The sequence below is a fragment of the Kushneria avicenniae genome (genome assembly GCF_900112585.1).
In the GTDB taxonomy this organism is placed as follows: domain Bacteria; phylum Pseudomonadota; class Gammaproteobacteria; order Pseudomonadales; family Halomonadaceae; genus Kushneria; species Kushneria avicenniae.
In genome coordinates this window covers 571,398-628,367 of sequence record NZ_FOLY01000001.1, presented here as the reverse complement: position 1 = coordinate 628,367, position 56,970 = coordinate 571,398, and the positions used below count along the sequence as shown (strand labels likewise).

51 protein-coding genes and 2 tRNA genes (2 of these 53 running past the window's edge) are annotated in these 56,970 nt (G+C 60.7%); 27 read left to right on the top strand and 26 right to left on the bottom strand.

Translation table 11 applies throughout. The annotated features are described in order from the left end of the window. From BM079_RS02960 to BM079_RS02950, 3 genes are all read left to right on the top strand, one after another. A protein-coding gene (locus tag BM079_RS02960) for a DUF3034 family protein (protein ID WP_090130619.1) crosses the window boundary here: on the top strand, nt 1-77 show its 3' end. The gene continues 775 nt to the left of window position 1, outside the view; only the last 77 of its 852 coding nucleotides appear in the window; its start codon lies off the left edge, out of view; it ends in the stop codon at nt 75-77. A 20-nt stretch (nt 78-97) separates the two neighbouring features. Further along, nucleotides 98-529: a group I truncated hemoglobin gene (locus tag BM079_RS02955; protein WP_245742799.1), complete on the top strand. Its 432-nt coding sequence runs from the start codon at nt 98-100 to the stop codon at nt 527-529. Nucleotides 530-603: 74 nt separating this feature from the next. After that, on the top strand, nt 604-1,335 hold the full coding sequence (locus BM079_RS02950; RefSeq protein WP_090130617.1) for an alpha/beta fold hydrolase: 732 nt from the start codon (nt 604-606) through the stop codon (nt 1,333-1,335). Nucleotides 1,336-1,418: 83 nt separating this feature from the next. On the opposite strand, the gene BM079_RS16700 is transcribed toward BM079_RS02950, so the two are convergent. Continuing rightward, the gene (locus BM079_RS16700) at nt 1,419-1,580 is read right to left on the bottom strand and encodes a hypothetical protein (protein WP_175489572.1); all 162 of its coding nucleotides are present in this window, start codon (nt 1,578-1,580) and stop codon (nt 1,419-1,421) included. Nucleotides 1,581-1,788: 208 nt separating this feature from the next. Beyond that, nucleotides 1,789-2,844, bottom strand: a complete 1,056-nt coding sequence (locus tag BM079_RS02945; RefSeq protein WP_245742798.1) for a C45 family autoproteolytic acyltransferase/hydolase — start codon at nt 2,842-2,844, stop codon at nt 1,789-1,791. A gap of 189 nt (nt 2,845-3,033) precedes the next feature. On the opposite strand from BM079_RS02945, the gene recB reads away from it, so the two are divergent. Together recB and recD are read left to right on the top strand one after the other, a co-directional pair. Next, nucleotides 3,034-6,867: an exodeoxyribonuclease V subunit beta gene (gene recB, locus BM079_RS02940; protein ID WP_175489571.1), complete on the top strand. Its 3,834-nt coding sequence runs from the start codon at nt 3,034-3,036 to the stop codon at nt 6,865-6,867. After that, entirely contained in the window at nt 6,864-8,954 is a 2,091-nt protein-coding gene (gene recD / locus BM079_RS02935) for an exodeoxyribonuclease V subunit alpha (protein WP_175489570.1), read from the top strand. The genes recB and recD overlap by 4 nt, the downstream gene beginning before the upstream one ends. 55 nt (nt 8,955-9,009) lie before the next feature. Here recD and BM079_RS16695 read toward each other — a convergent pair whose 3' ends face one another. After that, nucleotides 9,010-9,153 (bottom strand): hypothetical protein, encoded by a 144-nt coding sequence (locus tag BM079_RS16695; RefSeq protein ID WP_175489569.1) that lies wholly within the window; start codon nt 9,151-9,153, stop codon nt 9,010-9,012. A 373-nt stretch (nt 9,154-9,526) separates the two neighbouring features. Here BM079_RS16695 and BM079_RS02930 point away from each other — a divergent pair, with 373 nt between their 5' ends. Both BM079_RS02930 and BM079_RS02925 read left to right on the top strand, forming a co-directional pair. Then, nucleotides 9,527-10,396, top strand: coding sequence for a RibD family protein (locus tag BM079_RS02930; RefSeq protein WP_090130609.1), 870 nt, complete (start codon nt 9,527-9,529; stop codon nt 10,394-10,396). A gap of 78 nt (nt 10,397-10,474) precedes the next feature. Then, nucleotides 10,475-10,702: a hypothetical protein gene (locus tag BM079_RS02925; RefSeq protein ID WP_090130607.1), complete on the top strand. Its 228-nt coding sequence runs from the start codon at nt 10,475-10,477 to the stop codon at nt 10,700-10,702. A gap of 29 nt (nt 10,703-10,731) precedes the next feature. Here the strand turns inward: BM079_RS02925 and BM079_RS02920 are convergent, their stop codons facing one another. The 5 genes from BM079_RS02920 to BM079_RS02900 are packed head-to-tail and all read right to left on the bottom strand — an operon-like array spanning nt 10,732 to nt 15,168. Then, nucleotides 10,732-11,724 carry a lysylphosphatidylglycerol synthase transmembrane domain-containing protein gene (locus BM079_RS02920; RefSeq protein WP_090130605.1) on the bottom strand — a complete coding sequence of 331 codons (993 nt, stop codon included), beginning with the start codon at nt 11,722-11,724 and terminating at the stop codon, nt 10,732-10,734. Next, nucleotides 11,721-12,659, bottom strand: a complete 939-nt coding sequence (locus tag BM079_RS02915; RefSeq protein ID WP_090130604.1) for a class I SAM-dependent methyltransferase — start codon at nt 12,657-12,659, stop codon at nt 11,721-11,723. The genes BM079_RS02920 and BM079_RS02915 overlap by 4 nt, the downstream gene beginning before the upstream one ends. 15 nt (nt 12,660-12,674) lie before the next feature. After that, the gene (locus BM079_RS02910) at nt 12,675-13,766 is read right to left on the bottom strand and encodes a glycosyltransferase family 4 protein (protein ID WP_090130602.1); all 1,092 of its coding nucleotides are present in this window, start codon (nt 13,764-13,766) and stop codon (nt 12,675-12,677) included. Then, nucleotides 13,763-14,161, bottom strand: a complete 399-nt coding sequence (locus BM079_RS02905) for a 6-pyruvoyl trahydropterin synthase family protein (protein WP_090130599.1) — start codon at nt 14,159-14,161, stop codon at nt 13,763-13,765. The genes BM079_RS02910 and BM079_RS02905 overlap by 4 nt, the downstream gene beginning before the upstream one ends. Nucleotides 14,162-14,187: 26 nt before the next feature. After that, nucleotides 14,188-15,168, bottom strand: a complete 981-nt coding sequence (locus BM079_RS02900) for a zinc-dependent alcohol dehydrogenase (RefSeq protein ID WP_090130597.1) — start codon at nt 15,166-15,168, stop codon at nt 14,188-14,190. Nucleotides 15,169-15,457: 289 nt separating this feature from the next. Here BM079_RS02900 and BM079_RS02895 point away from each other — a divergent pair, with 289 nt between their 5' ends. Together BM079_RS02895 and BM079_RS02890 are read left to right on the top strand one after the other, a co-directional pair. Beyond that, a complete protein-coding gene (locus BM079_RS02895; protein ID WP_090130596.1) occupies nt 15,458-16,213 on the top strand; it encodes a CDP-alcohol phosphatidyltransferase family protein in 756 nt (251 codons plus the stop codon). 62 nt (nt 16,214-16,275) lie between these two features. Continuing rightward, nucleotides 16,276-17,286 carry a succinylglutamate desuccinylase/aspartoacylase family protein gene (locus BM079_RS02890; RefSeq protein WP_090130829.1) on the top strand — a complete coding sequence of 337 codons (1,011 nt, stop codon included), beginning with the start codon at nt 16,276-16,278 and terminating at the stop codon, nt 17,284-17,286. 33 nt (nt 17,287-17,319) lie between these two features. On the opposite strand, the gene BM079_RS02885 is transcribed toward BM079_RS02890, so the two are convergent. The 4 genes from BM079_RS02885 to BM079_RS02870 all read right to left on the bottom strand — a co-directional run bounded on the left by BM079_RS02885 (nt 17,320) and on the right by BM079_RS02870 (nt 20,523). Further along, the gene (locus BM079_RS02885) at nt 17,320-18,297 is read right to left on the bottom strand and encodes an aldo/keto reductase (protein ID WP_090130595.1); all 978 of its coding nucleotides are present in this window, start codon (nt 18,295-18,297) and stop codon (nt 17,320-17,322) included. A gap of 113 nt (nt 18,298-18,410) precedes the next feature. After that, nucleotides 18,411-19,448 (bottom strand): tRNA dihydrouridine(20/20a) synthase DusA, encoded by a 1,038-nt coding sequence (gene dusA / locus BM079_RS02880; RefSeq protein ID WP_090130593.1) that lies wholly within the window; start codon nt 19,446-19,448, stop codon nt 18,411-18,413. Nucleotides 19,449-19,518: 70 nt separating this feature from the next. Continuing rightward, nucleotides 19,519-20,082, bottom strand: a complete 564-nt coding sequence (locus BM079_RS02875) for a DUF1415 domain-containing protein (protein WP_090130591.1) — start codon at nt 20,080-20,082, stop codon at nt 19,519-19,521. Between the two features lie 126 nt (nt 20,083-20,208). Then, on the bottom strand, nt 20,209-20,523 hold the full coding sequence (locus tag BM079_RS02870; protein ID WP_090130588.1) for a DUF6482 family protein: 315 nt from the start codon (nt 20,521-20,523) through the stop codon (nt 20,209-20,211). 172 nt (nt 20,524-20,695) lie between these two features. Between BM079_RS02870 and BM079_RS02865 the strand changes: the two genes are divergently transcribed. Further along, complete coding sequence (locus BM079_RS02865; protein ID WP_090130586.1) at nt 20,696-20,890, top strand: CsbD family protein; 195 nt, start codon at nt 20,696-20,698, stop codon at nt 20,888-20,890. 24 nt (nt 20,891-20,914) lie between these two features. Here the strand turns inward: BM079_RS02865 and BM079_RS02860 are convergent, their stop codons facing one another. Then, nucleotides 20,915-21,379, bottom strand: a complete 465-nt coding sequence (locus tag BM079_RS02860) for a copper resistance protein NlpE N-terminal domain-containing protein (RefSeq protein ID WP_090130584.1) — start codon at nt 21,377-21,379, stop codon at nt 20,915-20,917. Nucleotides 21,380-21,616: 237 nt separating this feature from the next. Here BM079_RS02860 and BM079_RS02855 point away from each other — a divergent pair, with 237 nt between their 5' ends. Then, nucleotides 21,617-22,927 carry a carbohydrate porin gene (locus BM079_RS02855; RefSeq protein WP_090130581.1) on the top strand — a complete coding sequence of 437 codons (1,311 nt, stop codon included), beginning with the start codon at nt 21,617-21,619 and terminating at the stop codon, nt 22,925-22,927. A gap of 28 nt (nt 22,928-22,955) precedes the next feature. Here the strand turns inward: BM079_RS02855 and BM079_RS02850 are convergent, their stop codons facing one another. The 4 genes from BM079_RS02850 to BM079_RS02835 form a co-directional block, all read right to left on the bottom strand. Then, a complete protein-coding gene (locus tag BM079_RS02850; protein WP_245742797.1) occupies nt 22,956-23,432 on the bottom strand; it encodes a very short patch repair endonuclease in 477 nt (158 codons plus the stop codon). Nucleotides 23,433-23,493: 61 nt separating this feature from the next. Then, entirely contained in the window at nt 23,494-24,123 is a 630-nt protein-coding gene (locus BM079_RS02845) for a helix-turn-helix domain-containing protein (RefSeq protein WP_090130579.1), read from the bottom strand. A 185-nt stretch (nt 24,124-24,308) separates the two neighbouring features. Further along, the gene (locus BM079_RS02840; protein WP_175489568.1) at nt 24,309-24,998 is read right to left on the bottom strand and encodes an LrgB family protein; all 690 of its coding nucleotides are present in this window, start codon (nt 24,996-24,998) and stop codon (nt 24,309-24,311) included. 23 nt (nt 24,999-25,021) lie between these two features. Next, on the bottom strand, nt 25,022-25,390 hold the full coding sequence (locus BM079_RS02835; protein ID WP_090130574.1) for a CidA/LrgA family protein: 369 nt from the start codon (nt 25,388-25,390) through the stop codon (nt 25,022-25,024). A gap of 197 nt (nt 25,391-25,587) precedes the next feature. Here BM079_RS02835 and BM079_RS02830 point away from each other — a divergent pair, with 197 nt between their 5' ends. Beyond that, nucleotides 25,588-26,565 (top strand): NADPH:quinone reductase, encoded by a 978-nt coding sequence (locus BM079_RS02830; protein WP_090130572.1) that lies wholly within the window; start codon nt 25,588-25,590, stop codon nt 26,563-26,565. A gap of 60 nt (nt 26,566-26,625) precedes the next feature. Here BM079_RS02830 and BM079_RS02825 read toward each other — a convergent pair whose 3' ends face one another. The 3 genes from BM079_RS02825 to cydD all read right to left on the bottom strand — a co-directional run bounded on the left by BM079_RS02825 (nt 26,626) and on the right by cydD (nt 31,041). Next, complete coding sequence (locus tag BM079_RS02825; RefSeq protein WP_090130570.1) at nt 26,626-27,390, bottom strand: SDR family NAD(P)-dependent oxidoreductase; 765 nt, start codon at nt 27,388-27,390, stop codon at nt 26,626-26,628. Between the two features lie 98 nt (nt 27,391-27,488). Further along, nucleotides 27,489-29,258: a thiol reductant ABC exporter subunit CydC gene (gene cydC / locus BM079_RS02820; RefSeq protein ID WP_175489567.1), complete on the bottom strand. Its 1,770-nt coding sequence runs from the start codon at nt 29,256-29,258 to the stop codon at nt 27,489-27,491. Further along, nucleotides 29,251-31,041, bottom strand: coding sequence for a thiol reductant ABC exporter subunit CydD (gene cydD, locus BM079_RS02815; protein ID WP_090130564.1), 1,791 nt, complete (start codon nt 31,039-31,041; stop codon nt 29,251-29,253). The genes cydC and cydD overlap by 8 nt, the downstream gene beginning before the upstream one ends. Before the next feature lie 171 nt (nt 31,042-31,212). Here cydD and gltX point away from each other — a divergent pair, with 171 nt between their 5' ends. The 3 genes from gltX to BM079_RS02800 all read left to right on the top strand — a co-directional run bounded on the left by gltX (nt 31,213) and on the right by BM079_RS02800 (nt 32,945). After that, on the top strand, nt 31,213-32,706 hold the full coding sequence (gene gltX, locus BM079_RS02810) for a glutamate--tRNA ligase (RefSeq protein WP_090130824.1): 1,494 nt from the start codon (nt 31,213-31,215) through the stop codon (nt 32,704-32,706). A 79-nt stretch (nt 32,707-32,785) separates the two neighbouring features. Continuing rightward, nucleotides 32,786-32,861, top strand: a tRNA-Ala gene (locus tag BM079_RS02805). Nucleotides 32,862-32,869: 8 nt separating this feature from the next. After that, nucleotides 32,870-32,945: transfer RNA gene (locus tag BM079_RS02800), tRNA-Glu, on the top strand. A gap of 465 nt (nt 32,946-33,410) precedes the next feature. On the opposite strand, the gene BM079_RS02795 is transcribed toward BM079_RS02800, so the two are convergent. Further along, complete coding sequence (locus BM079_RS02795) at nt 33,411-34,697, bottom strand: citrate synthase (protein WP_090130562.1); 1,287 nt, start codon at nt 34,695-34,697, stop codon at nt 33,411-33,413. A 269-nt stretch (nt 34,698-34,966) separates the two neighbouring features. Between BM079_RS02795 and sdhC the strand changes: the two genes are divergently transcribed. The 9 genes from sdhC to sucD all read left to right on the top strand — a co-directional run bounded on the left by sdhC (nt 34,967) and on the right by sucD (nt 46,776). After that, complete coding sequence (gene sdhC, locus BM079_RS02790) at nt 34,967-35,479, top strand: succinate dehydrogenase, cytochrome b556 subunit (protein ID WP_322787930.1); 513 nt, start codon at nt 34,967-34,969, stop codon at nt 35,477-35,479. Beyond that, nucleotides 35,473-35,820, top strand: a complete 348-nt coding sequence (sdhD, locus tag BM079_RS02785) for a succinate dehydrogenase, hydrophobic membrane anchor protein (RefSeq protein WP_090130558.1) — start codon at nt 35,473-35,475, stop codon at nt 35,818-35,820. Before sdhC ends, sdhD begins: the two co-directional genes overlap by 7 nt. 1 nt (nt 35,821) lies before the next feature. Next, nucleotides 35,822-37,594 carry a succinate dehydrogenase flavoprotein subunit gene (gene sdhA, locus BM079_RS02780; protein WP_090130556.1) on the top strand — a complete coding sequence of 591 codons (1,773 nt, stop codon included), beginning with the start codon at nt 35,822-35,824 and terminating at the stop codon, nt 37,592-37,594. Between the two features lie 16 nt (nt 37,595-37,610). After that, on the top strand, nt 37,611-38,321 hold the full coding sequence (locus BM079_RS02775) for a succinate dehydrogenase iron-sulfur subunit (protein ID WP_090130822.1): 711 nt from the start codon (nt 37,611-37,613) through the stop codon (nt 38,319-38,321). 213 nt (nt 38,322-38,534) lie between these two features. Beyond that, complete coding sequence (locus BM079_RS02770; RefSeq protein ID WP_090130554.1) at nt 38,535-41,375, top strand: 2-oxoglutarate dehydrogenase E1 component; 2,841 nt, start codon at nt 38,535-38,537, stop codon at nt 41,373-41,375. A gap of 62 nt (nt 41,376-41,437) precedes the next feature. Further along, nucleotides 41,438-43,084 (top strand): 2-oxoglutarate dehydrogenase complex dihydrolipoyllysine-residue succinyltransferase, encoded by a 1,647-nt coding sequence (gene odhB / locus BM079_RS02765; protein ID WP_090130552.1) that lies wholly within the window; start codon nt 41,438-41,440, stop codon nt 43,082-43,084. A gap of 96 nt (nt 43,085-43,180) precedes the next feature. Continuing rightward, nucleotides 43,181-44,617, top strand: a complete 1,437-nt coding sequence (gene lpdA / locus BM079_RS02760; RefSeq protein WP_090130550.1) for a dihydrolipoyl dehydrogenase — start codon at nt 43,181-43,183, stop codon at nt 44,615-44,617. A gap of 120 nt (nt 44,618-44,737) precedes the next feature. Then, complete coding sequence (sucC, locus tag BM079_RS02755; RefSeq protein ID WP_090130548.1) at nt 44,738-45,904, top strand: ADP-forming succinate--CoA ligase subunit beta; 1,167 nt, start codon at nt 44,738-44,740, stop codon at nt 45,902-45,904. Next, nucleotides 45,904-46,776 (top strand): succinate--CoA ligase subunit alpha, encoded by an 873-nt coding sequence (gene sucD / locus BM079_RS02750; RefSeq protein WP_090130546.1) that lies wholly within the window; start codon nt 45,904-45,906, stop codon nt 46,774-46,776. Before sucC ends, sucD begins: the two co-directional genes overlap by 1 nt. Nucleotides 46,777-46,848: 72 nt before the next feature. Here sucD and BM079_RS02745 read toward each other — a convergent pair whose 3' ends face one another. From BM079_RS02745 to BM079_RS02725, 5 genes are all read right to left on the bottom strand, one after another. Next, entirely contained in the window at nt 46,849-47,865 is a 1,017-nt protein-coding gene (locus BM079_RS02745; protein WP_090130544.1) for a lysylphosphatidylglycerol synthase transmembrane domain-containing protein, read from the bottom strand. Between the two features lie 69 nt (nt 47,866-47,934). Further along, entirely contained in the window at nt 47,935-48,708 is a 774-nt protein-coding gene (locus BM079_RS02740; protein ID WP_090130542.1) for a DUF2334 domain-containing protein, read from the bottom strand. Continuing rightward, complete coding sequence (locus tag BM079_RS02735; protein ID WP_090130541.1) at nt 48,701-49,840, bottom strand: glycosyltransferase family 4 protein; 1,140 nt, start codon at nt 49,838-49,840, stop codon at nt 48,701-48,703. Before BM079_RS02735 ends, BM079_RS02740 begins: the two co-directional genes overlap by 8 nt. A gap of 184 nt (nt 49,841-50,024) precedes the next feature. After that, nucleotides 50,025-51,983 carry an exoribonuclease II gene (locus BM079_RS02730; RefSeq protein ID WP_090130540.1) on the bottom strand — a complete coding sequence of 653 codons (1,959 nt, stop codon included), beginning with the start codon at nt 51,981-51,983 and terminating at the stop codon, nt 50,025-50,027. 99 nt (nt 51,984-52,082) lie between these two features. Then, nucleotides 52,083-52,709 carry an SDR family oxidoreductase gene (locus BM079_RS02725; RefSeq protein ID WP_090130538.1) on the bottom strand — a complete coding sequence of 209 codons (627 nt, stop codon included), beginning with the start codon at nt 52,707-52,709 and terminating at the stop codon, nt 52,083-52,085. A gap of 152 nt (nt 52,710-52,861) precedes the next feature. Between BM079_RS02725 and nagA the strand changes: the two genes are divergently transcribed. The 3 genes from nagA to ptsP form a co-directional block, all read left to right on the top strand. After that, complete coding sequence (gene nagA, locus BM079_RS02720; RefSeq protein WP_245742795.1) at nt 52,862-53,962, top strand: N-acetylglucosamine-6-phosphate deacetylase; 1,101 nt, start codon at nt 52,862-52,864, stop codon at nt 53,960-53,962. Nucleotides 53,963-54,011: 49 nt separating this feature from the next. After that, entirely contained in the window at nt 54,012-55,031 is a 1,020-nt protein-coding gene (locus BM079_RS02715; RefSeq protein ID WP_217639629.1) for an SIS domain-containing protein, read from the top strand. Nucleotides 55,032-55,097: 66 nt separating this feature from the next. Then, nucleotides 55,098-56,970, top strand: partial view of a phosphoenolpyruvate--protein phosphotransferase gene (ptsP, locus tag BM079_RS02710; RefSeq protein ID WP_090130534.1) — the 5' portion only. 746 nt of this gene lie beyond the right edge of the window; only the first 1,873 of its 2,619 coding nucleotides appear in the window; it begins with the start codon at nt 55,098-55,100; its stop codon lies off the right edge, out of view.

Sequence of the window (56,970 nt, the reverse complement as noted above, 5' to 3'; positions counted from 1 at the left end):
CCCTGCTGGACCTGGGCAGCATCGCAGGCCTTGAGCACCAGCGTGGCGGCTATCTGTCGCTTCAGCTATCGCTGTAATCTTTCGGAAAGCCATGATCATGTTCTGTCGTCCTGCCCTGATCACCCTGCTGCTGATCGGCCTGTCAGGCTGTACCACCTCACAGGTGACATCGCCGACGCTTTATCAGCGACTGGGTGGAGAGGCCGGGGTGCATGACATCGTCACGGACTTTCTGATCAACGTTGCCGATGACCCTCGTATTGTGGGTTACTTTGCCCACACCAACATTGATTATCTGGCCGGCTCGCTGGCGCAGTATTTCTGCGATATCAGCGATGGTCCCTGTACCTATCAGGGGCCTTCCATGGCTCTGGCGCATCAACACATGGGGCTGACCGATGCCAGCTTTAATGCGCTGGTCGATAACCTGCAAAAAGCGCTGATGGCTCAGGATATCGATATGGGCGCGCGCAATGCGCTGCTGGGTCGGCTGGCGCCGCAGTACAGCGACGTCATGCGCGATCAGTAGGGCACATTGTCGCAGATGACAGCGCCAGCAGGTCGCTCGACAATGGCACCTCACATCATTTGAAAAGACGCCTCATGACGATTGCAGGAAAAACCGGGCTGGTACTGCTGCCCGGCTGGGTGCTGGGGCCTCGCCCTCTGGTGCCGCTATCGCGTGCCATCGAGCGCTGCGACAGTACCATCGAGGTGCACCGTACGGTCTATCCACGATGGCAGCATCATCGCCTGGAGGCGTGGCTTGAGATACTGGATGAGACACTGCCCGATAACGTCTGGCTGGGCGGCTGGTCAATGGGCGGCATGCTGGCCGCGGCGCTGGCCGAACGGCGTGGTGCGCGCACGCCCGGTCTGATCACCATGGGAGCCAGTGCGCGAGCAGTGTTTCCTGCTCAAATGGCCTCAGACATGGCTGGCCCGGTAGCATGGCCTTCACTGCTGGCTCAGGGCCGGCACGACGTCTGGCATCTGGGCCGACGACTGCTGGCAGCGCTACCGAACAACGGGGTTCGCCAGTCGGCAGCAGAGTTCTTGCTGCTGATGGGAATGGATCTGTGTCGGACGCTGAGCCGACTGGAGATGCCGCAGCTGCACCTGTTCGGCGAGCAGGACATGCTGATACCGCCCGCAGCGCGCCGGCGCGTGTCAGAGTGTCTGCCCGCCACCGGGCAGATACAGCTGATGACCGGTGCAGGCCATGGTTTCGTGATCGATCAGGCCGAGGAGACGGCCCGTGTCATTACAGGCTTCATGACGGCGCATTGTCAGAACGATGCGTCCATCAAGGACACTGGCAGCGTGCAGACATGACAACGCGTGATGGATCGAAATCCATCACGCGTTGAGAAAAAAACATGGGCTGGCTGCCGACGTCGAAGGTCAGCGTTTCAGTATCAGCGCTGCTGACGCGGCGGGGTTCGGCCGTTTTTGGTCGCTGAAGTGCTTCGACCCTGCTGAAAGCGGTTCCAGACGTGCTGCGCAGTCTGTTTGGCCTTGCGGCGGTTTTCCGGCTTGCGCAGCCAGTTGGCAATAAAGGCGCCGATGGCTCGTTTCATGACGATCCCTCCTTGGTTGTCGGGATATTTCCCTGCACCAGTATATGCAGCCAATGGCGCGGGGATTCAACAGAGTAGTCTGAATAACGTCTGAAGGCGCCTGTTGGCACCATGTTCATGGCGTTTTATCGAACGTTGCTTCCCCCGGAGATCTCTCGCGATGTCCTTGTCCTGTCGCGGGGCCGGAACTGACGCCGGCTGATCCCCGTTAAAGTGTCAGGGTGAAGATTTCCGGCTGATCGGCCGGCCGACCCAGGCTCAACTCGGCCCGCTTTTCGCTCAGATTCATGACGATCGTAAAAAGCGTTTCCATGCGTTCACCTTCAGGTGTGTCGGGGTTTTCGTGCCGGTTGATGGCGTCCGGAGCGTTCTGTTCATCGCTGAGATGCGCACGCAGTGTCTCGAACGAGGGCGCGCTGTCGGCGGTCAGCTCGCGCAGACGCTCAAGGCGGGTGAAGGAGTCCTTGCGGGGGAAGTCTTCAAGCCCCGGCGGCAGATGTTTGGCGATCAGATGGTTGGTGTGGCATAGCCGACCGTGGCGCGGGGTCATGGCGCTGTCGCCCATCGGTGAGACTTCAACGCCTGCGGCATGGCCGCTGCCATCGGCGATGAGAAAGTGCGCCGGGGAGGCCACGCCGACCTCATCGATCATGTCGAGAGCGTGCTCGACGCCATCGCTTTCCAGCACTCGACGCAGCATGATGTGCACCGGCAGCTTCGGCTTGCAGATCTGCGTGCGCAGCGCGTTCAGACAGACACCCACGCCATGCTCATTGAAACCGATCTTGCCGATGATGCCGGCTTCGGTCACCATCGCGATCGCTGGCTTGTCGTGCGCGCGCAGAGTCATGTGAATGATGGCGTCGCGCTGGGCACCCTTCCAGTCCCAGTTCTGGGCCAGCCACTGGGCGCCGGTCTCGGGATCGCGCTGCGAGAGCGCCGAGCAGCCATCCGGCTGAACGGGCTTTTCTGCATGGGTAAGAGCGATTTCGCTGCGCGCGTTGAGCACCAGCACGTCGAGCGGGTCGATCCCGGCACCCTGGGCAATACCCGCCATCTCTTCCAGAAGCTCCGGGCAGACATGTTCGATGGCAGCCTTGAAACGCTCTGCCTCATGGCGAGCGCCATCCCAGTCGAGTCCGGCCATGTCCTGAAACATGCGGCGATAGGTCGCCAGGCTGATGGCAATTTCCGACGCAGCCTGCTGACCGTGCGCTTCACCGATCTCGAAATGGGTGCCTCGAACATCGATATGTTTGACCACGTCGCTCTCCTGTTGTTATGTCACCTTGTCCTGTGTCCAGCATGAGCCCCGCAGCCCGGTTCGTCGAGTGCTGTAAAAGGGCTTTCTGATATGGTGCGCCGCCTGACATCAAGGCATCAGCGGTGCGGGGGTGTTTCCGTATGTCCATGGCCCATGGCACCCGGAGCCCGGCAATGGTGTAATGCGCCCATGACCACATCGCTTGATATTCCCACGCTACCGCTGCGCGGTCGACGCCTGATCGAGGCCGGTGCCGGTACCGGCAAGACCTTTACCCTGGCGGCGCTCTATGTGCGCCTGGTGCTGGGACATGGCGGTGACGCCGCCTACCCGCGTCCCCTGATGCCGCCTGAAATTCTGGTAGTGACCTTTACCGAGGCGGCCACCGAGGAGCTGCGCGATCGCATTCGGGCGCGTCTGCGTCAGGCCCGCGAGGTGCTGCTGGGGCGTGCCGACAGCGATCCCGTGCTGGACCGACTGCTGGCGGATGTTGCCGACGATGCTCGCGAGCAAGCCGCCTCGCGACTCGATGCAGCCGCCCGCGTGATGGACGATGCGGCCATCTTCACCATTCATGGCTTCTGCCAGCGCATGCTCAAGCGTCACGCTTTCGATAGTGGGGCACTGTTTGCCAGCGAGCTGGTGCCGGACAGCAGCGCTCTGTTCGCCTCGCTGGTGGAGGACTACTGGCGGCGTCAGTTCTATCGCCAATCCTCGGCGCGCCAGCGACTGCTGGCACAGTGGTGGGAAACCCCCGAGGCGCTACAGCAGGAAATTCGTCTGCTGCTGCACGGCGGGCGCCCCCGGGCGCTGATGCTGGGAGAGACGCTGATCAACGCACCGGCCTCCATCGATGAAGCGCTGGCCCGGCTGGATCGAAGCCTTGCGCAGCGCGATGAGGCGCTGGCCCGGCTGCGCGAGCTGTGGCAGGGCGCCGGAGACGAGATCACGACGCTGCTTCGCGAGGCGATCGACAGTGGCGCGCTCAATGCCAGGCTGTTCCGGCCGGCGGATCTGGAGGCGCGTCTGGACGCCATCAGACAGTGGATGATCGGCGAGCACGACACACCTGATGATACGCTCTGGGACACAAAAGGGCGGCTGTGGTGTTCGAGCACGCGTCTGGAAGACGGGCGCAAAAAGAATCACGTGCCGCCGGTGCATCCCTTTTTCGAGGCGCTGTCGCAGTTTGAAACGCTTGCCGAGGATCAGCGTGATCAGCTGACCAGAGTGCGTGCGCAGGTGCTGGCGCACGCCCGCGATGCGCTGGCGCAGGCGCTGGATCAGGAAAAGCGGCGGCGCGGCATGTGGGATTTCGATGATCTGCTCAACAGTCTGGACGAGGCGCTGGCAGGACCGGCCGGGGCACGGCTGGCCGAGCGTATTCGTCGCAATCTGCCGGTGGCGATGATCGATGAGTTTCAGGATACCGACCCGGTCCAGTACCGGATCTTTTCTACCATCTATGCCCTGCCGCAGCATACGGCAGCGCTGGCGCTGCAGGACAGTGACCCGCTGGTCGCGGGCACGCCGGAGGCTTTCGAGCTGCCGACCGCGCTTTTGATGATCGGCGACCCGCGTCAGGCCATATACGCCTTTCGTGGCGCCGATATTGACACCTATCTGCAGGCGCGACGTCATGTGGATCAGCGCTACACGCTGGATCGCAACTTTCGCTCGACCGAGGCGATGGTCAGCGCCGTCAACCGGCTCTTTGCCACCGAGTCTCCCTTTCAGCTCGAAGAGATCCCTTATGAGGCGGTGACCGCGCAGGGGCGCGATGAGATGTTTGTCGAGGCCGGTGAGCCGGTCGAGGCGCTGACCTGCTGGTACATGGACCAGGCATCATCGGTCCGGCGCGATGACTATCTCGATACCATGGCCACGGCGACCTGTGCCGATATCACCCGTCTGCTGGCCGGCGCGCGCCGGGGAGAGACCGGCTTTCGCAGCAGTGATGAAACGTTCAGGCCGCTCAGGCCGGCCGACATCGCGATTCTGGTACGTACCGGCAGTGAGGCCATGCGGGTGCGTCAGAAGCTTCTGGAAGGCGGGATCCGTTCGGTCTATCTGAGTCAGAAAACGTCAGTGTTTGAATCACGCGAGGCGTTTCACCTGCTGCAGTTGCTGGAGGCCTGCGCCCACCCCCGTAACGACCGCTCCCTGCGGGCGGCGCTGGCCACTCGCCTCATGAGCGATTCGCTATCGGAAGTGGCACGTCTTGAGGCTGACGAACTTGAGTGGGAGGCGATGGTAGAGCGCTTTGATGGTTATCACCGCCTCTGGCAGCGTCAGGGCGTGCTGCCGATGCTGCGTGTCATCATGCGAGATTTTGACATCCCCGCACGGCTTTTGGCGCGAGCCGACGGCGAGCGGGCGCTGACCGATGTGCTGCATCTGGGCGAGCTGGCCCAGACGGCCAGTGCGCGGCTGGATGGTGAGCAGGCGCTGCTGCGCTGGTGGCACCAGTCGCTCGCTGGTCGCTTTGACAGCGGCATGGACCCGCAGTCCCTGATCCTGAGACTGGAAAGCGACGACACCCTGGTGCGGGTTATCACTATCCACAAGTCCAAGGGGCTCGAATATCCGCTGGTCTATCTGCCCTTTATTGCCGATCATCGCGAGGTCGATAGCAAGAGCAAAACGCTGATGCTCAGCGATGAGACCCACGGGGCCTCGCTGATCATGCAGGTCAGCGACGAGCAGCGTGCGCGCGCCGACCGGGTGCGTCTGCAGGAGGATCTGCGTCTTTTGTACGTGGCGCTGACGCGCGCCCGCTATCTGTGTCGGTTGGGGGTAGGGCCGATCTACAAGGGTACGGCGCGCAAGGACACGCCGGCCGGTGCGACAACCCTTTCAGGATCGGCACTGGGCGCGCTTTTGTGTCAGCACGGTGCGTGTTCGTCGCTGGACACCGCCATTCTGGGCGAGGTGCTGGGCGCGCTGGTGACACCGGGCAGTATTGCCCTGACCGCGCCGCCGAGCGAGCCCGAGCGCAATGCTGCCGCGCCGGAGGCATCACGGGAGGTGGGCAGGGCGCGTCGTTTTACCGGACGAATTGATCGCAACTGGTGGGTGGCGTCCTATACCGCGCTGGTCGAGGGGGCTCGCCAGCCCGGCGACATGACCCGCCAGGCGCGCGATGCGATGCTGGAGGCTCAGGCGCCGGGCCTCGATCTGGAGGTTCTGGGGGAAACCAGCCCCATTCCGCTGCCACCGGTGCGGCGCCTGCTCGATTTTCCGCGCGGGCCGCGGACGGGGACCTTTCTACATGCGCTGCTCGAGGAGATCGATCCCGACCGGCTGGGCGAGCTGGCAACGCCGGACTCGCCCTATCATGACGAGCTTTACCGCCTGATTCGTCAGCGGGTGCAGCGCAGCACGCTGGACCCGCACTGGGTAGCGGTGCTGCACGACTGGTGCTGTGCGGTTCTGACGGCGCCGCTTCATCCGAACCTGCCGGGACTCTCGCTGGATCGGCTGGCAGGCTGGCGCACCGAGCTGGAGTTCTGGCTGTCGGCACAGGGGGTCAGCAGCGCTCGGCTCGATCATCTGGTGCGTCAGCATGAAGCCCTTCCGGGCGTGTATCCGGAGCTGGCGCCCAGGACGCTGGCCGGCATGCTCAAGGGCTATATCGATCTGGTCATCGAACACGACGGGCGCTTTTACGTCATCGACTGGAAATCCAACCATCTGGGCGACACGCTGGAGGCCTATGATCAGGCCGCCATGATGGCCTCGGTGGTGTCTCATCGCTACGACATCCAGTACGTACTCTACACCCTGGCGCTGCATCGCCACCTGAAAAGCCGCCTGCCGAACTATGACTTCGATGCGCATCTGGGCGGCGTACTCTATCTTTTTTTGCGCGGCATGACGGCCGAGGGCGGGCGGGGTGTGCTGTATCGCAGACCGTCGCGGGCCCTGATCGAGACGCTGGACCGGCTGCTGACCGAAGGCGAGCGCGCCCTTGATGATGAAAGCGTCGAGCCATCGTCGATCGCCGCGGGAGAGAGGGCATGACACGTCGCAGCAAGGACACCGACAGCGGCCAGTTTTCCCTGTTCGATGCGCTACCGGAGACTCCGTCGGTGGATGAGGCCCATGATGATGTTGCCGTTGAGACTGCGAATGCGCCGGAGCCGATGCTCGCCGGAGACGTCGTGGACACGGCCTTGATCATCGAGCAGCTCGAGCGCTGGGTCTCGGTGGGATGGCTGCGTCCGCTGGATGCGCATCTGGCTCGCTTTGTCGGCGCGCGCGAGCCGCAGGGGGACCCGCTGGTCCCGCTGAGTGCAGCTCTGGTCAGCCATCAGCTGGGGCGCGGTCACATCTGCCTGAATCTTGATCACGCCCTGCGCGAACCCGATGCGGTGCTCTCCCTGCCGCCTCATGATGTGGCCTCTCCTGATGACACCGCCGGTATCCTGACGCCGGGCGCCCTGCTGACGGCGCTGGGCGTTGATCACGTTGATTCATGGCGGGATCGGCTGCACCGCTCTGATGTCACGGGGCAGGGAGAGACAGACGACAGCGCCCGACCGCTGATACTGGAAGAACAGCGGCTGTATCTGCGCCGCTTCTGGCAGCACGAGGGCAGTGTCGCCACAAGGCTTCGTGCCCTGATGGCCGGTGCCGGTACGGTCAGCGAGGCGATGATGGCCCGGCTGGAAACACTTTTTGGTGCAGCGGACCCTGCCAGGGCCCCTGACTGGCAGAAGCTGGCCTGCGCCATGGCGCTGCGTAATCGTCTGACGGTGATTTCCGGCGGCCCGGGCACCGGCAAGACCGCTACGGTGACCCGCCTTCTGGCACTGTTGCAGGAGAGTGCGCTGAGCGAGCAGGGGCGCGCGCTGATCGTGCATCTGGCCGCGCCGACCGGCAAGGCGGCGGCCCGGCTGTCCGAGTCGTTGAGCGGAGCCATCGCAGCGCTGGACGTCAGCGAGTCGGTTCGATCCTCTCTGCCACGGGAGGCCACTACGCTTCACCGTCTTCTGGGCGTTCAGCGCGACAGCCGGCACTTTCGTCATGACGCCAATCATCCGCTGGCAATGGACGTACTGGTCGTGGATGAGGCGTCCATGGTGGATCTGGAGCTGATGGCGTCACTGCTGGCGGCGCTGCCGGCGCATGCGCGCCTGATTCTGCTGGGGGATCGTGACCAGCTGGCCTCCGTCGAGGCCGGCGCCGTGCTGGGAGATCTCTGCGAAGGCGCCGGGAAGGGACAGCGCAGCGAGACACTGCAGCGGCTGCTGGAGAGGGCGGCCGGCCAGCCCCTGCCGACACTGGAGGCGCCGGTATCGATGCTCGCCGATCACGTGGTGGTCCTGCAGAAAAGCTATCGTTTTCATGAGCACTCGGGTATCGGCGCGCTGGCGCGTGCGGTCAATCGCGGCAGTCCGGACGCCATCAGACGCTGCTGGCAGGCGGGTTATCAGGACATTGAGCTTGAGCTTGTCAGGGGTCGCAGCACGGCACTGATACGCCGGGCGCTTGGCGGCTATCGCCAGGCACTCAAGGCCATGGCCGATGGTGCCGGGCCGGCCGAGGTGCTGTCCCTTTTCTCGCATTTTCAGGTGCTGTGCGCCCTGCGTCGAGGGCCATGGGGCGTTGAAGGGCTTAACGAAGCCATTGTCGAGGCGCTTTTCAGGGAGAAACTGATTGGCGGAACGCGGGGCTGGTATGCCGGCCGGCCGGTGATGGTGACCCGTAACGACCCACAGCTGGGGCTATACAATGGTGATATTGGTATTGCCATGGTGATGCCTGATGATGACCCGCAAGCAGGGGGGGCTTCGGGGCGTCTGCGGGTCTTTTTCCCGCACCCGTCGGGTGAGGGTGTGCGTGCGGTGCTACCGGGCCGGCTGGGCGGCGTGGATACGGCCTTTGCAATGACGGTTCACAAGTCACAGGGGTCGGAATTCGAGAAGGTGCTGCTGGTGTTGCCTGACCGCCCGAATCCGATCATGACCCGAGAGCTCGTCTATACCGGTATTACGCGGGCGAAGTCTCATTGTCTGATCATGACTGCCTTTGCTGGTGCCGTGGAGAGCGCCGCACTCAGACAGACGTGGCGGGCGTCCGGCGTGGGCAAGCGGCTTGATGGCTGACGGATAGCGGGTCCAGGCTCTGTAGTGCCTGTTCCGAGGGTCGGCAGAAACGTGCTCAGTGCTGGCAAAGACGGGTCAAAAGCTGTTGGCGAACCACGGCCGGGCAGGTGGCCAGATAGCGACAGAGCAGCTCTCTGGGCAGTGCTTCCATATCGGCCAGTCGTGTGTTGTGAACGCGCAGATAGTCGCTTGCTGACATGACAATATCTCCTGTCTGGATGATCGACATGTGCTGGTGGCGATGGCCCGAATGGTGCAGATCATGCCGCCATGCGATGGATCGATTTGTTGTACAGTATTGGTACAGGGCGGGTGGGCTCGCCAGCCAAAATCCATGAATTTTCACAATCAAAACGCTCGTAATTTGAGAGCACTGTTCCTTAACAGCCCGTCGCTGGTGGATTATGGCCGCAACAGGTTGTTGAACGGCCGGTTTCTGTCGAAACGCCATGTTTCAAAAAAACTTGTACAAATTATTGCTTATAAAGACACGACGCGGTCGCATGTAACGTCAGGGAGTGGAGCTTTCCATGACGGGCCGGATCAGCAACGCAGCAGGGGAACCATCATTCATGGCAGCGACGCCTCTTTCCAGAATGCAGGCCTGGGAGCTTGTCCTGCGCGCCCGTCGATTCGACTGGCAGGTCGGACAGACCTGTCAGTACGACACGATGTCAATAACGGCCGGCGGGACGTGGCACTGTAGCGGTGCCATCGACGAGGCCGCAGCGCAGCTTCTGGACATCATGCTGCCACTGGTGGCGCGCACGACACCGCTGGTCATGGCGCAGCTGGGACAGAGTCTGGACGGGCGTATCGCCACTCAGTGCGGCGCATCCTATTACGTGACGGGACAGGAGGGGCTGGTTCATCTGCACGCACTGCGGGCCGTGGTGGATGCCGTACTGGTCGGCGCAGGCACCGTGGTCACCGATGATCCACGATTGACCGTGCGTCACGTCACGGGGAAGCATCCGGTACGTGTCGTGCTTGATCCGCGGGGCCGCATGCCCGAACACCGGTTCGTGTTTGAAGATGACAGCGCCGCGACCCTGCATCTGGTGGGGCATGAGCACGTGGCGTGCTGGCAGGCCTGCCACGCGAAGCACGGACATGACGTTGATGTGCTCGGGCTTGATGTCGGTGACGAGGGCGTTGACCCCGGGGCGGTGATCGATCTGCTAAGGCGTCGGGGCCTGCCCCGCGTTCTGGTGGAGGGCGGCGGCATGACCGTTTCGCGGTTCTTGCAACGGGGCTGTCTGGATCGTCTGCACATGACGGTAACCCCCATGATCATCGGGTCGGGTCGGGCGTCGCTGACACTGCCGGTGATCGAGACTCTGAATCAGGCCATGCGCCCGCCAGCACGTCACTTTACGCTGGGAGATGATGTTCTTTTTGATCTTGAATTTACAACTTCTGCGGAAAAAGGCATTAATTAACCGTTCTTTTTGGCGTCTTCAATGACTAATTCTCTGGGAAAATGCTAAAGTCCCCCCGCCATTGAACGGAGCCTGAAAATGAGTGTGAAAGGGTTGGTATCGCTGCTGTTTGGTTTGTCGCTGGTCGCGTCAGGTATCTGGCTGACCATGAATCAGGCAAAACACGAGCAGCAGTGGAATCTTCAAAAGGATGCCGCCAATGGCGTGATGGCCCGCGAGATGCCCGGCGATGAGCAGGCCGGTGCTGATGACACCAGCGAGCCGGAGGGCAAGGAAGACAGCGGTATTGTCAACATGCTGCCCTGAAGTTGACGCAGACCCGCCCGGTCGAAAGCTTACCCTGACCGTGTGTGCCGCCCCATCAGCATGACGACGGCACCCGGTAGACTCGACAGCAGTATGATGGCCCCGTAGGTCATCGAAATGGCCACGCCCTGCTGGGCGGGAAGACCGGCCAGCATCCAGATCAGCGCCGCTGCGCTCTCCCTGATCCCCCAGCCTGCTACCGAGAGCGGGATGGCCATTGCCATCAGCACCGGTGGTGTCAGCGCCATGACGGCAGTGACTGATAGCGTCTCCCCAAGTGCTCTGGTGCAGCAGACAAATACCAGTACGTAGCTCAACACGATGGCCAGCGAGCTTGTCAGCTGGCGCAGCCACAGCCTTTGATTCCAGAGGCCGCGTCGCAGATCCCATCGCAGGGCGCTCAGCCATCGTGGCGAGTGCCGACAGATACCTGTTCCGATCGCCAGTATTACAAGTATTCCCACGTAGATCAGCGCATGAGGGATATCGGTGTGGTCATGCAGTACGGCGTTGGCCCGGGAAACATGCGCGATGACCCCTTCACGAAGCGGGGTAAACAGCAGCAGTGTGGCGATGGCGACCATCAGGAGTGCGACCTGCCCCGAGGCACGTTCGATAATGACCGCTCGCAGCGCCGCGCCGTGGGTGGCGCCCCGAGCGCCATGGCGCCAGGCCCGTCCCAGATCCCCCGTGACCCCGCCCGGCAGTATCTGATTGAGAAAGGTTGATAGATAGTATTCGCGGATGGCAGTCGGCAGGGGGAGCGTGAGCCCGATGTGACGCGCGGTCAGGCGCCACCGCCAGGCGGACAGCATGATCTGCGGCACCGAGATCAGCAGTGCCAGCATCAGCCATGCTGGAGAAAGATCGCTCAGTCGAGCCAGCAGATCGCCGGAATCCACCAGCCAGGCAACGCCGCCCAGCATGAGCAGGGCCAGCGTCCAGCGCGCCAGCGTGGTGTTCAGCAGGCGATGACAGCCTCGCCGGCGGCCGGCTGTGCTTTGAGCGCCGTCAGTACTCATGACACCCCGGGCACGGCGAACAGATCGGTATGTCCCACGGTGATGGTCAGACGGCCATCGGCGATATCGCGCTGACGGTTTTCGTGCCACGTCATCAGGGCCTCACGCTCTTCGGGGGACTGCTCCAGCGCCGCCTCCAGCCAGCCCTGAACGAGCGCCCTTGCCAAAAGCGCCTGGTCGGGATCAGAGCCATCGAGCCGCCAGAGCGAACGGGTCTTGATGACCCGGTAGCCGGCCTGCGTGAGCAGGTCAGCGGCCACCGTTGGCGCCTGCGTGCCCAGTGCGCCATTGAAGCCCTTGTCTCGCTGTTGATGGGCGCGAATCAACTGCTGCACTCGTTGGTCCATTGCCAGTAGATCAGCATCGACGCTGCGGTCCTTGCGATCGATCAGGACGTTATCGCCATCGATGCTCATGGCCAGCCAGAGTACGCATTGATGAGAGGCACATCGTTTGATCAATGTCTCGAGCCACGGTTTTGAAACCAGATCCAGCAGGGCCGAGGCGGTCACGATATCGGTGTCTGCCAGCACATGGTGCGGCAAGGCTTGATCCAGATCGAACAGATTGCGCGTCCGACAGTCGATATCGATGATGTTTCCATGAGGAGGGCGACCATCGTCGCGGGCGTGTGCCAGCAGGTCCGGGTCCTGGTCGATCAGGATCCAGTGCTGACGTGGCGGCAGGCGAGAGGCGAGATAGCGCAGATTGCTGCCGCTGCCACAGCCCAGGTCCAGCAGCTGTAGATCGCTCTGGTGCGGACGCGAGGCCAGCCAGTCTCGACAGGTGTTGATCAGTAGCTGCTGGTCGTCGCGGGCACGATGATCAGCTGCCTCACGCAGCGCCAGCCACGACGCGCTGAAATCACTGTGTGTGGCCATATCGCTGTGAGGCATGTCCCTGTGAGGCATGTCGTTGTGAGACGGTGTGCGCATCGGCAAGGGCTCCGGTCAGGACGCCGCGCTGGCGTGCAGTCGATTCAGGCAGTCCAAAAAGGCGCCGGCGGCACGTGGCCAGTCGTTGAGGGTTTCGCGAGCCTTGAGTGCCCCCTGTCGCAGGGTCTGATACTGCGCACTGTGCGTGCCGGTATCATCAAACAGCAGCGTGCGCAGCGCTTCACGCAGGGCTGAGACGTCATCAGGCGGCACGTGAAGACCGGCACTGGCAGGCAGCGTGTCAGCCAGAGCGCCGCCAGTGGTCGTGACCACCGGCAGGCCGTGTGCCAGCGCCTCTGTGATGACCATGCCGTAACCTTCATAGAAAGAGGGCAGGACAAACAGGTCGCTCTGCTGCCAGTGTGCTTCCAGCGCCTCCGGCGGTAGTGCGCCGTGAAGCGTGACGCGCTGCTCAAGCTGATGCTCGATGATCAGATCGCGAAGCCGCTCGGTATAGCGCTCGTCGCGCGTGTCATCGCCGACCAGGTCACAGTGCCAGTCATGTGATTTGAGATCGGCCAGTGCCTCGAGCAGCAGATGCTGGCCCTTGCGCGGAATCAGGGTGGCAATACACAGAAGACGCGGCACGTCATTGTCGACCGGTGCCACCGGCACCGGGGTAATGCCGGGCTCGATCACGCTGATGCGATTATCGTCCACACCCAGCTCGATCAGTCGGCGACGGGTAAAGGCGCTGGTGACGATAATGCCGGCAGCCGACTGCAGCGCCTGACACTCCAGTTCCAGCAGCGTCCGGCGCTGGTCGTCATCAAGGCCGGTTTCATCGCCCAGCGGGTGGTGAATCAGGGCCACCAGCGTCAGACGATGGGCGTGCACCGCCAGCACGTCGGGCATGGCGCTGGCGGCCAGACCGTCAACGACCACCAGACTGCGATCGGTGCAGCCGCCCAGCGCGCGCTGCAGCGACTCACGGGCAATGTCATCCGGCCACGGGAAGCGTCCGTCCAGGCCGATGACCTCGACATGAATGTCGATATTGCGCAGTGCTTCGACAATGCGCCGATCGTAGATATAGCCGCCGGTCAGCTGGTCCGGCCGCCCGGCAACGATCAGCGTCAGGCGGCGTACGCAGCGCTCGATGCTCATAGCGACCCTTCGTAGCTGGCCCAGGCAATGTGGGATTCGTGCAGGGTCACGCTCAGCGCCGTCAGCCCCTTGCCGGTATCGCCCAGCTGATCGGCTTCGATCGAGGCAGCCATGCGATCAAAGATGACCCGCGCCATGAATTCGGTGGTGGTGTTGCGTCCCTTGAACTCTTCGATCTCGTCAAGGTTTTGCATGTTGATATCGCTCAGCACGTCCGACAGCGTCTGGCTGGCCAGGCCGATATCGACGATCAGGTCGTCCTGATCAAGTTCCGGCCGCTTGAAGGTGACGTCCACGATGTAGGTGGCGCCGTGCAGCTTCTGGGCCGGGCCGAAGATCTGGCCGTTGAAGCTGTGGGCGATCATGACGTGATCGCGAACGGTAAGACTGTACATGGCAGAACTCCGGAAAGGTCAGTGAATCAGGAGGTATAACGAATACGGTGACACAGGGTGCCGGATTCGGTGGTCACGCGCGCCATGGTCTCGGGCAGCGCGTCAAAGGGTGTCTCGGCATCGATCAGGGCGTCCAGCCGGTCATCTTCCAGCAGCGACAGCGCCTGCGCCATGCGCTCGGCATGGGTACGTCGCGCCGCGCGGGATGGCGAGACCGTACCGACCTGGCTTGCGCGCAGCGTCAGCCGGCGCGAGTGAAAGGCTTCTCCCAGCGGCAGGGTGATGGACTGCTTGCCGAACCAGCTCATTTCGATGATGGTGGCTTCTTGGCCGGCAAGCGACAGGGCCTGTTGAAGTCCGCCTTCGCTGCCACTGGCATGAATGACCAGGTCGCATTCACCCCGGGCCCGGGATGGCGTGGAAAAGTCGATGCCCAGTGCCTGTGCCAGGGCATGCCGCGACGGATCGATATCAATCAGCTCGACTCGGGTGCCGGGGATATTGCGGCACAGCCAGGCCATGAGTGACCCCACCACGCCGGCGCCGATTACGGCAACGCGATCACCGATCCGTGGTGCAGCGTCCCAGAGACCGTTGAGCGCCGTTTCCATGTTGGCGGCGAGCACGGCGCGTTCGGGCGGCAGCGCTTCGGGCAGCGGTGTGACCATTGAGACCGGAACAATGTAGTGATCCTGATGCGGGTGCAGGCAGAACACGTAGCGGCCCCTGAGTGCCTCCGGGCCTTCTTCAACGACGCCAACGCTTGAATAGCCGTATTTGACCGGGGCTGGAAACGTGCCCTCCTGAAAGGGCGCGCGCATGCGGGCATGTTCGCTTTCGGGAACTCTCCCATGAAACACCAGGGTTTCGGTTCCCCGGCTGATGGCGCTGAAGCAGGCACGTACCCTGACCTCATCGGGGCCGGGTGTGGCAAGCGGCCGGGTTCGAATGCTTCCCTGTCCGGGTGTTTCGACCCAGAAGGCGCGGGCAGTGGTGTCCGGACTCATTGATGCCCCTGTACGTATTGAAAGGGTGATGCGGTGCCAGCGAGGGCGTAGCAAAGTATAGACCCTGTCGATGGATTCGCTGTGGTACCAAAGACTTGCCCCCGATTGTTACGACCCACGTCGCAATGCCACAGGCGGTAAACAACCGCTATATTAATAGCATGGATTATCATGATGGCGTTCGGCATTCCTGCCATATGATGATATACCGATGAATATGGTGTGTTCTCTCCGGGGGCACCGTGCGTGACAGGGCAGGGAGATCTGCCGGGGCAATGGAGGTCCTGACATGAGTGGACAGCGGATCGCCATACGTCAGTTTGCATGGCCTGCTCCCGGCGTGCTGGGAGAATTCCTGGTCGGATTTACCGCTCTGATGCTGCTGGCGGCGCTTTTGCACCTTGTCCATGAGGCGCCGGTCCTGCTTTATCCCGTGGCCGGTGGGGTGTATCTGGCGCTGATCGCTGCCATGGTATATGGGTGGCCGGCGAGCCGGCAGCGCCTTGGCTGGGCCAATCGCGTGACGTTGACGCGAGCGGTGCTGATCGTACTGCTGACGGCCATGATCCCGCTGACCGATTTTATCAATGAGCATCATTTTCTGGTGTTTGCTTTGGCCCTGACGGCGCTGGCACTGGATGGTGTGGACGGTTTCGTGGCGCGGCGGATGCACTGCGAGAGCCGTTTCGGGGCGCGGCTGGACATGGAGCTGGATGCCTTTTTTATCCTGATGCTGTGTCTGATGCTGGTGATTCAGGACAAGGCCGGCGTCTGGATCATGGCCATCGGGGCGATGCGCTATCTGTTCGTGGGCGCCGCCTGGTGCTGGTCATGGCTCGATGGCGAGCTGCCGATCAGCTATCGCCGCAAGACCATCTGCGTCTGGCAGGTCAGTACCCTCATGGTCTGTCTGATGCCCTGGATGATGCCGCCCTGGTCGAACCTGTTGCTGGCCCTGGCGCTGGTGCTTCTGACAACCTCCTTTGCCATTGATGTTGTCCGACTGCATCAGCGCGCCGGCCGTGGGGACTGCATTTCCGGGTAGCCCGGCCGATAAAGGGCTGTGGTTGCGACTACCTTTCATGAAACGCCCTGATGAGTATTTCCATGGCCCGTGATGCTTTTGTTCTGGCCGGGGAGACCGTTCTTCCCGGTCAGCGCCGCCAGATTGATGTTCCGGTGGCACGTCTTTATACCCATACGCCACTCAATATTCCGGTCGAGGTTGTGCACGGCCGCCGGGCGGGGCCCATCATGCTGGTATGTGGTGCCATCCATGGCGATGAGATCAACGGCGTGGAAATCGTCCGGCGCGTTCTCAGGACCAGCTCGCTGTCACGGCTGCGAGGTACCCTGATTGCCGTGCCGATCGTCAACGTGTTCGGCTTTGTACAGCACAGCCGCTATCTGCCGGACCGGCGCGATCTGAACCGCTGCTTTCCGGGCAGCGAGTCGGGATCGCTGGGCTCGCGTATTGCGGCACTCTTTCGCGAGCAGGTGGTGGATCTGGCCACCCATATTCTGGATCTGCATACCGGTGCCATTCATCGTACCAATCTGCCACAGATTCGCGCCCAGCTTGAGCGCAATGAGCAGACCCGCGCCATGGCGGATGCCTTTGGCGCGCCCGTCATTCTCAATGCCGAGCTGCGCGGTGGCAGCCTGCGGGAGTACGCCGAGCGGCGCGGCATTCCGGTGCTGACCTATGAAGCCGGGGAGGCGCTGCGTTTTGACGAATGGGCCATCAGTGCCGGCGTGCGCGGCGTGCTGAGGGTGATGCGATTGCTGGACATGCTGCCGCTCGGTCGTGGTAGTAGGGTGCCGGCCTCCGAGGTAGCCCGTAGTTCGAGCTGGGCGCGTGCGCCGATCGACGGCGTGTTGCGACCGCGGGTCAGGCTGGGCGCGCGGGTCGTCAAGGGCGAGCGACTGGGCATTGTGGCCGGTCCCTTCGGCAATGAAGAAGGAGACGTGCTGGCTTCCAGCGACGGCATCGTGATCGGCATGAGCAACCTGCCGCTGGTCAATGAAGGGGAGGCGGTTTTCCATATTGCCCGTTTTCACGAGCTCGAGGACGCCGAACATGCCGTGGAGGCATGGCAGGCGCGCGCCGAGCCCTGACGCTTCCACGTCAGGGCGGTGTATCCGCCGCTGTCAGACAGCGGCGGGGATGGGCGCATCCATGGAAACCAGTCCTTCATCCCAGAGTGCCTGCCACAGCGCACCGGGAATGGCAGTAGCCATCAGGGCCTGGTTTTCGGCAATGCGCTCGGGTCGGGTCGTCCCCGGAATGACGGAAGCCACGGCGCGCGGCGCGGCGCTGAACTGCAGGGCCACGGCGCGGACATCGATCCCGAAGCGTTCACAGATATCGCGAAGTTTTCGGGTACGCTCACGCATCTCTTCAGAAGCCTGCCTGTAGTCATAGTGATCGCCGCCGGCCAGAATTCCCGAGTTGTAGGCTCCGCCGATCACCAGCCGTGCACCGCGGCGATCGCATTCCGGCAGCAGGGTTTCCAGGGCGCCTTCATGGTCGAGCAGTGAATAGCGCCCGGCGAGCAGAAAGCCGTCAGGGTCGGCCCTTTCAAGGGCGCGGGTACAGGCCTCTACCCGATTGACGCCCAGTCCCCAGGCGCGAATCACGCCTTCCTCTCGCAGCCGTGTCAGCGCGCGTGCCGCGCCGTTCATGGCCTGATCGTGTACCTCTTCCCAGCGATCGCCATGGGCATCAGAGGCACAGTCATGGATCCAGGCGATATCGATGCGGTCCATGTTCAGACGCTCGAGACTGTCTTCGATGGAGCGCAGGGTGGCGGACTCCGAATAGTTGTACACCACCCTGTTGGTACGGCCATGCGCAAAGATGCCCTGTTTGGTCTCCTGCTCATCAAGGATCATGCGGCCCACCTTGGTGGAGACCACAAAGGTATTGCGAGACTCATCGGCAAGCGCCTCGCCCAGACGCATCTCGGACAGCCCGGCGCCGTACTGTGGCGCCGTGTCGAAATAGCGGATGCCGGCTTCCCATGCAGTGCGCAGCGTCTCGATGGCACGCGTATCGGGCACTTCTTCATACATGTTGCCCAGTGGCGCCGTGCCCAGTCCCATTCTCCCCGGCAGTTCAAAACGCATAACGTCTCCTTGACGGTGATGACCTGCCCGGACCCGGTCCGGGCGCTGGGTCAAGTATGGTCGGTACAGGGCAAAGGGCAATGTTGCCGGGCTGTCGGCGCCCGGTCAGGACGTCAGTCGGGCAGGTGAGCGGGCAGTTCGCGGGCGGCATCAACGTCATCTATCAGGGTCAGGGCCTGATCAAACACGTCGATACCGGCGTCCGGTCGATGGGCGGTCTCTGACAGATAGCGACGAAAGCGTCGACCGCCGCGGCAGCCGATAAAGAGCCCGAGGAGGTGACGCGTGATGTGATTGAGTCGCACGCCCGATTCAAGACGCGAGATCAGGTAGGGCCGAAAGGCCCGCATGGCCTCGTGTCGTGTCGGGGGCGTGGTGGCCTCGCCAAAGATGTCGCGATCCACATGGGCCAGCAGCCAGGGGTTCTGATAGGCCTCGCGTCCCACCATGACGCTATCGACGTGATCAAGTTCGCGCTGGCAGTCATCGATGCTCCTGAGCCCGCCGTTGATGCCGATATGCAGCTCGGGATGAGCGGTCTTGAGTCGATGCACCCGCGCGTAGTTCAGTGGCGGCACGTCCCGGTTCTGTTTGGGGGAGAGCCCCTCGAGCCAGGCCTTGCGGGCATGAACGGTAAAGGTGGTGCAGCCGGCGGCGGCCACGGTATCGATAAAGCGCGCCAGATCCTCGTCTTCGTCCTGGTCGTCGATGCCAATACGGCACTTGACCGTCACCGGTATCGTGACCACCGCCTGCATGGCCGCCACGCAGCGAGCCACCAGCTCTGGATGGCCCATCAGACAGGCGCCGATCATGTTGTTCTGCACTCGATCGCTCGGACAGCCGACGTTCAGATTGACCTCCTGATAGCCCCAGCTTTCGGCGATGACAGCACATTCGGCCAGCGCTGCCGGATCACTGCCGCCCAGCTGCAGTGCCAGCGGATACTCCAGAGCGTCATGGCCCAGAAAGCGTTCGCGTGGCGTGCCGTGCAAAATGGCGCCGGTGGTAACCATTTCAGTGTACAACAGCGCCCGTTTGGTCAGGGTTCGTGCGAAAGCGCGCTGGTCTCTTGTCGTCCATTCCATCATGGGGGCGACAGAGAAACGACGTGCCTGGTCGGCGGCGTGAAGAGAGGTGGTGGCAGACATGACAGATGTTTTCCGGCTTGCGGGGCGGTTCTGGATGAGGGATTTTCTCACAGCGCGGGCATTGGCCCAATCAGGAGGATGTTTCCTGAACAATGGCCTCGAGCTCGTCACGACACCACCGGGCACCATGGCCTCTCAACAGCGCCTGGTTGCGTTCCGGGATGCGCTCGGGATTGTGAAAACGCGCCAGTGCCGCTTCAAGGCTGGTTTCACGCAGTAGATGGAAAAGGGGCCAGGGGGAGCGGTTGGTGTAATCCGCAGCGTCTTCCTGGTTGGGGGTGGCCTGGCTGTCGCCAAACAGATAGTCGGGATGAAAGCTTGCCAGCTGATAGACGCCCTCATAGCCTTCGCTGACCATGAGCCGCTCGGCCATGTCGAGCTTGTCCAGAAAGGTGAAGAAATCCTCGGCGCCGGGCGTCAGTACCAGCAGCGTGGTTTCGGTGTCCGGCTGCTGATCCAGGTGCTCGCACTCTTCGATGACGGCCATGAGCAGGGCCTCGTCATTCATGGCATCAAGCTGGCGATAGCGAATGCGCTCTCGTTCGAATTCGGCGGCGGCAAACGGACACAGGTCGTGTGCCATGACCCAGTCCCTGACCCAGCGTCGGGTGGCCTCCAGTGGATGTGTCGTCACGGTATGCTCTTTTTGCAATGAAAGGGGCCGACAGTAAGTCGGCCCCGAAAAACGTATCAACCCTGAGCGGCGCAGTGTACAGCATCAGTGACGTATTGCTCACCGGGCATGCGATCGGAACCGGCGTCAGCGATCCTGGCCTTCAAGGGTGATGGACATGCGATCATCGGCGCTTTCGGCACTGGAGCCCATCATTTCGTCATGCGTGACGCTGTGTTTGAAGTAAAGCGGTACGTTTTCCATGCCGCCGATGTCGCGCAGCAGGGTCTTGGCCGCATTGAGGGATTGCGGTGTCAGAATCGTGCCGTCTTCATTGAGCAGCGTGTCGGTATCGCCTTCGCTGGTGACATTCAGGGTAAAGATATCTCCTTCTGTCGACTCGATGACGATCTCGTCGATCTTGTGGGCGTGCGCCTTTTCGGTCAGTTCGTTGAGTTTCATCTGCCTCTCCATGGCCTGTGTTGCCGATAACCTGCATTAATGTAGCCTGGCTGCTGTAAAAGCTCGCAGGTGCCGGGGTTAAAAATTGTCATGATGGCTTTTCAGGCAGTACCGCGACGGGGGTGCAGGCGCTATGATAAGCGCATTCCGTCCCTGTTCTGGAGATACAGCCATGAGTGACAAGAGCCCGCCGCTGGAAGAACTCAAGGGCATGGCCAAGGAGGCCTGGGGTACGCTCAGCGACGATGAGACGCTCAGCGATGAGGGTGAAATTCAACAGCTCGCCGCCAGGCTTGAAAAGGAGCAGGGACTCGGCGAAGAAGAAGCTCAGCGTCAGGCGGAGAAAATCTTTCGAGACCGACGCTGAGACCCGGCCGGGCACTTGCTGGGCTCAGAGCCTGTGAAGCTCGTCGTCATGCCCGGTATCCAGCGGTTGAAAGCTGTCGTCTACCAGTTTCAGCGTGGTGTTGTTTTCCATCAGAAGGTAAACGGGTTCGTGTTCTTCATCGCCGCGTGCGGGGTGCAGGACGTAAACTGTACCCCCGCCGGGTACCGCATTACCGCTGATGACCTTCCAGTTTCCCTTGCGCTGTTGTGTTTCACCGTCGCTGGGGCCCCCCTGCGGGGTCTCGGTCAGGGTATAAACGCCGCCGGCGCTGTCCGTGCTGAAATTCAGCGCCAGCTCGGTCTCCATGCTGTCGCAATCCTCGCACGGCAGGGCACCGCCATAAATCTGATTGGTGCCGGAGCTGCGCTGGGAGGAGCTGGTGGTGGCGCTATCATGGCCCTGATCACAGCCCGCCATCAGAAAGCCCAGCAGTGCGCCTGTCAGCGCCAGTGCGCTAAAACGTCTCAATGTTCGCTCCTTGCGGTTCTGAAAATATCGTTGTGGTCGCTTTTTAGCGCCCCTTTTTCATGGTCAAAGCCTAAACGATCCGCTCGTCCGTGTCGCTGTGGCGCACGGGCGTTTGTTCATCCGATAAGGGGCAGGAAAGGTCGACCATGGTCCAGGGACTATTGTTGTCAACGACGCGTGGGGGGAGAATCTCTTTGCTTTAGCTTAATTTAAATATGACTTTGCAAAGGGATCGTCATGAAAAAGGGATTGTGTTGCACGCTGGCGCTCATGAGTATGGGCGTAACGTCACAGGGCTGGGCAGCGGGCGCGTTCGATCCCGACGGGGATTTCATGTTCGGTGACTGGGGTGGTGTGCGTTCGGATCTGGCCGATCAGGGCGTTACTCTCCGCCTCGAATACATTTCCGAGATGGCCTATTCCGTCGACGGTGGCTTTCGCGACAAGCGTACCGGACGCTATGCCGATCAGTGGACGGCCGGTGCCAACTTCGATCTTGATCAGCTGATGGGCATTCCGGACGCTCAGTTTCAGTTCACGCTGACCAACCGGAACGGCGAAAGCCTGACCAACGATGTTCTCAACAATCCGAATAGTGCCGGTGGTTCTTCCACTCAGGAGGTTTACGGCCGTGGCAGTGTGACCCGTATCACCCAGATGTGGTACGGCCAGACCTACATGGATGACACCTTCGAGATCAAGGCCGGACGAGTACCGGTCGGCGATAACTTCGCCGTCTATGACAGCAATTTCCAGAATCTCTATCTTGGCAGCGGTGAGCCCGGTAACCAGAACGGCGGTATCTGGTACAACTGGCCGATCTCGCAGTGGGCGCTGGTCGGCAAATGGAACATCACCGATGAGCAGTACGCTCAGATCGGGTTTTTCAATCTCAATGAAGCCAATCTGGATCGTGACCACGGGCTGGATCTGAAGCACAGCGGCACCAGCGGTACCCTGATTCCGGTCGAGTATGGCTTCGAGCCGGACCAGGGGATCAACGGGCTGCCGGGCCATTATCGGCTGGGGTATTACTACAGCAGCGCCGACGCCGACGACTATTCGTCGCGTGACACCAATTCGGATAATCAGAAGGGCCACCGTTACGGCCTGTATTACGTTATCGACCAGCAGGTGACTCGCCACGAGGATGATCGGGACCGCGGGCTTGGCGTGTTCAGCATGGGGGCATGGAACGACGGCGATACGGCCACCTTTGATCGCTACCTGTCGGCCGGTGTGACCTATACCGGCCCCTTCGACGGGCGCGAGCAGGACGAGATCGGGTTTGGCCTGGCCTATGTTCACGTCAACGACGATTACAATGCCTGGTCGCGTTCCGGCAACGCAGCACTTGTGGGGGGATCATCGGCAACAGGCTATGTGCCGCACCAGGGCGAGGAATATAGCGCCGAACTCTACTACTCCCTGCAGGCCACGCCGTGGCTGGGCTTCCGTCCCAATCTGCAGTACGTGCGCCATCCGGGCACCGACAGTAGCGTCGATGATGCCTGGGTTGCCGGCCTGTCGGTTCTGGCCACCTTCTAGGGGCCGGCAGATCGAGTTGAGCAGGGCGCTACGACGGTGGCGCCCTGCGAACTCGCGGTGGCTGTGGCGGCCACTCTTCGACGTTGGAGCCCTGCTCGATCAGTGTCAGAATCTCGTGAAGCTGCGCTGGCATGTGGCGCAGCCCACACTCCCAGACAATAACGGCATGCCAGCCCATCTCATTGAGCTGCGCCAGCTGCCGACGATCTCTCTTGACGTTGTTTTCCAGCTTGTCCTGCCAGAAACGCTTGCGCGTCGCCGGTGACGTGGCATAAAAACAGCCCTCGTGACGGTGCCAGAAGCAGCCGTGCACGAAAATGACACACCGATGACGCGGCAGGGTCAGATCGGGCGTGCCCGGCAGATCGCGCCGATGCAGGCGGAATCGATAACCGCAGGCATGAAGGTAGCGCCTGACCAGCAGCTCGGGCTGAGTATTTTTGCCCTGAATGCCTGCCATCATGCGTGAGCGCGTTGCGGCGTCAACAACATCGACCAAGACCATGACCTCTCGTTTCGTACCTGTCAGGGCACTCAGTGTAGGCGTTCATGGCCGTGGCATGGCATTAAAAGTTCATGACTTTCATGGACCAGATGGCGGGAATGGCAGCATGGAAGACTATACCGTCGCCATGCATGCGTTCTTCGGGTTCGGCAGCGTCGATTTCGCCGAAAATGTTCAAAAACATGTCGAAATCCTGCTCGATTCGCTTGATGCCCAGACGATCATTTCTTTCGACAAGGTAGAGCCCGTTACCATCAAAACGCGAGCAGTTTCTCGCCAGCATCAGGGTACCCTGCGGGCAGAAATCAAAGTGCCCGGGATGCTGCGGGGTCAGCAAATAGTCATCCTTTTTGATCAGCTGATTGTCGATAAAGCCCATGGGAAAATGCGACATCGGTGCTGCACCGATGCCGACTGTTTCGGGAGATGTTGTCAGCGGATAAAGCGGCAATGACATCGGCACTGCAGAGGTGCTGCCGCAGTCGCTGAGAGCATTGCCCAGAAGGTGTCCAATGCTGCAGCGCAGTGCCTTTGCCAGCGGTTCCAGACGCGAATGCCCGACACGTTTGATGGTGCCATTTTCCCAGTAGGAAATGGTGACATCTGAAACACCGACGCGACGGGCCAGCTCTGCCTTGCTCAATCCACTCTCTTCTCGCAGTTTACGAATGCGCTCGCCCAACTCGTTCATGCGTGGCCTCACATGTCTCATAAGCGAGCCAGCATAGCGATCCGAACATTAAGTATGTTTAACAGTTTGTCACCTTTTGAATAGAAATACGGATCATGAATTTAATTTTTTAGTGTTAGCAGGTTTATCCGTAAAAATAAAAAAGATGACATCCATGGTTTTCATGAGAAGACGCTGAAAAAGCGTCAATGGGTCAGCCAACCGGCGAGTAGCGGCAGCAAAATGGCACTTAGTGCCCCGTTAAGGGCCATGGCAAGGCTGGCAAAGGCACCGGTTTGAGCATCGATACCAAAGCCTCGCGCCGTCCCCAGACCATGCCCGTTGAGCCCCAGCGCCAGACCCATGACGCGTGGGTCCTGACAGCGCAGCAGAGCTGCCATTGGCGGGATGATCGAGGCTGCGAAAATGCCGGTGACCGTGACAATTCCGGCGGTCAGGCCGGGATAGCCGCCCAGGCCTTCCGAGACACCGATGGCAATGGGGGTCGTAATGGACTTGGGGGCCAGCGAGGCGAGAATGGGCGGTGAAACACCCAGCGCCCAGGCAATCAGCAGAGTGGCTGCGCAGGCGGTGATCGACCCCACGATCAGGCTCACCGTCACCGGAATCAACAGCTGCTTGATGTGCTGGAACTGTTCATAAAGAGGAACTGCCAGCCCGACCGTGGCCGGCCCCAGCAGCAGTGTCAGCCAGTGGGCATCCAGATAATAGCTGTCGTAATCAACAGGCAGCATCACAATGAAACCTGCCAGCATGACGCTGCCGGTCAGCATCGGCGGTGCCCAGCTCGGGCAGCGCATCCATCGGTAAAGGGACAGCGACAGCATGTAGGCAGCCAGCGTCATGACAATGGCCAGCGCTGGTGTCGTCATCATCTCTCGCGCAAGCGTTTGAAGCGTCATAAGCGGTTTGAAGTCTCATCACGGCGCTGCTGCCAGCGCACCATGGCCTGCATGGTTAAAAGAGTGACCACACTGCTGATCAGCGTGCCCAGCACAATGGCAATCAGGAGCCTGAGCCAGTTGTCGGTCAGTGTGGTGCCCAGAAAGAAAAGCCCCGCGGCGCTTGGCAGGATCAACAGGGTGAAATAGTGGATCAGATGGCTGGCGGCCGTGGCCATCGAGCGTGATGAGCGCCGACGCACAATGAGCACTACAAAAAGCAGCAGCATGCCCAGCACACTTCCTGTCACGGGCAGTGCCAGCATGGTCTGTAAAAGATTGCCGATGACCAGAAAGATCATCAGCCACATGAATCCCTTCAACATGATGAGCTCTGAAATAACGAGATGGAGGCGTCTGCGATGGCTGGCGGCTCAAGGTCTGACGGATTGGTCTTCAGGTCATGATAAGCTAATGATATAAGGGGATGCAGTGACAAATCGTGAGAACTTTTCAGGATTGGCATATCGCCCTTGCTGAACATGAATTCTTTATCGACATCCTTTAATGGGAGCAACGGTTCATGGCAAAACGGATTGAGTTCGCAGAAACCGGTGGGCCGGAAGTGCTCAGGATACGCGAGTTCGAGCCTCCAGCGCTCGGACCGCATGAGGTGCGGGTGACCAATTGGGCCATCGGTCTCAACTTCATCGATATCTATGTGCGCACCGGGCTTTATCCGGTCAGGGATCTGCCCTCCGGTCTGGGCACCGAAGCGGCCGGTGTCATCGAGGCCGTGGGCGAGGAGGTCAAGGCGTTCAGGGAAGGAGACCGTGTGGTCTATGCCACCGGCCCACTGGGGGCCTACGCCACGCACCATACCCTGCCGGCTGACAAGGTGGTCATGCTGCCGGACAGCATCGGTTTTGATCAGGCCGCAGCGGCCATGTTGAAGGGGCTGACCGTTCAGTATCTGCTGCGTCAGGTGTATCCGATCAAAAGCGGCGACACCTTTTTGTTCCATGCTGCCGCAGGCGGGGTCGGACTGATTGCCTGCCAGTGGGCCAAAAGCCTTGGGGCGCGTCTGATCGGCACGGTGTCCACGCCGGAAAAGGCAGAGTTTGCCCGTAAAAACGGTGCCTGGGCGACCATCAACTATCGCGAAGAGAACGTGGTCGAGCGTGTTCGCGAACTGACTGATGGCCGGATGTGCCCGGTGGTCTATGACTCGGTAGGTCGCGATACCTGGGAGACGTCGCTGGACTGCCTCGCGCCCCGCGGCCTGATGGTGAGCTTTGGCAATGCGTCCGGACCGGTCGAAGGCGTCAATCTGGCGACCCTGAACCAGAAGGGATCGCTTTTCGTGACGCGTCCAGGCCTTGCCGGCTATGCCGATACCCGTGAACGGTTGGAGGCCATGAGCAAGGAACTTTTCGGCGTCATGAGCGATGGTAGCGTGCATATCAACATTGGCTGTCGCTTCCGCCTCGATGAGGCCGGCGAGGCGCAGGACAATCTCGCCTCTCGCCGAACATCAGGCTCGACCATCTTGATCCCCTGACGAAGAAAAGCCCCTTCGCGCTGTTGGTACCCTCAGGGAGGGACAACAGCGCGAACCTGCCTACCATTCAATGGGCGTATTGTTCCAGTCGTAAAACGCGCCGCTGTCCTCCGGCGTGCGCTGATTGATCACCTCCAGCAGCCGATCGGCCACGAATTCCGTCGTGAACAGTTTCCCGTCCGGGACTCTGGCCTGAAAGGGCCTTGAGAGTTCGGTATCGGTCGTACCCGGATGCAGACAGAGCAGGATGGCCTGGGGATTGCGCCGTCTGAACTCGATGGAGGCCGTTTTCATCAGCATATTGAGCGCTGCCTTGCTGGCGCGATAGGCATACCAGCCGCCCAGCTCGTTATCGCCAATCGACCCGACCCGGGCCGAAAGCGCAGCGATGATGGCCGGATGGCGTGTCAAACGATCGGCCAGGGTGCTGACCAGCATGGCGGTCGTGGCAGCATTGATATGAAAGGCGTGCTGCAGGGCTTCAAAAGAGAGTCTTTCAAGGCGTTTTTCAGGGGCCATGGCAACCGATTGATCGCTTTGCCCATCGTGCAGCACGCCAATGGTGTTAAACAGCAGATGAACCGGCGCCTTTTGCAGATACTCGCTGAGCGTCTGCAGCCCTTCATCGCTGGTGACATCGGCCTCGACGATGTCGAGTCGATCGATATCCAGCCGTTCATCCTGTGCAAGTCGCTCGCGATGACGGGTGACGGCGACGATGCGACCAGCGCGTGGGTCCTGCAAAAGCCTTGCCAGCAGGGCGCTGCCGATACCGCCGCCGCCGATGATGACGGCCGTGTACTGCTCGGGAAGATGGTCAAGCATGTCGAGGGTCACCTGATCAATGAAGAATGCCTGTCGATCGACAGGTCATTTTTCAAGCGTAGCGGACGCCGTCTTCAAACGTCGCGGACACCGGTCTGTCAGGGGGTGCGCATCAGACCGGCAAGCTCGGGATCGATGCGGCGGCACAGCGTACTCAGTCGGCTGCCAGGGTCTGCCAGCAGTCTGGTCGGCGTGTCGTGTTCGACCAGATGCCCCTCGTCGAGCATGGCGATACGGTCAAACTGCTCGAGCTGCGTCAGCCGATGAGTGATCGCGATCAGAGTGCGATTACAACACCATTTTTGAATCGCCTCCCACACCTGCTGTTCGGTCGCTTCATCCAGACCTTCCGTCGGCTCATCCATCAGCACGATGGGGGCCTGTCGCAGCAGGGCACGCGCAATACCAAAGCGGCGAAGCTGGCCGCCGGACAGAGAACTGCCGCGTTCATCCGGAAAACCCGACAGGCCATCGGGCTGGTGCTCCAGCCAGTCCCCCAGCGCCAGCGCGTCGAGTACGGCCATGATGTTGGTATCACTAACATCCCGGCCCATGGTCAGGTTGTCGCGATAGCTGGTGGTAAAGAGATGCGTCTCCTGCTGGGCGACGGCGAATTGAGCACGCAGATCACGCTCGCTCAGCCGATTCAGCGGTGCACCACCCAGTGTCATGGTGCCGTCACTCGGTGAGACGAACCGAATCAGGCTGTTGAAAAGGGTAGTCTTGCCGCTGCCGGAAGGGCCAAGAATCAGCAGGTGTTCGCCTTCTTCGATATTCAGGCTGACCGATGACAGGGCCGCAATGTTGCCCTCAAGATGAACGCTCAAACGATCCAGACACAGGCGAGCGCCTTCGGGTGTTTGCTGCGTCTCGGCGTCGGGAAACCTGGTTTCCGCCACATTGGAGCGGATATCGTCAAGCCGAGCGGCGGCGCGCTGAATGCGCCCCAGATGCTGCCAGGCCTGGGGGAGCAGGGCGATGGCTTCAAAGCCGCCCATGACGGCAAGGCCCATGAGCGCCACCAGTGTGGCATCCATGCCGTGCTGTATGACCGCCCAGCCGGCCATGCCAAGCACGCCGGTCAGCGTCAGACCCAGCAGGGTCTGTGACAGCAGCTGCGAGCTGCCCCACTGACAAGCCAGCCGGTACTCGTGGGTATCCCGGGCGTGTTCCCCCTTGATGAGTTTGTCGACCTCACCCTGCCAGCGGTTGTAGATCATCAGTTCCGACAGACCGTTGAGGCGCTCCAGCAGCCGGGCGCGCAGGCGGGTATTGTCCTGCTGCCAGGCATCGGAGTGGATGCGCCCGGCACGCCAGGCAAGCCATGGTCCCAGAAGCCCCGAAGTCAGCAGGGCGCAGGCCGCAAACACCCCGATGGCCGGGGCAAACACGCCGATGACCACGCCACAGACCACGATGCCCAGAAGCGCTACGATCGACGGTGCCAGTACCCGGAGATAAAGGCCGTCAAGCGCGTCGATGTCCGCCGTCAGACGGGTCATGAGCTCGCTTTCGCCGTGGCGCTGCAACTGAGCGGGCGAGAGCGGCTCGAGCCTTTCATAGACGTGGCGTCTCAGACGCGACAGCAGACGAAAGGTCGCGTCGTGGGTTACAAGTCGCTCGGCGTAGCGGGTGCCGGTACGTGACAGCGCAAAAAAGCGTACCCCGGCCGAAGGGAGCAGGTAATTGAAGGTCTGCGCCGTGGCAACGCTCAGCCCGGCAAGCGCCGAGGCCGATAAAAACCAGCCTGACAGGGCCATCAGGCCGATGCTGGAGGCCAGCGCCAGCAGCTGCAGGGCGATACCAAGGGCCAGCAGCCAGGCCCAGGGTTTCATGAGGCGTAGATAGGGCAGAAGCTTTTTAAACATCGCGCCTCTCCGGTATATCGGTGGCGGCGGGCCGTGCCAGTGGCCCTTGTGGAGCGCGCAGGGCATCCAGCGTATCCAGCGCCCTGACACGCCCCTGATCCATCATCAGCACGCGATCGGCCAGTGCCAGCAGCTCCATGCGATGGGTCAGCAAAACCACGGTGCGGCCGCTCGAAAGACGTGCCAGCGCGTCCATCACCAGTCGCTCGCTGGCCTGATCAAGGCTGGCAGTCGGCTCATCGAGCAGCACCAGTCGCGCCTCGCGCAGGAAGGCACGCGCCAGGGCAATGCGTCGCGCCTGACCACCGGATACGGCTCGGCCGCCTTCTCCCAGCCGGGTATCGAGTCCGTCGGGCAGGGCATCAAACCAGTGTTTGAGTGCGGCCTGCTCCAGTGCGTCGAGCAGGGCATCATCGCTTGCGGCGTCGTTGGCCAGGCGCAGGTTGTCGGCAAGCGTTCCGGAAACGATCACGGTGGACTGGCCGACCCAGGCGATCTGGCGCTGCCAGTCATCGGGGCGGATATCGGTGAGCGCTCGCGGCGGCCGAGTCCCCTCCTTGATGCTGACCCCGCCGGCTTCGGGATGCATGAAGCCCATCAGGACGTTGAGCAGCGTTGACTTGCCAGCCCCGCTCGGTCCGATGACGGCCAGCATTTCGTTGGCATGAAGCTCGAACGTCACATTGTCCAGTGCTGGAGAGGCGCGTCCGGCATATCGCGCGCTCAGCCCTTCAAGCGTGAGGGCGATGCTGGCCTCAGGCTGCCAGGCTGGCTGGTCGGTGTCGCGCTCGAACACGCGACGATTGAGGATGGGCATCAGATCCTCGGCCGCCGCTTCTGCTTCGGCTTTGGCGTGATAATGCACGCCCAGATCGCGCAGCGGCTGGTAGAACTCCGGGGCCAGGATCAGGATGAAAAGCCCGATGAAAAGATTGATGCCATGGTCATACATGCCGAAATGGAACTGGCCCAGATAGACAAAGCCTAGATAGAGCGCGAGAAGGGCAATCGAGACTGAAGCGAAAAATTCCAGCACGGTCGAGGAGAGAAAGGCCAGACGCAGCACGCGCATGGTGCGGCGGCGAAAACTTTCCGAGGCTGTGTGCACCTCCTGTGCCTGATGCTTGCTGATCCCGAAGAGCTTGAGCGTGGAAAGCCCCTGCAGCGTATCCAGAAAGTGCCGGCTCATGCGGCCCATCTCCTGAAACTGATCCTCTTGGCGCTTTTTGGCGCCGATGCCGACCATGGCCATGTTCATCGGAATCAGTGGGCCGGTTGCGATCAGAATCAGCGCTGCCGCCCAGCTCAGGGGCGCCACAGCCACCAGTATGATCAGCGGAATGATGCCGCACAGCAGCATCTGAGGGCGGTAGTCGGCATAAAAACCCTGAAGGGCATCGACCTGATCCCAGACACGATTGCTCAGGGTGGCGCTGTGCTGGCGCCGCGCCCAAAAAGGGCCCAGCACGGCGATGCGCTCCAGAAGCTCTCGTCGCACGGACTGGCGGATTTCGATGCCGCCACGGGCACTGCAGATGGTGCGCCCTCGTATCAGCAGTCCGCGGACGATAAAAGCCGGCGGCAGCAGCATTAGTGGGAGGGTCAGGGAGGAGAAATCGGCACCGTCGATCACCATGCGCTGCGCGATGGTGGCAATACACCATGCCTGAACCAGGAGCACCAGTGTGGAAAGAGTGCCTGCAATGACCGAAAGCCGGGTCCAGCGAGCGCCTCGACCGGCAGTGCGCTTGAGCCACTGACGCGGTGTTTCATTTGATGCCATGATGGCTCCATCAAGAGCGGGGAAACAGTATCGACAAAAAAGCCGGCGTGCGCACAGCGGTACGTCGTCGCAGCCGGATGGCCGCGGCGTCCTTCGGGTATGATGTCAACTTAAGTGGGCGCAGCAGTTGGCGTATAATGGTGGCACGTTTTCCAGCCAATGGCCGTTTTCATGACTGTACGCACGCGTATTGCCCCTTCGCCGACCGGTGATCCCCACGTCGGCACTGCCTATGTTGCCCTGTTCAATCTGTGTTTTGCCAAACAGTATGGCGGTGAGTTTATCCTGCGCATCGAGGATACCGACCGGGTGCGTTCGACGGCCGAATCCGAACGGATGATTCTGGATTCGCTGCGCTGGCTGGGTATCGAGTGGTCCGAGGGTCCGGATGTCGGCGGTGCGCACGGTCCCTATCGCCAGAGCGAGCGCGGGGATATCTATGCCACGCACGTTCAGAAGCTTCTCGACAGCGGTCATGCCTTCAAGTGCTATCGAACCAGCGAAGAGCTCGACGAGATGCGTGAGTCCCGCAAGGCGCAGGGGCTTCATGCGGCGCTCAAGCCGGAGGATCTGTATCTTGATAAGGCCGAGCATGCCCGGCGCGAACAGGAAGGCTGGCCCCACGTGGTACGCATGAAGGTGCCCGGGGAGGGAAGCTGTCGCTTCAACGATATGCTGCGCGGGGACATTGAGGTCGACTGGGCGCAGGTGGATGCCCAGATCCTGATGAAGTCGGACGGCATGCCGACCTACCATCTGGCCAACGTTGTGGACGATCATCTCATGGGCATTACCCATGTGCTGCGTGGCGAGGAGTGGATCAATTCGGCGCCCAAGCACATCCTGCTCTATGAATACTTCGGCTGGGAAATGCCGGCGCTGTGCCATCTGCCGCTTCTGCGCAATCCGGACAAGTCCAAGCTCTCCAAGCGCAAGAACCCGACCTCGATCAACTACTACAAGCGCATGGGGTATCTGCCCCAGGCGGTAATCAACTATCTGGGGCGTATGGGCTGGTCGATGCCCGATGATCGCGAGAAGTTCACGCTCGATGAGATGATGGCCAACTTTGACATTCATCGTATCTCGCTGGGCGGCCCGGTATTTGATCTCGAGAAACTGACCTGGCTCAACGGCGTCTACATTCGTGAAGATCTTGATGATGAGGCCTTCATGCGCAAGCTGATGCAGTGGGCGTTCAATGAAGACTACGTCAGCCGGATCCTGCCTCAGGTCAGGCCTCGCGTGCAGACGCTGGCCGAGGTCATGCCACTGGCCGGTCATTTCTTTTCCGGTCTGCCGGACCTGCAGGCCGAACAGTTTGACGCCGCCGGTATGGCGCGTGACCGGACGGCTCGACTCCTGCAGCTGCTGGTATGGCGTCTTGAAAGCGTTCGTTCGTGGGACAAGGAAGCTCTGCTGGCGGAGGTCAAACTGCTGTCGGGCTATCTGGAACTCAAGATGAAGGCCTTTCTGGCGCCGGTGTTCATTGCCGTGACCGGCAGCCAGACATCGACTTCTGTCATGGATGCCATGGTCATTCTGGGATCGGATATGACCCGGGCGCGACTGCGGCACGCTGTCGAGGTACTGGGCGGTGTCTCCAAGAAGCAGACAAAGGCGCTGGAAAAGGAATATCGGCATCTGTGCGCGCCTGAGGCATAAGAGCGCTTGACGCTTTTCCATACAATCAGTAAGATACGCCCCGTTCCTGACCGCAGTCTCCTGCACAGGTCGGGGCATCGGGGCCTTAGCTCAGCTGGGAGAGCGCGACACTGGCAGTGTCGAGGTCAGCGGTTCGATCCCGCTAGGCTCCACCACCTTTTGCGTCCCATTCGTCTAGTGGTCCAGGACACCGCCCTTTCACGGCGGTAACAGGGGTTCGAACCCCCTATGGGACGCCACTTCCTGCCTCATGTTGTTCAATCGATCATATCGATCAAGTACTGCACTTGGTTCTCTTCGATGCAAGCTGAATTTCTTGCGTACAGGGCTTGACACCTCCTTGAATTGTCCACTGATGCTGCTTTTTCAAGGCCCGTTTGACCAGCGGTGCCGGATAAGCACTCTATCTCGTTGTTTTTATAAAAAGTTCTTTATATTCAATCGCTTACGTTTGGTTAAAAAATATCCAATCTGTCTGAAACGCCCAGAATATGGCGATTTTGAGACCTTCTTCATACGTTATGAACAGGTTTATCCACAGATTGTGTGGACAATAAAATCCCGCCGAAAAAGTGTCGGAATCAGGTCGAATGTCAAGATATAAAAAGGATAAGGTGGTTGTCTGAAAAGGGGGGCATGGCCGTTCGATGGCGTATAAAAAAAGGCCGCTTTGACGGCCTTTTAGGGTATAGGACATTTGCCTGTCAGGACTTCGGGTAATCCCTTTGCGTATACCCCTTGTAGAGCTGCCTCGGACGTCCGATACGGGTGCCGTTGGTAATCATCTCGTTCCAGTGTGAAATCCAGCCCGTGGTACGTGCAACGGCAAAGATGACCGTGAACATGTTTTTCGGGATGCCCAGGGCGCGCAGGATGATACCCGAGTAGAAATCAACGTTGGGGTAGAGCTTGCGCTCGATGAAGTAGTCGTCTTCCAGGGCGATCTGTTCGAGGCGCTTGGCAATCTTGAGCTGCGGGTCATCGCCCATGCCGAGCTCTTCAAGCACTTCGTCGCAGGTTTCCTTCATGACCTTGGCGCGCGGGTCGAAGTTTCGATATACGCGATGGCCAAAGCCCATGAGTCGGAAGGAATCCTGCTTGTCCTTGGCGCGATCAACAAAACGCTGGATATTCTCTTCGGACTCATCGCCGATTTCGGCGAGCATGTTGAGAACGGCTTCATTGGCGCCGCCGTGTGCCGGGCCCCAGAGTGCTGCGATGCCGGCACTGATACAGGCGAACGGATTGGCGCCGGTAGAGCCTGCCAGGCGCACCGTCGAGGTCGAGGCGTTCTGCTCGTGATCAGCATGCAGCATGAAGATGCGATCCATGGCCTTGGCCGCTACCGGATTGATTTCATAAGGCTCGCAGGGGTTGCTGAACATCATGTAGAGGAAGTTTTCAGCGTAACCAAGATCGTTGCGGGGATAAGCGAACGGCTGTCCAATGTTGTACTTGTAGCACATGGCCGCCAGCGTCGGCATCTTGGCGATCAGGCGAATAGCCGAGACCTGGCGGTCGTGCTCCTGGGTGATGTCGAGATTGTCGTGATAGAAGGCCGACAGGGCGCCTGCCACACCGCACAGAACAGCCATGGGGTGAGCGTCGCGTCGAAAACCCTTGAAGAAATTGACAATCTGCTCATGCACCATGGTGTGGCGCGAGACGCTGTCCTTGAAAGCCTTGTAGGTGTCGCTGTCGGGAATCTCACCGTTGAGCAGCAGATAGCTCATCTCGGTATGATTGGAATGCTTGGCCAGCTGCTCGATGGGGTAGCCGCGGTGCAGCAGAACGCTGTTGGCCCCGTCGATGTAGGTGATTTCGGATTCGCAGGATGCCGTGGAAACAAAGCCGGGATCATAGGTGAAGTATCCATGATCAATCAGGCCGCGGACATCGATCACATCAGGCCCTGTCGTCCCTGAGTAAATAGGCAGTTCGACGGGCTTTTCCAGACCGTCGATCGACAATTGTGCCTTCCTGTCAGCCATGAGGCCTCCTCGATTTATATAAGATACTGTTCTGTCAGGTATGTCCGCCAGATAATTGGGGTCCACTATTGAGCGGGTGCGACGGTTTGTCAATTACATGCATTCCGGGCCCGGGGGGGATGCATCCGTTTCATGACTGCGTAACAAAAAGCTTTTTTTAATGTTTATACGAGATAAATACAGCCGATTTTTCCTCGTGTTATGAGCATACGTCCCGGTTACAAAAGTATGCGGCAATTTGTCATCCGCATGGCGGGGACATATAATAAATGGCCGCGCGACGGGCGATTCATCGCCTGTCCAGGCGACCTGACCTGATGATACTCGAATCCTACCTAAAACTGCCCGTGGTCTATTCATGCGGGCCGGGAGAGAAAAGCGCCGTGAAGAGTCAACGACCCTTGTCGACTGCCAAGCGTCCTGTAAATCTGGATCTGTCTAGTATCCAGTTTCCCCTGCCTGCCCTGGTATCCATTTCGCACCGGGTGTCAGGCATCATGCTGTTTATCGGTCTGATCTTTCTGATGTGGGCCCTGCAGGTTTCCCTGTCTTCTCCTGCCGGCTTCGATACCGTCCGCGATGCCATGGCTCACGGTTTTTTTGCCCGCGTGGTGCTCTGGGGGCTTCTGTCCGCACTGGGCTTTCATTTTGTGGCAGGTGTGCGCCACCTCGTCATGGACATGGGGCATGGCGAAACGCTTGAAGGCGGTCAGCGCGGAGCACAGCTGACCATCATCATCAGCGCGTTGCTGGTTGTTCTGGCAGGAGTCTGGGTATGGTAATCAATATTTTGAATCCGGGTCGCAATGGCGTGGCCGACTGGATGATTCAGCGTGCTTCCGCCGTGATCCTGGGCCTCTACACCATCTTCATGGTGGCCTACATGATGTTTCATCCCGATCTGGATTACGCCGCCTGGTCGGGGCTTTTCAGCCATCTCTGGATGAAGGTCTTCACGCTTCTGGCCCTGCTTTCCATTGCCGCTCATGCCTGGGTCGGCCTCTGGATCGTGGCGACCGACTATATCAAGCCCGCTGCCATCCGTTTTGGCGCACTGCTATTCGTTATCCTGGCCCTGTTCGTATTTGTGGTCTGGGGTGTGCAGGTTATCTGGGGAGTTTGACATGACACAGTTACGTACCCTGACCTTTGACGCCATCATCATCGGTGGCGGTGGTTCCGGTCTGCGCGCGGCGCTGCAGCTGGCGCAGTCCGGCAAGCAGACCGCCGTGCTGTCAAAGGTCTTTCCCACACGCTCCCACACCGTTTCCGCTCAGGGCGGTATCACCTGTGCCATTGGCAGTGCCGATCCGAACGATGACTGGCGCTGGCACATGTATGACACCGTCAAGGGCTCCGATTACATCGGCGACCAGGATGCCATCGAATACATGTGCAACGAAGGGCCCAAGGCCGTCTTCGAACTCGAGCACATGGGTCTGCCGTTTTCTCGCTTTGATAATGGCCGCATCTATCAGCGTCCCTTTGGGGGGCAGTCCAAGGACTATGGCAAGGGTGGGCAGGCTGCCCGTACCTGTGCTGCGGCTGACCGTACCGGCCATGCGCTGCTGCACACCCTTTATCAGAATAACCTGAAAAACAACACTGTTTTTCTCAACGAGTGGTATGCCGTTGATCTGGTCCGCAACGCCAACAATGATGTGGTCGGTGTCATCGCCATCTGCATGGAAACCGGCGAAACAGTACTGATCAAGTCCAAGGCCACTGTTCTGGCCACTGGCGGGGCCGGTCGTATCTACGCCTCGACCACCAATGCCCTGATCAATACCGGTGACGGCATCGGCATGGCCCTGCGTGCCGGTTTCCCGGTGCAGGACATGGAAATGTGGCAGTTCCATCCGACCGGTATCTACGGTGCCGGAACGCTGGTGACCGAAGGGTGCCGCGGTGAGGGTGGCTATCTGATCAACAAGGACGGCGAGCGTTTCATGGAGCGCTATGCCCCCAACGCCAAGGATCTGGCCGGTCGTGACGTTGTGGCACGTTCGATGGTGCTTGAAGTGCTCGAGGGTCGTGGCTGCGGTGAAAACGGTGATCACGTCATGCTCAAGCTGGACCACCTGGGTGAAGATGTGCTCATGAAGCGTCTGCCGGGGATCGTCGAGCTGTCGCGTACCTTTGCCCATGTCGATCCGGTCAAGGAGCCCATTCCGGTCGTACCGACCTGTCACTACATGATGGGCGGTATCCCGACCAACGTGAACGGTCAGGCGCTGACGGTGGATGCCGACGGCAATGACAGGGTCATCAACGGCCTTTTCGCCTGCGGCGAAGCCGCCTGTGTTTCGGTACACGGCAGCAACCGTCTCGGCGGCAACTCGCTGCTGGACCTGGTGGTCTTCGGCCGCGCGGCAGGCATGCATATCGAGGAGACCCTTAATCAGGGCATCGAATACATGGAAGCCTCGCAGTCGGATATCGATGCTGCCATGAAGCGCCTCAATCGCTGGAACGAGTCGGGCAGCGGTGAAACCGTCCCCGAACTCAAGCGTGACCTGCAGACCATCATGCAGAACAACTTCGGTGTCTTCCGTAAGGAAGACAACATGCAGGAGGGCGTGAAAAAGCTCGATGACCTGCGCGCGCGTATTGCCAATGCCTGGCTGCCTGACAAGTCGGACATGTTCAATACCGCCCGTATCGAGGCCCTTGAACTGGATAACCTCATGGAGGTGGCGGAAGCCACGGCCATCGCGGCACTGGAACGTCGCGAAAGCCGCGGTGCTCACTCCCGTGAAGACTATCCCGATCGTGACGATGACAACTGGCTGAAGCATTCGATCTACCATCCGGCGGACAAGACGCTGAGCAAGCGCGATGTCAACTTCTCGCCGAAGACGGTTGACACCTTCCAGCCCAAAATCCGTACCTATTGATGAGAGGATGACCAACATGTCTACATTGCAGGTCTCCGTCTATCGCTATAACCCGGAATCCGACGATGCCCCCTGGATGCAGGACTTCGAGATCGATACCCAGGGTCGCGATCTGATGGTTCTCAACGTGCTGCAGATGATCAAGGAGCAGGACAGTTCTCTGGTGTATCGCGCGAGCTGCCGCGAAGGCGTCTGCGGTTCTGACGGCATGAACATGAACGGCAAGAATGGTCTGTCCTGTGTGACACCGCTTTCCGAAGTCGTCAAGGACAACCGTCTGGTGCTGCGTCCGTTGCCGGGCCTGCCCGTGATTCGCGATCTGATCATCGACATGTCGCTTTTCTACAAGCAGTACGAGCGCATTCAGCCGTATCTGCAAAACGATGAGCGTCCTCCTTCCATCGAGCGTCTGCAGTCGCCTGAAGATCGTGACAAGCTTGATGGTCTTTACGAGTGCATTCTGTGTGCGTGCTGCTCGACGTCCTGTCCTTCCTTCTGGTGGAACCCCGACAAGTTCGTGGGGCCTGCCGGTCTGCTGCAGGCCTATCGTTTCCTGGCGGACTCGCGCGATACGCATACACAGGAGCGTCTGTCCGAACTTGATGATCCGTTCAGTGTTTTTCGGTGCCGCGGCATCATGAACTGTGTCAACGTCTGCCCCAAGGGACTCAACCCGACCCGGGCCATTGGCAAGATTCGTGAAATGCTGGTTCGCAATACCGCCTGATGGTGGGTTTTTGCTTAATATGACAGGCCTTGCTTGTTATCATTAGACCCCTGCCGTTGCCCTGTGGGGCAACGGCAGGTATTCGATTCCGGGTTCGAATATCAACCCGGTTGGCCGGCGCTGCGACGGTGCAGCGCCTGTTCATGATTTACATCAAGGTGGTCGCATACACTGCGGTCACTGACCCCACCCCAGACCCAGGGTGATCGAGCGATGCAAGAAGGCATAATGGAGTTGATGTGGCGTACCTCCCACATGAGCGGGAGCAACGCCCATTACGTAGAAGAGCTTTACGAACAGTACCTTTCCGATTCTCAGTCTGTTCCCGACGAGTGGCGACAGTACTTTGACAGCCTCCCCGGCTATGATGGTGGCCCTTCCCGGGACGTTCCCCTTGCCCCGATTCGCGATCAGTTCTATCACCTCGCGCGCGAGCGCCGTTCACTGGCCCCGGTAGCCTCCGGCCCTGCCGAGAACGAAGCCAGCCGCAAACAGGTTCGCGTCCTCCAGCTTATCAATGCCTATCGATTCAGGGGCCATCAGAAAGCCGACATTGATCCGCTCGGATTGCGCGCCGTCGAAACCGTCCCCGACCTTGAACTCTCCTTTCATCAGCTTTCCGATGCCGACATGGATACCGAGTTTCAGACCGGTTCCCTGTTTATTGGCAAGGACAGCGCTTCGCTGAAGGAAATTGTTCAGGCGCTGGAGCAGACCTACTGTCGCTCCATCGGTTGCGAGTTCATGCATATCGTCAACACCGAGGAAAAGCGCTGGCTTGAACAGCGGTTCGAGTCGGTGCGCTCCAGACCTGACTATTCAGCCGATGTGCGCAAGCATGTGCTGGAGCGCCTGACGGCGGCAGAAGGGCTCGAGAATTATCTTGCCAGCCGCTATCCGGGCACCAAGCGTTTTGGTCTGGAAGGCGGTGAAAGCTTTATCCCGATGGTGGATGAGCTGATTCAGCGCTCGGGCAGTTACGGAGTGCGCGAAGTCGTCATCGGCATGGCGCACCGCGGTCGTCTCAATCTGCTGGTCAATATTCTCGGCAAGAGCCCCAGCGAACTGATCGATGAGTTCGACGGCAAAAAGATGATCGAGCACGGCTCCGGTGACGTGAAGTACCACCAGGGCTTCAGTTCGAACGTCATGACGCCAGGCGGTGAAGTCCATCTGGCGCTGGCCTTCAATCCGTCACACCTCGAGATCGTGACCCCGGTGGTTGAAGGCTCCGTTCGGGCCCGTCAGGACCGTCGTGATGACCTGGAAGGTGATCAGGTGCTTCCGCTGGTCGTTCATGGCGATGCGGCCGTGGCCGGTCAGGGCGTCGTCATGGAAACCTTCCAGATGTCGCAGCTGCGCGGCTACAAGACCGGCGGTACGGTGCATATCGTCATCAACAACCAGGTCGGTTTCACGACCTCTCGTCGTGACGATGCTCGTTCCACCGAGTACTGCACCGATATTGCCAAGATGGTTCAGGCGCCCATCTTTCACGTCAACGGGGACGATCCCGATGCCGTGCTGCATGCCACGCAGGTCGCCATTGACTATCGCCAGCAGTTCAAAAAGGATGTGGTGATCGACCTCATCTGCTATCGCCGTCGCGGACACAACGAGGCGGACGAGCCCTCCGGCACCCAGCCGCTGATGTATCAGAAGATCAAGAGCCACGACAGCTCTCGTACGATCTATGCGCGCCGTCTGGTCGAGGAAGGCGTGCTGGATGAAGACGACGCGAAGACGCTGATCGATGCCTACCGGGACGACCTGGACAGCGGCAATCACGTTGCCAATGCGCTGGTCCAGGAGCCCAACAGCAACCTCTTTGTCGACTGGACGCCCTATCTGGGACATCGCTGGACCGGCGAGTCGGATACGTCCTTTGATCTCAAGCGCATGCAGGAACTGGCCACCAAGATGTGCGACATCCCCGATGATGTCGATACACAGCGCCAGGTCGCCAAGGTGTATGAAGACCGTCGCAAGATGATCGCCGGCAGCCTGGGCATCAACTGGGGCTTTGCCGAGACTCTGGCCTACGCCACGCTGATCGATCAGGGACACCCGGTGCGTCTGACCGGTCAGGACACCGGGCGCGGTACCTTCTCTCACCGCCATGCGGTGGTGCATAACCAGAAGGACGGCTCGATCTGGACGCCACTTCGCCACCTGAGGCCCAACCAGCCCGAGTTTGCAATCTATGACTCCTTCCTGTCGGAAGAAGGGGCGATGGCATTCGAGTACGGTTACGCTACGACCACGCCCAACGCCCTGATTGCCTGGGAGGCACAGTTTGGCGACTTTGCCAACGGCGCTCAGGTGGTCATCGATCAGTTCATCTCGTCCGGTGAAACCAAGTGGGGACGCCTGTGCGGTCTGACCCTGCTGTTGCCCCACGGCTATGAAGGTCAAGGCCCCGAGCACTCCTCGGCACGCCTGGAGCGTTTCCTCCAGCTGTGCGCCGAAGAGAACATGCAGGTCTGCGTGCCGACCACGCCGGCACAGATCTTCCATCTGCTGCGTCGTCAGGTCATTCGTGGACTGCGTAAGCCGCTGATTATCATGTCGCCCAAGAGTCTGCTGCGCCACAAGGACGCGGTTTCCTCACTCGAGGATCTGTCCGATGGGCGTTTCCAGATGGTCATTCCCGACCAGGGCAGGCTTGAAGCCGAACAGGTCAAGCGCGTGATTTTCTGCTCCGGGAAGGTCTACTACGATCTTGCCACTTGGCGGGTCGAGAACGAGCGCTCCGATACAGCCATCGTTCGTATCGAGCAGCTCTATCCGTTCCCGGAAGACTCCCTGCTTGCTGCCATCGAACACTATACCAACCTCGAACGTGTGGTCTGGTGTCAGGAAGAGCCCAAGAATCAGGGTGCCTGGTACCAAAGCCAGCATCACATGCGCAAGGTGGCCGATCAGGTGAAACCTGGGCTGGGCAGTGATCTTGGTTTCGCAGGTCGTGCTGAATCAGCAGCGCCGGCAGCGGGATATATGGCAGTGCATAGCGAGCAGCAGCGATCGCTGGTGGACAAGGCGTTCAATGACTGAACGCCCGCAAACATGAGCGCCGCGATTGCCGGCTACCGAGAAGAGGACATTAAGGAATAATCATGGCAACAGACATCAAGGCGCCAAGCTTTCCCGAATCCGTTGCAGAAGGCACCGTGGCGACCTGGCACAAGAAGCCGGGAGATAGTGTCTCGCGTGACGAGTTGATCGTCGAAATCGAAACCGACAAGGTCGTGCTCGAAGTCGTGGCTCCTGCCGATGGCACGGTAGAAGAGATCACCGTTCAGGAAGGCGAAACCTGTGAATCCGAACAGGTTCTGGGCCGACTGGGCGAAGGTGGTCAGACCGCCGGACAGGACGAGAAAAAGGGCAGTCAGGACAAGGAAGACGAGGCCGCCGAAAGCAAGGCCTCTTCTGAAAAGCCTGCCGAAGCCTGCGAGAGCGGTGGCGAAAAGCCGGCCACCTCCGGCGCCTCGGTCGACGTCAAGGCGCCTTCCTTCCCGGAATCCGTTCAGGAAGGCACGGTTGCCAGCTGGAACAAGAAGGTGGGTGATCCGGTCAAGCGCGATGAAGTGCTGGCCGAGATCGAAACCGACAAGGTCGTGCTGGAAGTCGTGGCGCCCTCCGATGGCGCCCTGACCGAAATCCTCGCCGACGAAGGCAGTCAGGTGACCTCGGAGCAGGTGCTGGCACGCTTTGGCGAAGGCGGCGGTGACGCAGCCGGTGCTTCAGCCGAGTCCCGTGGCGATGACAGTCAGGCCGAATCAGGCGATGCCAATACCGAGCAGGACGAAAAGGTCGGTGACAAGCTGTTGGCGCCGGCGGCACGCAAGCTGGTGGCCGAGCATGATCTTGATGTCAACAGGATCGAGGGCACCGGCAAGGGTGGGCGTATTCTGAAGGAAGACGTCCAAAAGGCCATTGATGCCGGCAGCGCCAAAAAGGGCAGTGCCAGCAAGAGTGGTAGCGAGAAGTCAGCGCCTGCAGGTAGCAATACCGGGGTTTCCAGTGCTGCCGCCGCGCCGGCGACTCAGGCCATTCAGGGAGAGCGCCCCGAGCAGCGCGTCCCCATGAGTCGTCTGCGTCAGACCATCGCCAAGCGGCTGGTACAGGCTCAGCAGACTGCCGCCATGCTGACCACCTATAACGAGGTGGACATGAGCGCGGTCATGGCACTGCGCAGTCAGTACAAGGATGACTTCCAGAAGGCGCACGACGTGAAGCTTGGCTTCATGGGCTTTTTCGTCAAGGCCGCCACCGAAGCGCTCAAGCGCTTCCCGGACGTCAACGCCTCCATCGATGGCACTGATATCGTCTATCACGGCTATCAGGATATTGGCGTTGCCGTTTCAACGCCACGCGGTCTGGTCGTACCGGTACTGCGTGACACGGACTCCATGAAGCTTGCCGACGTTGAGAAGAATATCGGTGACTTCGGCAAGCGTGGCCGTGACGGCAAGCTGGGTATCGAAGACATGCAGGGCGGCACCTTTACGATCACCAATGGCGGTATCTTTGGTTCGTTGCTGTCAACGCCCATCCTCAATCCGCCGCAGACAGCGATTCTTGGCATGCACAAGATCCAGGAACGTCCGATGGCGGTCAACGGTCAGGTCGAAATCCGCCCGATGATGTATTTGGCGCTGTCCTATGATCACCGCATGATCGATGGCAAGGACGCCGTACAGTTCCTCGTGGCCATCAAGAGCCTGCTCGAGGACCCGGCACGCTTCCTGCTGGACGTTTGAACCTCCAATCCCGCCCGGTCCTGCACCGGGCGGGCTGTTTTATAACGATCCCCGGCTGCGCGCCGGAGATCGACAATGAACCGAACAGGGATACACATGGCTGACAAATTTGACGTCATCGTGATCGGCGCTGGCCCCGGTGGTTATGTTGCCGCAATTCGTGCTGCCCAGCTGGGCATGAAAGTGGCCTGCGTCGAAAAGTGGGTCAACAAGAGTGGCAAGACCGTGCATGGCGGCACCTGTCTGAATGTGGGCTGCATTCCCTCCAAGGCGCTGCTCGAGACCTCTCACAAGTTCGTCGAAGCGCGCGACGATTACGACGATCTGGGCATTCATGCCAGTGACGTCCAGATTGACATCGAAAAGATGATGGCGCGCAAGGACAAGACCGTTGCCAATCTCACCGGCGGCATCAGTGCGCTGTTCAAGGCCAACGGTGTGACCGCGCTCGAGGGCACGGGCAAACTGCTGCCGGGCAAGAAGGTGGAAGTCACCGACCATGACGGCAACAGTGCAACTCATGAAGCCGAAAATGTGGTCATCGCCTCCGGCAGCGTGCCGGTTGAAATTCCGCCGGCGCCGCTGACCGAAGGTCTGATCGTGGACTCTTCCGGTGCGCTGGAGTTTCAGGAAGTGCCCAGGCGTCTTGGCGTCATCGGCGCCGGCGTTATCGGCCTTGAGCTGGGCAGCGTCTGGAGCCGTCTGGGTAGCGAAGTGACTGTGCTCGAAGCACTCGACAGCTTCCTGCCGGTCGTTGACGAGCAGATTGCCAAGGAAACCAAAAAGCTTCTTGGCAAGCAGGGCCTTGATATCCGGATGGGCGCGCGCGTGACCGGTACCGACATCAAGGACAACGAAGTTGTTGTCAAGTATACCGACAGCAGCGGTGAGCAGGAGCAGACATTTGACAAGCTGATCGTCTGCGTCGGTCGTCGCCCCTATACCCAGAATCTGCTGGCAGATGGTACCGGTGTCGAGCTGGACGAGCGTGGCTTTATTCAGGTCGACGACACCTGCCAGACCAACGCGCCTGGCGTCTTTGCCATCGGTGACGTGGTTCGCGGTCCGATGCTGGCCCACAAGGGGTCGGAAGAGGGCATGATGGTGGCTGACATCATCCACGGCGAAAAGGCTCAGATGAATTATGACGCTATCCCCAGCGTCATCTACACAGCGCCGGAAGTGGCCTGGGTCGGTATGAGCGAGCAGCAGGCGAAGAAGGAAGGCTTCGAGGTCAAGTCGGGCGTCTTCCCGTTCTCGGCCAGCGGGCGCGCCATGGCCAACAATGCCACCGAAGGCATGGCCAAGGTAGTGACCGATGCCAGCACCGATCGCATTCTGGGCGTGCACATCATTGGTCAGCATGCCGGTGAGTTGATTGCCCAGGGCGTGATCGCGATGGAATTCGGCTCCAGTGCCGAAGATCTGGCGCTGACCTGCTTTGCTCACCCGACGCTGTCCGAAGCCGTACACGAAGCGGCACTGGCAGTAGAAGGACACGCCATTCATATGGCGAATCGCAAGAAGCGTTGATGCCTCGACATTGACGTTGAACCTCACTTCGACCGCGGTCGAAGTGAATCGGGATGGGGGGACAGGCCGTTGGCCATCACTCCCATCGATCGAGTCCAATGCAACCAATGGCATGAGACGATGAATCTTCACGAGTATCAGTCAAAACAGTTATTTGCTGATTATGGTCTGCCGGTCTCCAAGGGGTACGCGGTAGATACCCCCGAAGAAGCAGCCAGAGCATGCCAGAAAATTGGCGGGGAACGCTGGGTTGTCAAGGCCCAGGTACATGCTGGTGGTCGCGGCAAGGCCGGCGGTGTCAAGCTGGTGACCAGTCCCGAAGAAGCCAGCGCCTTCGCCGAGCAGTGGCTGGGCAAGCAGCTGGTCACCTATCAAACGGATGAAAAGGGCCAGCCGGTCACAAAGATTCTGGTCGAAAACTGCACCGATATCGCTACCGAGCTGTATCTGGGCGCAGTGGTTGATCGTGGTTCACGTCGCATCGTGTTCATGGCCTCCACCGAAGGCGGTGTCGAGATCGAAAAGGTGGCTGAAGAGACACCGGAAAAGATCCTCAAGGCCGAAATTGATCCGCTGGTCGGACCGCAGCCCTATCAGGCGCGTGAGCTGGCGTTCAAACTGGGCCTGAACAAGGACCAGATCAAGCAGTTCACCAAAATCTTTCTGGGTCTGGCGAAAATGTTTGCCGACAAGGATTTTGCGCTTCTGGAGATCAACCCGCTGGTTATCACCGAAAGCGGCGATCTGCACTGTCTGGATGCCAAGATCAATCTGGACAGCAACGCGCTGTATCGTCATCCCGATCTCGAAGAGATGCGTGACCCGAGCCAGGAAGACGAGCGCGAAGCCAACGCCCAGAAGTGGGAACTCAACTACGTGGCGCTTGATGGCAACATCGGCTGCATGGTCAACGGCGCAGGCCTTGCCATGGGCACCATGGACATCATCAAGCTCTCCGGCGGTCAGCCGGCCAACTTCCTTGATGTTGGTGGCGGCGCGACCAAGGAGCGCGTGGCCGAAGCGTTCAAGATCATCCTGTCGGACACCTCGGTGAAGGCCGTTCTGGTCAACATCTTTGGCGGTATCGTGCGCTGCGACATGATTGCCGAAGGCATCATGGGCGCAGTCGAGCAGGTCGGCGTCAACGTGCCCGTGGTGGTTCGCCTCGAAGGCAACAATGCCGAGCTTGGCACGCAAAAGCTTGCCGAAAGCGGCCTCAACATCATTGCAGCAACCAGCCTGACCGATGCGGCGCAGCAGGTGGTTAAAGCAGCGGAGGGCAAATAATGAGTATCCTGATCGACAAGAACACCAAGGTCATCTGCCAGGGGTTTACCGGTGGTCAGGGCACGTTCCACTCGGAACAGGCCATTGAGTACGGCACCAACATGGTCGGCGGTGTGACGCCGGGCAAGGGTGGCCAGACCCACCTTGGTCTGCCGGTGTTCAATACCGTGCAGGAAGCCGTCGAGCAGACCGGTGCTGAAGCCAGCGTCATCTATGTCCCGGCAGCCTTTTGCAAGGACTCCATCCTTGAAGCTGCCAGCGCCGGCATCAAACTGATCATCTGCATCACCGAAGGCATTCCGACGCTGGATATGCTGGACGTGAAGGTCAAGTGTGATGAGCTGGGCGTTCGCCTGATCGGCCCCAACTGCCCGGGCGTTATCACGCCGGGTCAGTCCAAGATCGGCATCATGCCCGGGCACATCCACAAGCCCGGCCGTGTCGGTATTGTCTCGCGCTCGGGTACCCTGACCTATGAAGCGGTCAAGCAGACGACCGATCATGGTTTCGGTCAGTCATCCTGCGTGGGCATCGGCGGCGACCCGATCCCGGGGTCCAATTTCATCGACATCCTCGAGATGTTCGAAAAGGATCCGGCGACAGAAGCCATCGTCATGATCGGCGAAATCGGTGGTACGGCCGAGGAAGAAGCAGCGCAGTACATCAAGGAAAATGTGACCAAGCCGGTCGTGGCCTACATCGCGGGTGTGACTGCACCTCCGGGCAAGCGCATGGGCCATGCCGGTGCCATCATTGCCGGCGGCAAGGGCACTGCCGACGACAAGTTCCAGGCGCTGGAAGCTGCCGGTGTGCGCACGGTACGTTCGCTGGCTGAAATCGGTGACAAGCTCAAGGAAGCGACCGGCTGGTAAATCAGCGGTAGCACGTGAGCAAAAAAGGGGGCCATCCGGCCCCTTTTTTATGTGCCCTGGATACCCCCAGGATCAAAGGTCTGAAGGCTTTTCAGCCTTGCGACCTTCAAAAACCTTTTTCAGCAAAGGGCGCCCGGCCATCAGCATGAATATTGGCGCGCCTGCGATCAGATAGAAATAGTAGGTGACCGCCCGCCAGATCAGAATGGCCGCTGCTGCGGTACTCTGGCCCACCATGGGCGCAAGCAGGGCCGATGAGGAGAGTTCGGCACCGCCGGCGCCGCCTGGCAGCAGGGTCAATTGACCGGCCGCCATCGAGAGCATCTGCACCAGAAAGGTCCATGCCCAGTCCAGATGCTGCCCCAGCCCGTAAAGCGTGACGAACAAGATGCTGTAGCGCACGATCCAGTGCACAATGCCCAGACCAAAAGCCAGCGCCAGCGCCGACGGTGGCAGGCGCAGGGTTTCGGTAAAGGCTTTCTTGAAGATCAGGATGCGACGAACCATGGTCTGCTGAAGCCTGGGGCTGACCTTCATTCTGCTGAGAATTCTGCCCGACACCATCAGGGCGCTACGGTGATAGCGGCTCATCAGCACCACACCCAGCAGCGCCAGACACAGCAGCGTCATTGGCATGACCAGCATCCATCCCAGTCGCGCATCGATGGAGCGGGTAATGACATAGATCATCATCGCGACCATCGAACACAAAAAGAACAGCAGATCGATGATCTGGTCCACTGCAAAGATGGCCGTGGTCTGCGCCGGGCGAACGCCGCGCCGGGTCAGCAGGGCGATCAGCGTCAGCGGACCGCCGCTGCCGCCGGGCGTGGCGCAGATGGCAAACTCCGTGGCCATGACCGTGCCGGTGGCGCGCATGAGCCCCATCTCTCCTGCACGGCCGGCCAGTAGTACCCTCAGCTTGGCGCCGTTGAGCAGCCAGCATATCAGTACCATGCCCAGCATCAGGGCGAATATGCCCGGTGGAAAGCCGGGAAGCAGATGCAGCAGGTCGCGGCCACCCAGCATCACGGGGATGGCCAGGACGGCAAAAAGGCCTGCTACCAGCAGCCAGAGTGTTCTTTTCATGACGTTAACTGATCAGGGAATGGTTCATGTCCGAGGAGGCAGGCGCCCGGGATGTCGATCCGTCCGGAATCACGACGCCGCGATATTACCCTGTGAGGCACTCGATTGGCGATGCAACCAGCTGATCTTGGTGGTGGGCTGATAGCCTTCATCAAGCAGACGACGAACCGTATCGATCCAGTAGCGTCGTGATATTTCATGGCGCATGTCGACCGGATGCAGCCCCAGGCGAATCAGCGGCTCGTGTCGATGACGTCGGCGGGCGCGCTCATTGACCAGCCACGACATGCCGCGACGCCAGCGGCTGCGCGCGCTCCAGACCAGCGAGGGCGCTTTGATGGGCGTGTAGTCCGGCAGACGATAGAGGTAATTGGGATCACTGGTATACACAAATCCCTGATGAGCCAGGGCGCGGCGTGCGCCATCACCCAGAAGCCAGGCAGGTGCCACGAAGCCATCCAGCGGCCATCCCTGGCGGCGAAAAAGTTCGGCCCCGCGCTCCAGACGCTGACACGCCTCACCATGATCGATAGGGTAGAACTCGCCCTCGTAGGTATAGAGCCGGCGCATGAAATAGTCGCGCGGTGTGCGAGGCGGCGGGGCGTCATCGCAGTGATAGAAGCCGTGCAGTGCCAGTTCATCCCCGCGCGCCATGCGCTGGTTCAAAAGGCGCAGCATGCCGGCATCCTCAAACGTGTTGCTGCGATGATGAAAGTCCGGCACGACCAGCCAGGTCATGGGGATATGGCCCATACCATCGATCTGCTCGACAAAGGAGCGATAATCGGGCCAGGTGGCCGGTGCAATGTCATGCAGCACCAGTGCAAATTCCCTGTCAGCCATGTTGTACGCTCGCCCTTGCTGTCGTGCTGATCCCCAGCAGCTCCTGATAGTGGTTGGTGACACCCTGTACCACGATATTCCAGTCATGATGACGCTCGACATGAGCACGGGCTCGCTGCCCCATTGCTCTGGCGTCATTTTCAAAAAGCGCCAGAATGCTTCGCATCATGTCATCGCTGTCCAGCGGTGCACACAGCATGCCGCAGCCTTCCGGTACGTTCTCTGCCAGCGCGCCGGCGCGGGTTGCCACCACGGGAATGCCACAGGCCATGGCCTCGAGCACGACCAGGCCAAAGGTTTCCTGAGTGCCGGCATGCAGCAGTGCATCACTGCTGGCAAAATAGCGAGCAATTTCGGCCGTCGGGCAGAAATGGTTGATCACCGTGACATTGTCCGGCACCTGCGTTGGCATGGAGGAGCCGACCAGCAGCAGATGACAGGGCGGGCAACTCTGATGCGACAGCTTCTGCATGGCTTCCAGCAGGATATGCAGATTCTTTTCCTGCGAGCCGCGTCCGGCAAAGACCAGTAGCCGGGTCTCTTCGGAAAGGCCCAGCTCGGTTCTGACGCTGTCATCACGCAGGGAAGGATGAAAGGTCTTTAGATCCACACCCAGTGGCTGAACGCGTACGTGCTGGATGCCAAGCCTTTCAAGGCGCTGCGCCATGACATTGCTGGGGGCCAGCACCCGATCATAGTGCGCGTAAAGCCGCTGGATATAGGTATTGATCACCGGCCGCGACCAGGCCCCGAGCCGGTTGCTGATCATGGTCGGCAGATCGGAGTGATAAAAGGCCACCAGCGGGATATCGAGTTCGCGGGCGCCGGCAATGGCAGCCCAGCCCACCGTATAGGGATCCCCTGCCTCGACCAGATCCGGCCGCACATCGCGCAGCGCACGGCGCCACGGTCCACGTGTCAGCGGAAAGCGGTAGCCATTGCTGAAGGGCAGGGGCGCTGCCGGTACGTTGACGCGGTGGTCATCGTCCAGATGCGTGTAATCCTCTCCCGGCACCAGCAGCGTATGCCGGATATTGGCGGTAGCGTTCAGGCGACGACGTTTGGCATCGAGATAGGTACGCACGCCACCGCTGGATGGCGCATAAAACATGGTCATGTCGGCAATATGCACTACGCCGAACCCTCCTCGAACCGCACGTATTTGATCAAGCAACCCGTTCCTGCAGAGCGCGGGTCATCAGCAGGCGCCCTAGTATAATGTGTCAATCTGATGACTGCCGTCGTAACGGGTAACCGACTGTAACCCCTTGCTGTTGACGTCTGCACGCCCTGAAGAACAGGGCGTGCAGAAGGGGTCAGGCAGGGCGAGCCACCAGTGAGCGAGTCTCTTCGCGCGCTTCGATCAGCACGACATTCAGCACGTCACCCAGACGGTGGCACAGCGCACCCTCGATGGTGATCAGGCCTTCCTTGTCGTCGATGGCGACGGCGTCACGGCTGGTGTGCAGCATCGAGGCAGGAACAAAGGCAGAAGCACCGTTGGCCGGCAGACGCACACGCAGGCCGCCGCGGCGGATATCAACGATCTCGCCTTCAAAGACCGTTTCACTGGTGACCGCGCCGGCCAGATGGCGAACATAGAGCCAGTCCTTGACGTCACGCTCCGCCATGCGATTCAGGCGTCGGCGTTCGCTCAGGTGATCGGTCACCGAGGCGTCGGCAGCCTTGTCATGCTCGGCATCACCGCGCAGCACCTGCTTGATCAGGCGATGGTTGACCATGTCACCGTACTTGCGGATCGGCGAGGTCCAGGTGGCGTAGGCCGGCAGGCCCATGCCGAAGTGCGGCCCCGGCTCGCTCTGCATGACGCTGTAGCCCTGGAAGCGGCGCAGACGCGCATCCAGCCAGGCATCCTGACGCTCATCAAGCTGATGACGCAGGGCGCGCCACTCGGCGATGTCATTGAACTGTTCCAGAGTCGCCTCGACCGACTGGCTGGCCAGAAACGCCTGCGCCTGTTCGGCCTTCTCGGAAGCAATGCCCTGGTGGACATTGAAGATGCCGTGACCGACGTGCTGGCTGAGCAGCTGTGCGCAGCAGACGTTGGCGGTAATCATGGCCTCTTCGACCATGCGATGACCGATGCGACGCTCCTCCGTCACGATATCGAGGACGTTGCCGCTCTCGTCAAGGCGAAAGACATAGTCGGGGCGGTCGGCGAATACCAGCGCATGCTGCTGGCGCCACTGCTGACGCGCGCGGGTCAGGCCGGCCAGCGCCCTGAGCTGCGCCTCGCCATTATCAAAGGTCGGCGTCCAGGACGGTGTGGTTCCAGCGTCGATAGCCTCGATATAGTCGGAAACCTGCTCGTAGTTCAGACGTGCCTTCGAGCGTACGGTAGCCGCCTCGAAGTGATAGTTTCCCACCACGCCGTCTGTATCCACCTCGAGCGTGCATACCAGCGCCGGGCGGTCTTCATCCTGCTTGAGCGAGCACAGGTCATCGGCCAGCGGCTCGGGCAGCATGGTCACGTTCTGCCCCGGTAGATAAACGGTGAAGGCGCGCTGACGGGCTTCACGATCCACCGCATCGCCGCGTTCGACATAGGCCGTGGGATCGGCAATGGCGACCTTCATGCGGAAACGACCGTCTTCCAGCATTTCAACGCTCAGCGCGTCGTCCATGTCGGTCGTGGAGTCGTTATCGATGGTAAAGAAGGGCACATCGGTCAGGTCGCTACGTTCCAGACCCTCTTCACGCATGGGCCAGCTGTCGCCGGCTTCCGGAGACGCCTGTTCCAGTGCGTGGCGGGCCAGTGTGACACGCCAGGGGACCGACGGATGAGCGCTGGTAGCGATCACGTCATCGATCTGAACGAAGAAACCACGATCGTTTTCGCGCAGCGGATGACGCAATAGATGTGCGACGACCCAGTCGCCCTCGTTGAGCGAGCCCTCCTCGATGGTACGGTGGGTGCGGGCCCGCAGCGCCGTATTGATGGAGGGATGGTCAGGAACGACAGACAGACGCCCGTCACGCTTTTTGACACGACCGATGAAGCGCTCGAGTCCGGCCTCGACCAGAGTCTCTGGGGCAACGCTCTTGCGTTCTTTCTCCTCGTTGAGCACGGCATCGACACGGTCACCGTGCAGTACCTGCTTCATGGCGGGGGGCGGGACGAAAAAGGACTGACCATCGTCGGTTTCCAGAAAACCGTAACCCTTGTCGGTGGCCTTGATCACACCGGTCACACGGGGCGTTTTTTCACGGATCTGCTGCTTGAGCTGAGCGAGCTGGCTGTTGTTCGAGAGCATCTCGTTAATCGGTTGGGGAATCGGGGGCCCACTATAAGGCCTCACACGAGCCGGTGAAAGAGGCACCCCCGCCACCCGGCGGTGACAGGGGCAGTGGTATTATCCCAGTAACTGCTCGATGGGATGATCGCCATCAAGCAAAACGATCTCATCAGGGGCGCTCGTCTGGCGCTCGAGCAAAGCCAGAATTGCTGCGGCGACATTGTCTCGCGAGACATTGCCGGTGGCCGCCTGGCTCTGATCGGTTTCGATGTGTCCGCTACCGGCTTCGTCACTGAGTCGGCCCGGTCTCAGGATGACATGCTCAAGGCCGGAGGCCTGTAGATAAGCATCTGCGGCACGCTTGGCGACCAGATAGGGTCTGAGCTTTTCTGGACCGTCGAGCGGGTCGACATGCAGCGTGCTGACCATGAAAAACCGTCGAGTGCCGTGTTCCCGGGCGAAGTCGATCGCGCGCATGGCACCGTTGAGATCCACCATCAGAGTATGATCCAGCCCGGTGGCCGCGCCGGAACCGGCGGTAAAGACCACCTGATCGCAGCCTTCGAAGGCGTGGGCCATGTCCCCGGTCAGATCGGCCTTGACGGTGTCGACGCCGATCGAGTCAAAGAAGGCTTTTTGTTGTTCGTCGCGCACCATGGCACGCACGGAATGACCGCGGTGAGCGGCCTGTTCGCAAAGGCGGCGGCCAATCTTGCCGTTGGCGCCAATAATCAATGTGGTCATGATGGAGACCTCTTGTCTGGAGACCTTGTTTGAAGGCAGTGCAGCACTGAAGATACGTCCCTGTTGAGTTGGGGTGTCGTGCGTGGATATCAATCAGGGTACGCCAGCGATGAACGATGCGGGACACGCATGACTAGACAGGGAAGCGGGCGATGATACTTGAAGGCAATATATTGACGCCGGAGGGGTGGTTCAGGGGCGAACTGACCTTTCGGCAGGGCCGAATTGCCGGCATCAGCGGCACGCCGGTGGATCCCGAGGACAACGATGCGCCGCGGATCATTCCCGGCTTTATTGACCTGCACGTTCATGGCGGCGGCGGAGCCGATTTCATGGAAGGCGGGCAGTCGCTGGCCGTACTGGCCCGTACGCACGCACGCTTTGGGACCACCAGTCTGCTGGGTACCAGCATGACGGCCTCGCGCGAGGCCCTGATCGATGCCTTTCGCGATGCCGGACAGGTCATGGCTGCACCGCTCGATAAGGCCGCCGATATCCTGGGGATTCATCTCGAGGGTCCCTTTATCAGCCCGGAGATGCTGGGGGCGCAGCCACCCCATGCTCGCCCCGGAACCCTTGAAGCGTTTGACGAGCTCGACGCGCTGGCGCCCATTCGTGTGATCACCATTGCCCCGGAAATCGAGGGCCACATGGCTCTGATAGAAGCGCTTGCCGCGCGCGGCGTCAGGGTACAGCTGGGGCACACCGCCGCCACGCATGATCAGTGTGTTGAAGCGCTTGGCCTTGGCGCGAAAGGTTTTACCCATCTGTATAACGCCATGGGCGGGCTGTATCACCGCTCGCCGGGCGTCGTGGGTGCGGCGCTGGCCCATGCCGATTATGCCGAATTGATCGGCGATCTGATTCACGTCGAGCCCGGTGCCGTGCTGGCCGCGCGCCGCGCCATACCGCATCTGTATGTGGTCACCGATGCCACGGCGGCGGCCGGCATGCCCGACGGAGAGTACCGCCTGGGTGAGCATCGGGTCTTCAAGCGTGGCGACAGCGTTCGTCTGGCCGATGGCGGGCTGGCCGGCAGCGCCCTGACCATGGATGTGGCGCTGCGTAATCTGACCGGGCTGGGGCTGACGCTGGCCGAAGCCTCCCAACGCCTGTCGCTGTGGCCGGCTCGCTATCTGGGGTTGAGCGATCGAGGTGTACTGGCCACGGGTCACCGGGCCGATATCGTCACGCTCGATGCGAATCTCGACGTCCAGCAGGTGTGGGTCAGCGGGCATGAGGTGCTCGAGTGACCTGCACGTTGGTGCTTTTTCTTTTCGATCCTGACCCGGGAGAGCGATCATGTCCCTGATGCGAGACGAGGCGCTGAGTGCGCCGCAGCGAATCGGCGAGCAGTGGCGCGCCAATCGCGACACCATGGCGCAGCTGGGTGAGGTGCTGCGCCAGCGCTCGCCTCAAGCCGCCATGACCGTGGCGCGCGGCAGCTCTGACCACGCCGCCGGCTATTTCGCCCGACTGATGATGCAGATGACCGGCCGGCCCTGTGCGTCGCTGCCGCTGTCGCTGTGCACGCTTGATGACACGACCTGGCAACTCGACAACACCCTGGCGCTGGCCGTCTCGCAGTCCGGGCGCAGTCCTGATCTTGTCGAAGCGCAAAAGGCCCTCAAGGCGGGTGGGGCCCTGAGTCTGGCCATGGTCAACGCCGTGGACTCACCGCTGTCCCGGGGCGCCGATCACGTCATTGATCTGCAGGCCGGTGAAGAAACAAGTGTGGCCGCCACCAAAAGCTTTCTGGCAACGCTGTCGGCCAGCGCCTCGCTGATGGCGCACTGGCAGCAGGACCCTGCCCTGCTGGAAGGGCTTGCCGCGCTGCCTGAAGCGCTGACGCAGGCCTGTCAATTCGACTGGGCTCGGGGTGTCGAAGCCTTTCAGGAGGTCGACCGTCTGATGGTCATCGGTCGCGGGGCTGGCCTGCCCATTGCTCAGGAAGCCGCGCTCAAGTTCAAGGAAACCTGCCTCATTCAGGCAGAAGCCTTCAGCGGCGCCGAGGTGCAGCACGGGCCGATGGCACTGGTAGGGCGCGGCTATCCGGTGCTGATTCTGGCGCCACAGGGCAGCGCCCAGAAGGGGCTGGTCGAGCTGGCAGATACCTTTCGCGAACGAGGCGCCCGGGTGCTGCTGGCGGCCGATGCCGCGGTGGCCTCGCGGGATCTCACCATTGCCGATGCGCCGCACGAGGCACTGGCGCCGCTTTGTGCCATTCAGAGCTTTTATCTGATGATCGAGGCGCTGTCGCGCGCGACAGGGCATGATCCCGATCGCCCCGAATTTCTCAACAAGGTGACGCAGACGCGCTAGCCGTGCGTTTGCCTGCTTTCCGACAGGGCGGCCATGACGCCATGACAACGACAAAAGGACTCTCTCATGCCCGACACTGATCATTCGAGGCCGGCTGTCACGCCTCTTTATGCGCCTCTGAAGGCGGTCGTCGTACCGCTGGAGCAGGTGCCCGATCCGGTCTTTGCCCAGCAGACCATGGGCCCGGGCATGGCGCTCGAGCCGCTGGAGGCACAGCTCTTTTCGCCCTGTGACGGCGACATCGTGCATCTGGCACGCACACAGCACGCCCTGACGCTTCGAACCGACCGGGGCTGTGAGCTTCTGATTCATCTGGGACTGGATACCGTGGATCTGGAAGGCGAGGGCATCAATGTTCACGTGGCGCCGGGCGATCGCGTCAGTCAGGGCGACCTGTTGTGGGACTTCGACGCAGACCTGCTGGCCTGTCGAGCGCTGAGCCTGATTACGCCGCTGGTCGTGACCAGCAGCGATCAGTGGCGCTGTGAGCCTGGAAATGCCGCCCCTGGCAGTGTCATCGCGCGCGGTGCCCCGCTGATGGCGCTGGTGGCCACATCGATGGTGTCATCGACCGTGAAAGAGGGCGGCAACAACGAATGTCGGGAGCTCGTCACACTGGCGCTGGCGGCGGGGCTGCACGCTCGTCCGGCCGCGCGTCTGCGCGCCATCGCCCGACGCCATGACTGCACCCTGCTGCTCGAGCATGACGTGCAGCAGGCCGATGCCACCAGCCTGACCGCACTGATGGGCCTTTCCCTGCGCCAGGGCGATACGCTGGAAATCATCGCTTGCGGTAACCATGCGGCGTCCGCGCTTGAGGAGGCCGTCGCGCTTTTGACCACGCCGGAAGCCACCGAGCTCGATCCGGGGCATGCGGCGTTGGCTGACGACACCTCGACGGTCGTGCCGTCGGGAGATGACACGACCTGTCACGGTCTGACGGCCAGCCCGGGTCTGGCCGTGGGCCCGCTGGTACGTCTGGCGCGAGCGCGCATCGAGATCAGCCCGGATCGTGAGGAGAGTGCCGAGGACGCCAAGCGAGCGCTGACGGCGGCGATCGGCACTCTCGACGACACGCTGATCAGCGACATTGAGCGGGCACGTACCGAGGGGCGCAGCGCCGAGGCCGATATTCTGGAGGCCCATCAGGCGTGGCTGGATGATCCGGCCCTGCGGGAGGAGAGTCTGGCCCATATTCAGTCCGGACGCAGTGCCGCCTTCGCCTGGCGTGAAGTGCTGGAAGGTCGCATCAGTGAGCTGCGCCGCAGTGAGAGTCGGTTGCTGGCTGCGCGCGCTGATGACCTGCGAGATCTGCAGGAGCGCCTGATAGCGCTGCTGGCGCCGGAGGCTGCGGTGGCCGCCGGTCAGATCGAAATGACACCGGGCGCCATCGTGGTCTCTGACGAGATCACGCCCTCACAATTTCTGGCGCTGGACCGCGCAGCACCGGCCGGGCTCTGTCTGGCCGGTGGCGGTACGACCTCGCATGTGGCGCTTCTGGCCCGCGCAAGGGGCCTGCCCTGTCTGGCGGCCATGGGGCCGCAGGTGCTCGAGGTCGTGGCCCGTCATGCCGGGGAGAGCGTTATTCTGGATGCCCAAAAGGCCGTACTGGTCTTCCAGCCCACACTGGACGAGCTGGAAAAGGCGCGCGAGCAGATCGAGCAGGACCGGGCGCGCGCCAGGGCCGAGCGGCAGGTGGCGCACGAGCCGGCACGCACCCTCGACGCCGCGCTGATCGAGGTCTGCGCCAATGTCACCGGACACGAAGAGGCCAGGGTCGCCCATGAGGCAGGAGCCGACGGTATCGGACTGATGCGCAGTGAGTTTTTGTTCATGGCGCAGTCTCGGGCGCCGGACGAACAGGCACAGCGTGACATCTATCAGCAGGCGCTCGATGGCATGGGGGCTCATCCGGTCATCATTCGTACACTGGATATCG

Excerpts from the sequence above, each read along its gene's own strand:
- BM079_RS02955 (WP_245742799.1), top strand. The coding sequence starts at position 98 with ATGTTCTGTCGTCCTGCCCTGATCACCCTGCTGCTGATCGGCCTGTCA.
- BM079_RS02950 (WP_090130617.1), top strand. The coding sequence starts at position 604 with ATGACGATTGCAGGAAAAACCGGGCTGGTACTGCTGCCCGGCTGGGTG.
- BM079_RS16700 (WP_175489572.1), bottom strand. The coding sequence starts at position 1,580 with ATGAAACGAGCCATCGGCGCCTTTATTGCCAACTGGCTGCGCAAGCCG.
- recB (WP_175489571.1), top strand. The coding sequence starts at position 3,034 with ATGACCACATCGCTTGATATTCCCACGCTACCGCTGCGCGGTCGACGC.
- recD (WP_175489570.1), top strand. The coding sequence starts at position 6,864 with ATGACACGTCGCAGCAAGGACACCGACAGCGGCCAGTTTTCCCTGTTC.
- BM079_RS16695 (WP_175489569.1), bottom strand. The coding sequence starts at position 9,153 with ATGTCAGCAAGCGACTATCTGCGCGTTCACAACACACGACTGGCCGAT.
- BM079_RS02930 (WP_090130609.1), top strand. The coding sequence starts at position 9,527 with ATGGCAGCGACGCCTCTTTCCAGAATGCAGGCCTGGGAGCTTGTCCTG.
- BM079_RS02925 (WP_090130607.1), top strand. The coding sequence starts at position 10,475 with ATGAGTGTGAAAGGGTTGGTATCGCTGCTGTTTGGTTTGTCGCTGGTC.
- BM079_RS02920 (WP_090130605.1), bottom strand. The coding sequence starts at position 11,724 with ATGAGTACTGACGGCGCTCAAAGCACAGCCGGCCGCCGGCGAGGCTGT.
- BM079_RS02915 (WP_090130604.1), bottom strand. The coding sequence starts at position 12,659 with ATGCGCACACCGTCTCACAACGACATGCCTCACAGGGACATGCCTCAC.
- BM079_RS02910 (WP_090130602.1), bottom strand. The coding sequence starts at position 13,766 with ATGAGCATCGAGCGCTGCGTACGCCGCCTGACGCTGATCGTTGCCGGG.
- BM079_RS02905 (WP_090130599.1), bottom strand. The coding sequence starts at position 14,161 with ATGTACAGTCTTACCGTTCGCGATCACGTCATGATCGCCCACAGCTTC.
- BM079_RS02900 (WP_090130597.1), bottom strand. The coding sequence starts at position 15,168 with ATGAGTCCGGACACCACTGCCCGCGCCTTCTGGGTCGAAACACCCGGA.
- BM079_RS02895 (WP_090130596.1), top strand. The coding sequence starts at position 15,458 with ATGAGTGGACAGCGGATCGCCATACGTCAGTTTGCATGGCCTGCTCCC.
- BM079_RS02890 (WP_090130829.1), top strand. The coding sequence starts at position 16,276 with ATGGCCCGTGATGCTTTTGTTCTGGCCGGGGAGACCGTTCTTCCCGGT.
- BM079_RS02885 (WP_090130595.1), bottom strand. The coding sequence starts at position 18,297 with ATGCGTTTTGAACTGCCGGGGAGAATGGGACTGGGCACGGCGCCACTG.
- dusA (WP_090130593.1), bottom strand. The coding sequence starts at position 19,448 with ATGTCTGCCACCACCTCTCTTCACGCCGCCGACCAGGCACGTCGTTTC.
- BM079_RS02870 (WP_090130588.1), bottom strand. The coding sequence starts at position 20,523 with ATGAAACTCAACGAACTGACCGAAAAGGCGCACGCCCACAAGATCGAC.
- BM079_RS02865 (WP_090130586.1), top strand. The coding sequence starts at position 20,696 with ATGAGTGACAAGAGCCCGCCGCTGGAAGAACTCAAGGGCATGGCCAAG.
- BM079_RS02855 (WP_090130581.1), top strand. The coding sequence starts at position 21,617 with ATGAAAAAGGGATTGTGTTGCACGCTGGCGCTCATGAGTATGGGCGTA.
- BM079_RS02850 (WP_245742797.1), bottom strand. The coding sequence starts at position 23,432 with ATGGTCTTGGTCGATGTTGTTGACGCCGCAACGCGCTCACGCATGATG.
- BM079_RS02845 (WP_090130579.1), bottom strand. The coding sequence starts at position 24,123 with ATGAACGAGTTGGGCGAGCGCATTCGTAAACTGCGAGAAGAGAGTGGA.
- BM079_RS02840 (WP_175489568.1), bottom strand. The coding sequence starts at position 24,998 with ATGATGACGACACCAGCGCTGGCCATTGTCATGACGCTGGCTGCCTAC.
- BM079_RS02835 (WP_090130574.1), bottom strand. The coding sequence starts at position 25,390 with ATGTTGAAGGGATTCATGTGGCTGATGATCTTTCTGGTCATCGGCAAT.
- BM079_RS02830 (WP_090130572.1), top strand. The coding sequence starts at position 25,588 with ATGGCAAAACGGATTGAGTTCGCAGAAACCGGTGGGCCGGAAGTGCTC.
- BM079_RS02825 (WP_090130570.1), bottom strand. The coding sequence starts at position 27,390 with ATGCTTGACCATCTTCCCGAGCAGTACACGGCCGTCATCATCGGCGGC.
- cydC (WP_175489567.1), bottom strand. The coding sequence starts at position 29,258 with ATGTTTAAAAAGCTTCTGCCCTATCTACGCCTCATGAAACCCTGGGCC.
- cydD (WP_090130564.1), bottom strand. The coding sequence starts at position 31,041 with ATGGCATCAAATGAAACACCGCGTCAGTGGCTCAAGCGCACTGCCGGT.
- gltX (WP_090130824.1), top strand. The coding sequence starts at position 31,213 with ATGACTGTACGCACGCGTATTGCCCCTTCGCCGACCGGTGATCCCCAC.
- BM079_RS02795 (WP_090130562.1), bottom strand. The coding sequence starts at position 34,697 with ATGGCTGACAGGAAGGCACAATTGTCGATCGACGGTCTGGAAAAGCCC.
- sdhC (WP_322787930.1), top strand. The coding sequence starts at position 34,967 with ATGGCCGCGCGACGGGCGATTCATCGCCTGTCCAGGCGACCTGACCTG.
- sdhD (WP_090130558.1), top strand. The coding sequence starts at position 35,473 with ATGGTAATCAATATTTTGAATCCGGGTCGCAATGGCGTGGCCGACTGG.
- sdhA (WP_090130556.1), top strand. The coding sequence starts at position 35,822 with ATGACACAGTTACGTACCCTGACCTTTGACGCCATCATCATCGGTGGC.
- BM079_RS02775 (WP_090130822.1), top strand. The coding sequence starts at position 37,611 with ATGTCTACATTGCAGGTCTCCGTCTATCGCTATAACCCGGAATCCGAC.
- BM079_RS02770 (WP_090130554.1), top strand. The coding sequence starts at position 38,535 with ATGCAAGAAGGCATAATGGAGTTGATGTGGCGTACCTCCCACATGAGC.
- odhB (WP_090130552.1), top strand. The coding sequence starts at position 41,438 with ATGGCAACAGACATCAAGGCGCCAAGCTTTCCCGAATCCGTTGCAGAA.
- lpdA (WP_090130550.1), top strand. The coding sequence starts at position 43,181 with ATGGCTGACAAATTTGACGTCATCGTGATCGGCGCTGGCCCCGGTGGT.
- sucC (WP_090130548.1), top strand. The coding sequence starts at position 44,738 with ATGAATCTTCACGAGTATCAGTCAAAACAGTTATTTGCTGATTATGGT.
- sucD (WP_090130546.1), top strand. The coding sequence starts at position 45,904 with ATGAGTATCCTGATCGACAAGAACACCAAGGTCATCTGCCAGGGGTTT.
- BM079_RS02745 (WP_090130544.1), bottom strand. The coding sequence starts at position 47,865 with ATGAAAAGAACACTCTGGCTGCTGGTAGCAGGCCTTTTTGCCGTCCTG.
- BM079_RS02740 (WP_090130542.1), bottom strand. The coding sequence starts at position 48,708 with ATGGCTGACAGGGAATTTGCACTGGTGCTGCATGACATTGCACCGGCC.
- BM079_RS02730 (WP_090130540.1), bottom strand. The coding sequence starts at position 51,983 with ATGCTCTCGAACAACAGCCAGCTCGCTCAGCTCAAGCAGCAGATCCGT.
- BM079_RS02725 (WP_090130538.1), bottom strand. The coding sequence starts at position 52,709 with ATGACCACATTGATTATTGGCGCCAACGGCAAGATTGGCCGCCGCCTT.
- nagA (WP_245742795.1), top strand. The coding sequence starts at position 52,862 with ATGATACTTGAAGGCAATATATTGACGCCGGAGGGGTGGTTCAGGGGC.
- BM079_RS02715 (WP_217639629.1), top strand. The coding sequence starts at position 54,012 with ATGTCCCTGATGCGAGACGAGGCGCTGAGTGCGCCGCAGCGAATCGGC.